Source organism: Bradyrhizobium sp. CIAT3101 (assembly GCF_029714945.1).
In the GTDB taxonomy this organism is placed as follows: domain Bacteria; phylum Pseudomonadota; class Alphaproteobacteria; order Rhizobiales; family Xanthobacteraceae; genus Bradyrhizobium.
Genome location: NZ_CP121634.1, coordinates 8226046 through 8283716, shown reverse-complemented (window position 1 = coordinate 8283716; position 57671 = coordinate 8226046). Strand labels below are relative to the sequence as shown.

Here is a 57671-nt window from a genome sequence, read left to right as displayed (position 1 = left end):
CCACGAATAAGCCCGATGGTGGTGGCGGGCGTGCGACAGCGACATTCGACGCCCTCGTCATAGGAGCCGGCATAGCCGGCCTTTATCAGCTTTATCGGCTACGAGAACTCGGGCTGAACGTCAGGGCGATCGACGCGGCCTCGGGGGTCGGCGGTACTTGGTATTGGAACCGCTATCCTGGTGCGCGCGTCGATTCAGAGGGCTACGTCTACCATTACCTGTTTTCGGAAACCCTCTACAAAGGATGGAGCTGGAGCGAAAGGTATCCGAGCCAGCCCGAAATCGAACGTTGGCTGAATTACGTTGCGGACCAGCTTGATCTGCGCAAGGACATTCAGTTCGGCACGAGAGTCCAGAGCGCTCATTTCAACGGAGCGACGGAGCGATGGGTGGTCGCGACCGACAAAGGTGATGTGATCGATACGCAGTTTCTCGTCACATGCTGCGGTATGCTTTCGGCACCCCACGTGTCCTTCCCTGGGCAGGAGACGTTCAGGGGGCAGGTGTTCCATACGGCGCGATGGCCCCGGCAGCTGGTTGAGTTTGCCGGCAAGCGCGTCGGTGTGGTTGGCATTGGAGCGACGGGAATCCAGGTCATCCAAACGATCGCGGAAGAAGTTGACCAGCTCAAGGTGTTCGTTCGCACGCCGCAATACGTCCTCCCCATGAAGAATCCTAAGTACACGGCCGCCGATGTCGAAGCCTACAAGTCAAAGTTCAAAGTCCTTACCGAACGGCTGCCACACACGTTCACGGGCTTTGAATTTGATGTTGAGTACGCCTGGCCCGATTTGTCAGCGCAACAGCGCCGGAAGGTGCTTGAAGACTGCTGGAACGATGGCTCTGTGAAGTTGTGGGTATCGTCCTTCGCCGAACTGTTCTTCGATGAAGCGGTGAACGCTGAGATCTCCGAATTCGTGCGCGCTAAAATGCGCGAGCGGCTCACGGATCCAAAACTGTGCGACCTGCTGATCCCGAGCGATTACGGATTCGGTACCCATCGCGTCCCCTTGGAGCAGAATTTCCTTGAGGCGTTTCATCGAACAAATGTGGAAATTGTCAGCGTTAAGACGAACGCAATCGAGCGCATCACGGCTGAGGGCATTCAGACTACCGATGGCACAGTTCACGCGCTCGATGTCATCATCCTGGCAACCGGATTTGACGCAGGAACGGGCGCTTTAACCCGCATCGACATCCGCGGTCGCGGTGGACGATCGCTGAAGGAGGATTGGGGAAGGGACATCCGGACCACCATGGGGTTGCAGGTGCACGGCTATCCCAATCTATTCACGACCGCGGTGCCGCTGGCCCCCGCCGCCGCGCTTTGCAACGAGACCACCTGCTTGCAGCAGCAGGTCGAGTGGATAACTGGATGCATTAGCTATCTCCGCGACAAGAACTTCAAGGTGATCGAACCCTCCAAAGAGTTGGAAGATCAATGGGTGGCGCATCACGATGCGCTCGCCAAGGCAATGCTGATCGCCAAGACGAATTCCTGGTACTTGGGATCGAACGTTGAAGGCAAACCGCGCCGTGTCCTCTCCTATACCGGGGGTGTAGGCAACTATCGAAAAAAGTGCGACGAAGTTGCCGCAAGCGGTTATCGCGGCTTTGTCACACACTAGGGTTCCTGCTCAAGCCGAATCGGGCGCGAGCAATTGTGACAGTCAACAGTTCGCGGTTGAAGACCTTTGACTGTAACAATGGAGCCACGATGGGAGTATTGTCGAATCTGCGGGTCGTCGAAATCGGTAGCTCGGCGGCAACCAGCTATTGCGCGCGATTGTTTGCCGACTTCGGCGCGGATGTTCAGAAAATCGAACCGCCGGCAGGCGATCCAATTCGGCGCTGCGCGCCGCTCACTCCGACGGGCCAGAGCGCTTGGTTCGCTTTCCTGAACTTCAACAAGTCGAGCACGATCATTGACCCCGCTGCTCCGGACGCGGTCACGCAGCTGACCGCGATGATCGAGAACTGCGATATTCTGGTTGACGGCAGGGACATTGATCCGACGAATTGCCCCTCCGTCGATATGGCCGCGATCCGCCAGCGGCGATCCAAATTAATTCACCTCGAAGCGAGCTGGTTCGGCCGCGCGGGTCCTTATGCAGGATTCGCCGCAACCGATGCAACCATCCGTGCGCTCGCGGGGCTAATCAAGCTTGTTGGGCCGGCCGAGGGCCCGCCGTTGCACGCACCGGATTTCCAGACTGGTATTCTCGGCGGTCTTTGGGGCTTCATCGCGGCGGCTGCTTCGGCTGTGGCACGAATGGATGGTCAGGCAGGACGGTCGTGGTCGGTCAGTATCTTCGAATCGAGCCTCTCTATCAGCGAATATCTCATGTTCGAGGCTTCCGCGCGCGGTGAGGTCATGCGCCGGATTGGCATTAACCGTTTCTGGCCGATTTTTCCGGGCGGCATTTATGAAGCCAAAAATGGCTGGCTCGGTGTTACCACATTCACGCCGGCACAATGGCGTGCATTCTGCGATATGCTTGAGCTGTCCGAACTTGGCGATGATCCGACTCTGGTTCTCGGCGAAGATCGTCTGCAGCACGTTGAGTGGATCGAACGGCAGTTCATGCCACGGCTGAAGATGCGGACTGCGCAGGAGTGGTTCGCGGAGGGACTGAAGCGAAAGATCCCGATTGTACCAGTACCCGACATATCCGATCTACTCCTCGACACGGAAAAAAGGCAGCGCGGCGCAATCGTGCCTGTCGTCCTAGGGCAAGAAGAGGGCTTGACGGTAGGGTCGATGCAGCGGTTGACATTGACGCCCCCGCGGCGAGGGGGCAAGGTTCCAGCTCCCGGCGAGCAGCAACCGGTCGCCGATATCCGAAAGCAGCTGTCCTTGGCTGCGCCGCGGTCCTCCACCTGCATCGATGCCGAACGACAGCCGTTGCGCGGGATTCGCGTTATCGACTTCACGATGGGCTGGGCGGGCCCGTTGTGCACGCGCACCCTGGCGGATCTTGGTGCAGAAGTCATCAAGATCGAGTCCACCAAATACCCGGATTGGTGGCGGGGCGTCGACCGGCGGCCCGCTTACGTCGACGCTCAGATGTACGAAAGGAGCCAAGCCTTCTGTATCATGAATCGCAACAAGCGCGGCATCACACTCGACCTCACACGGCCCCAAGGCCTCGCTCTTGCCAAGCGTCTTTTGGCGGGAGCCGATGTCGTCGCAGACAATTATTCGGTTGATGTGCTGCCAAAGCTCGGGCTTGGCTACGATGTGCTCCGAAAGCTCAATCCTCGGCTTGTCATGTTGTCGATGTCAGCTTTCGGCGCGAACAGCCTCTACCGCGATTGTCGGGCTTACGGCTCGACGCTCGAGCAGGGGGCAGGGTTGCCGATCGTAGTCGGAAATCCGGATGGGCCACCCGTAATGAGCCACGTCGCCTTTGGGGATGCCGTCGGCGGATTGAACGGCTGCGCCGCAGTTCTGGTCGCGTTGATTCACGCCCGCAGCACCGGGCGCGGACAGTTCATTGACCTTGCGCAAATCGAATGCATGATGCCGTTTGCGGCGCCATGGATCACCCTTCAGTCGATTGGCGGCATGTCGCCCCCAAAGTATGGGACTCGACATCCACAGTTCGTTCCGCATGGCTGCTTCCGGTGCTTGGGTGAGGATAGCTGGGTCATGCTAGCCGCGATCGACGATAAGATGTGGCAGAGGCTTGCCATCCTCATTGGACGGCCAGACTGGGCGATAGATGCATCGCTGCAATCTGCAGAAGCTCGCCGCTGTATCGAGGACGAGAGAGAGAGGGCCATCGAAGCTTGGACGCACACCCGTGACGCCGACCAGGCGATGTCGAAGCTGCAAGCGGGACGAATTGCGGCCGGCGCGGCCCGGCAGCCAACTGACCTGCTCAAGGACCCGCATCTCAGGTCGCGTGCATTTCTGCAGGAAGTGGAACGCGCGTTCATTGGTTTGCATCCACAACCGTCAATGCCGATCCGCGATGGTGCGGGGCCGTTCGCCATCCGCACAGCCGCGCCGGCGCTCGGAGAGCATAACGGCGAGGTATTATCGGGTCTTCTCGGGCTCTCCTGCGCCGAGATCGCACAATTGGCCTCGGAGGGCATCATTGGGACGTCGATGCTCTCCGAAGGGAGCTAGCAAAAGGCAAACAACCGTTCGTGAACCTAACAGCCGAGACAAAAACATCGTGATGTCGATAGTTGCCGGCATCCGCTGCTCCGAGATGGCGGCACAAGGGGCGCCCGCAACGGCACCGCCGGGTTCGCCTAACCGATCTAATGCGGTCACGCACGGCTCGGCTGACGATCATCGCCCGTCCGAAATGATGTTGGTGGCGTTGCTAGCGTCGGAAGTGAACGTCATTGCGACCAACGAGCGCCAATGACATGTGCTGGCGGCGCTCCTTCCGAAGGACCCCGTCTTCCTCTGAACTCCTGGTAAGAAAGCCCAACTTTCAACGCTCTGGTCGACATCCTTCGATCCGGAGCGTCGGCAGCTGCCAAGAACCGTAGTGGAAGTTGATCCCAGCCCCGGCTGGCAAGTTGAACGATGCCAAATGCGGGAAGAGAGTTGTCGGCTTGAAGAGCTCCGGGCTGGCGAATAGCGGAAGGTCAGCGTTCGCGAGAGCTTTCGCGGTCTCAATCGAGTAGATTACATCAAGCGACGCTCGCTGTGTGGCACCTTTCATCCAGCTCTGAAGATAGCCGATTTGATCGTTTGCCGAGGTCGTGGAAGTAAGCTTCCCCAAGAGCTCTATCGCCTGCGTAGATTCGGTTTGAATGCGCTCATGCCAATGCGAATAGATGTCGAAAAATCTTTTCGAGAACTCCGTCTGTGTTCCGATGGTTTGCTTGGCAAAGTCCTGAAATGCGCCTGCTGCCCCGTCGACGTCATGGTTGATCCCGGCTTCCTTCATCATCCTCATCTCCTTGTCTCGGTGTGATTGCTAGCAACAGCGCTAGTGCGCTGGAATCGCCTGGTGTGGGGAAGGCATCGATGGAAAATGCAGTTCATGGAAACACACCAGCAAATCGCCACTGGCGCGTTTTCAGGACTTTTGTGCAGCAACATGCGGTAGGAACGAACTCTGCCGCTTTGCTCAGCTCGGCGCCGCGACACCAAGGGCGACTCCGCACGGGCGACAGCATCAGCATGGCCTCGATTGATCGACTGAGAAGGCCGCATGTGAACCCCCGAGGCCGGAGACTGCAAGAGCGCATCGTCGCCCGCTCTGCAATCGGTCGCAGCAATTGCCATGCCACGAATGACGTGTTCGAGCCTCATTTATGAAGAGGAAAATGTGTGCTTTGTACCACGACCCCGGAATGCGTCGGCTTTCGTGTAGAAGTTCAGGCATCGGTGTCTTGAGGCAGACAGCGCAGAAAATCCCACACGGAGAGCGATCACCTGGATAAGAAGGTTCGTGCCGAGTAGCAGCCACTGAAGACGCGATCTCGCCAGAAGACCTCGAAAGTTCCGCATGGGTGACACGCTGTTTGAGACCACTGAGATGACGCGCTGCTTTTCTAGGCCGCTGTTGTTCGGGAGAACTTCGCATCCAGGCTGATCGACCTGCTGATGAAGCATCGCGAGGGCGGCATTGATGCTGTTCAACAATACGACACGCTCATCGAGCGATCAAATGTCAGCCCCGAACACGCTAACCTCTGGTGTCGGGGCCCCCAGCAAGTGAGTTCCGGCAGATCGGGAACGAATGCGGGGCAGAGCAGGGGTTTTGGTTTGCCCAGCTGAGCTCACCAGCCGTTCGGCCGACCAGTCTCTCCGAGAGACGCCGACCTCGTACTCATTCGCTGTATCGCGCCGGGGTCAACGGTCTTCAGCTGGCTAAGCGCGGGCTTAGCTTCCAGATCGGCGTCTGGGCGATGACGGTCTTTGATCTTGTTTTTCGGATCTACCATGTCTTTTAGCCGCCGCATCGACGTCGTCTGCGCGGATTTCTCCCCGAAGGTCTCCAGTGAAGGTGTCTGCCCGAGTGCCTTCGCGAGCGTCCCGAGCTTTTCATCACGTCCTTGCACGCCGTCGGAGAGGGGGCGAACCGTTCGGTTACGCTAATCTTTTTGGCACCAGCCTGGTCCGCGCGCCAACATTCGTTTCAATGTCCTGATTAACTGCCCCGCTGGGTGGCGCAAAGAATGGACAGGAGTACCATGAGAACCAACATCGATATCCTCTCAACCATCGAGGTGGTGACTTGCTTTCGTAATCCTGTTCCAGCAATTGGCGTGCCAATCGATCGCGCATGCCTGGCCACCGACGTCAGCTTCTGTTCCTCAGTCGAATGCTCAGGGAACGCTTGCGGTGTAGTCAACTACCAGCCTTGGCAATTGATGGAGAGTGCCGACACATGGCTATGTTGGTCGATAAACCATCAAGGGAACGGGGCCAAAAATGAAAGCAGTCCTGCTGGGCACGATAGCGCTTATCGCGCTGGCCGCGCCGGTCTCCGCCGCTGATTTGGCGGCGCAGCCCTCCATCAAAGCCCTCCCAATGGTCGCTCGGATCTACGATTGGAGCGGCTTCTACGTCGGCATTGACGGGGGCGGTGGCTCCGCACATCAGTGCTGGGACGTCGTCAACGCCGGTAGCTTGATCTTTGCTCCGCCGCTCGCCATGGGATGCCATAACGCGACAGGAGGCACCGCCGGCGGTCAAGTCGGCTACCGCTGGCAGATAGCGAACTCGGTGTTCGGCCTTGAGGCGCAGGGCAACTGGGCAGATTTCGCGGGCTCCAACGTCAATCTTGCTTTCGCGGGCGTCCAGGATGAATCTAGAATTGACGCATTTGGGTTATTCACGGGTCAGGTCGGTTACGTCTGGAATAATGTGCTGCTCTATGTGAAGGGGGGCGCTGCGGGCGTCCGCGAGAAATATCGAGTCTCAGATTTTGCAACTGGGCTGGCAATCGACAATGGCAGGGAAACCCGTTGGGGTGGTGCGGTAGGCGCGGGCCTTGAATTTGGCTTCGCTCCGAATTGGTCCGTCGGTATTGAGTACGATCACTTGTTCATGGGCCGTCGGGACGTAGACTTCTTTTTTTCGACAGGAACTGTAGGCATCCCGGCGGGCGATCGTGCAGGGACCGCCCGCATCAGTCAGGATATCGACATCGGTTTAGTCCGTGTGAATTACCGCTTGGGTGACGCGGTCGCGAAGTATTGATCTTCGTCTTTAGAATGCATTCCTTCGCTGGGAAGCTGGGATAGAAGGTCGTGTGTGAAAACGACTGTCCGCACCCGTGCACGAGCAAGCTTCGGTTCGGCAAGAATCATACAGGCTGGAACGCGATCCTGCGTCTAGCACATCCGCTCAATCGTGAGGGGAGAACATGACGGACGCTAGCGCCGTCAAATCGGAAGTGTCGCTTGCCGGGGAGTTCCCAGTTCGTCGGCTGTTCTTTCTCGAGGTGAGCACCAACCGCATTCAAGCGATGAAACCAGATGGTTCCGATCGAAAAGTTATTGTTACCGATTGTCAGCTTCCAGACGGAGTCGCAATCGATGTCCACGCTGGTCATATCTATTGGACCAACATGGGGTCCGGTGTCGCCGTCAACGATGGCTCGATCGAGCGCGCCGATATCGATGGAACAGCTCGAAGAGTCATCGTTCCCCGCGGTGCCACTTTCACGCCGAAGCAGATCCAGCTCGATCGCAGATGCGGCAAGCTGTACTGGTCTGACCGCGAAGGGATGCGGGTTATGCGGTGCAATCTCGACGGCTCGAAGATAGAGACGCTCATCGAGGCAGGCCGCGGTGAGGTGGACCGCCGTGACCCGACAAGGTGGTGCATTGGCGTCACCATCGACATTGAGCGCCGCCAGCTCTACTGGACGCAGAAAGGTCCGGACAATGCCGGTCTAGGCCGAATCCTTCGCGCCAACATCGACATTCCGGACGGCGAGAGCCCGGCAAATCGCTCCGACATCGAGGTGCTATTCGATGGCTTGCCGGAGCCGATTCACCTTGAGTTGGACCTCGCTAACCGCGTCCTCTATTGGACCGACCGCGGTGATCCTCCGCGTGGCAACACGGTCAATCGCGCGCGCGTCGATCTAAAGACGGAGCCGGAAATTCTCATCACGCACCTGATGGAGGGAATCGGCATCGCACTCGACGTTCCCGGCAATCAGATGTTCGTTACGGACCTCGCCGGTTCGATCTATTCCGCCGACCTTGATGGAAAGAACAAACACAATCTCCTTTGGTCCCAGGGCAACTTCACGGGCATTGCGTATGCAGAAATCTGACCCGCCGCAGGAATGAAATGACCGGAACACGCCGGTTGCGCCGAAGTGGCGTCCTCGCCGCCCACTTATCGCACGAGCTGAACAGCTCCGTTTGCGAGCAGGAGAGCGCAGATCATCGCGGATGACGTGCTGCAGAAGCCAAAACATGCGTTGAGGTAATATGCGGCGGCGCCCGTGCCAAACGACTCGTCCGGAGCAGATCTAAATCCGCTCTTGAATGAGCTAAGCGATCGATGACAGGAGACGTAGCATGAAGTTTGAGAGCAAAGTGATTGTCACGATTGCTCCGACGGGAGGTGTGGTGAAAAAACCGCAAAACCCACATCTGCCGACCCAGCCCAGCGAGATCGCCGAGGATGTGTACCGGTGCTACGATGCAGGTGCCTCTATCGTGGCGCTGCATGCGCGCAGGACGGACGACGGCGCAACCTGTAATCCGGCAATCTACCAAGACATCAATTCTCGGATCGTGAAAAAGTGCGGCATCATCATCAACAACAGCACTGGCGGGGGTGTTGATGGAGACATGGTTCGATCCCTAGAGCCCGGGCTTGACGAGGTTATATTCGAAGAGCGCCTAAAAGGACTCGAGGCCGGCGCCGACATGGCGACGTTTGACGCTCACACTGTTCTGGCCAGCTTTGGCGGACGCGAGATTGTCGTTAACACCTCGCCGACCCGCTGCGACATCATGGCGAAACGGTTCCAAAAGACGGGCATCAAACCTGAATGGGAATGTTTCTCACTTTCCCACCTTGTCCAAGATCCGGTGCGCCTCATCAATAAAGGTTTCGATAAGCCGCCCTATTGGGTCAATTTCGTTCTTGGAGCCGATCGTGGAATTCAGGGCGGATTGCCCTACACTCCGCAAATCCTCGATATGCTGATTGGGAATCTTCCCAAGGGAGCGATGTTCTGCGTTAGTGGGATCGGTCGAGCGCAGCTACCCGCAACGACTCACGCAGTGCTCGCCGGTGGCCATGTTCGTGTCGGGCTAGAGGACAATCTCTACCTCGAGCAGGGTACACTTGCCACTAACGTGCGGCTGGTCGAAAAGATGGTAAGGATTATCCGAGAACTTGGGTACGAGCCTGCCACCGCAGTGGAGGCTCGGGCGATGCTCGGGCTGGCACCTCGCATATGAGGGATAGTCGCCCGCCCTCAATTAGAAGCAATGCACGATGGGCCATCCATTCGATGCGTCGCTAGGTTAAATCCTGAGCGCGGGCGCCGCCCGTAGAAGTGTTGTCGATCTTCGATCGGACACTCCGGCCGTGGGTTTCGATAATATCAGCCTGGTGTCGCAGTGCAGCTCCAAAGCTTGAGCAAAATGTGCGGTGAGCAGCGACTTGTTTTAGGAGCGTAACGAATTGTTGGAGTTGGTTGGTGACCAGTGTCGTGCCGAGGACAAGGTGAGGTCTGGATTGGTCGGGAACGCTGTCGCCAAGAATACGCGGCGGCTCGTGCCGCTTTTGGGCATCGCTTATTTCTTCAACAACCTCGACCGTACCAGTGTCGGCATCGCCGCGTTACAGATGAACGACGACATTGGCCTAAGTGCCGAACAATTCGGCTGGGGCGCCGGGATCCTCTTCTTTAGTTACTGCCTGCTGGAAATACCCAGCAATATGATGATGTATCGCTCCGGTGCGCGCCGCTGGCTGGCTCGTATCATGATGACCTGGGGCCTTGCGGCCGCGGCGACGGCGTTCGCCGCCGGACCATACAGCTTCTACGCGATCCGTTTTCTTTTGGGTGTTTTCGAATCAGGCTTTTTTCCCGGGGTCATCTGGTACATCTCGATCTGGTTTCCGGCGCGATCGCGAACCGGGGTCCTCGCCTGGTTCATGGCTGCAACACCGTTGTCTTCTTTGATCGGCAATCCGCTATCGGCTTCGTTGTTAGGAATGGATGGAGTGTGGCGGCTGGCCGGCTGGCAATGGATGTTTCTCATCGAAGGTCTTCCGGCCTGCCTGCTCGGCTTCCTATGTCTCGTTCTGCTAGCCGACACACCGGACAAAGCAGCGTGGCTGACGCCCCGCGAGCGGGAAGCGTTGCTGGACGAGCTCGCTGGGGAAAAGCACGATAGAGTCAGAAAGGATCTCTGGGCTGCGATAAAGGATGTTCGCGTGGTAATGTTGACGGGCATCACTTTCGCCTTCACGATCAGCTCCTATGGGATCGGTATCTGGCTCCCTCTGATTTTGAAGAGCCACAACTTGAACAACATGCAGGTTGGCTGGCTCTCAGCCATGCCCTATTTCTTTGTGACAATAGGCATGTTGCTCTGGGCGCGCCTTGTCGATCGCAAGGGGCAAAAGATCTCTAATCTGATCGCCGCATTGATGCTCGGCGCCACCGGACTTGTCTTATCGGTAATGCTCACGTCGCTTGTACCGGCGCTCACATGCATGACACTTGCTCTGATCGGCACGATTTCCGCGCGCACAATCCTCTACACGATCCCGCAGAGTTTTCTTACCGGTCCCGCTGCCGCCGGAGGCATCGCATTTATCAATTCAATTGGTGCCTTTGGCGCCTTCGTCGGCCCCTACATGGTCGGCTTTCTTAAGGACAGAACAGGATCCTTTGAAGCTGGCATGATCGGAATGGCAATCATTCTAGTTGTTGCAACGTGCATCGCCGGTAATCTCAAACTCCTGGCTATCCATAATGATCACATTCCTGTCTGAACGCCTAAGTAGAGGACGTTCGGGTTTAAGGTCTGTCCGCAGCGTGGGCGACTCTCGGAGCGGACCTGCTAAAGGACATCACGCCAAATCGGCTTAAGGCGTAACTTGATCCCGACGATGTGCGCAAAAAGGGCCAGGCGCGAGCGTTCGAACCTTGGCCCATCGATACGTCAGCCTCCCTAGAATTCCAACGACAAGACCGAGCCTGAACAGGTGGGCGATTCAGGCTCGGCAGGGATCGATCTCGAGTTCGATATCAAATCAGCTTTGGAGCGAGCGTCGGCGCATGATAAAGGCGGGATAAGAGATTAGCGTGATGACGTTCTTTCTCTTGCCGCAGGCAGGTCATGTCATTTGCGGTTCTTTGTATTCGATAGCTTCTCGCCTGCACCGCTCTTGGCCACCTCTCCGCTAGCGGAAGGCAGTTTCGCTTTGTCGCCGCTTGCAAAGGTGAACGTGTCCGCGCCGGCGCTGATGCCATTCCATGCCACCGGTTCGGCGAGCGAAAGTAGCCAGAGTCCCTGAAATCCCGATGCAGCGTTCAGCTGCCCAGTCCACACCGTTGTCGATCCGCAGCCTACAAAATTCACCGAAAAGCTGATCGCCGCGCCGCTAGTGGTCTGCGCGAGCCAACCCGTCAACGCTTGAGGAGTACCTTCATCGCAGCTATTGCTCGCATTGTTCGTATAAGTGCCGGAAATCGCGCCTGTGTTCGGATTATAATTGTCTACCGCTAGGGTTGATCCGTATTGGTTGGTCCAGGTCCAGATCGCTTGCGCCTTTGCCGGCGCCGCTAGGAGTAGGCCTAGGCAGGCCGCACCCATACACTTCGTCAACTTCCACCTTGCTTCAGACATTTACGACTCCATATCGCTCCAGTAGCGGAGAGGGACTTCGTTATAAGACTCTTCCAGAGCAATTTAAACGAGTTATTTTTGTTGACAGCGCTATCAGGTTGAATGTGATCGATGTTGAATTTCGGCTCCGTACGGCAGGGTGGTGCGGTCATTCAGGCGCGAGCAGGCGATTCGTAACTGGGCCGGTCTTGCTTGAGCCGTTGTTAGCTCTCGGGAACGTCCGAATTGTAGGGCACCGCTAAGGTAACGCGCGGGAGCATGAAACCAATCCGTGCTGCGTCATCGGCCCGGTCGCGATCTGCGTATGAGAAAAATAAGAGACTGATCGCGTGATCGACTTTCAGCCAACGCGAGCCGCAGTTGCTCGTGCAATGCGGTATCTAGACGGCGCATTGTAAACGGCACAGGTGCCAATGTACTGGCCAAAGTCAATTCGGGCCGACTTTGAATTTTCTTGACAGCGACTGCGAAGGAATTTCGCTGCGAATTAGTGCGCCAACGCGCTATCTTTTCCTCGCACGACTGGCCGCTCGGTCCTCGTGCCTCAAATGGAAAGGAAAGCGTCATGAAAAAGAAGATCGCTGAGATCAGGACCACCATTCGCACCACCACTCCGTACAAGGGGACGGTCTAGGGTGGTTCGATGGGTGCCTTGAATGCATCTACCTGATGAGAGCCAAGCGGCAGCGGAGGGTGGTCCGTACGACCGCCCTCCTTTGTGACAGGTTTCGGGAGAGGAAAATGGTTGATTTGATCCAGCGGCGCATCGCTCCGGCCATCTCATCATCCGTCGAGGTCAGTCCGATCACGATCTTGAAGGCAGAAGCCGGCATGGCACCGGTGCCAACGATCAAGTCGGCACTCGCGAGCTCTCGTTCCGGCCTGTCAGTCACCGACGGCGACTGGCGGACCGGCGGCTATCTTGCCGGTCTGCAAACGCTCATCGACGCCGAACTGAAGTGGGCTGCCGAAAATAGGCCAGAGCTGGTTGAGGCGGCACAACAATCCCTGAAGCGGCTGTTCCCTCTCCTGGTCAGCGATGCCTTCACCGTGCCGAAGGATCTCACCAATACCTCGAGCAGGGAGGAGCGTACACGCTTCTATCATCATGAATATCAAAACAAACTCTTGGTCGGATTAGCCGAATTCCTGATGGAATGTGCCCGGGAGCGCAAAGAACGTCACATCATCATCATCGACCGGGCGGCCGCCCTGTCCAATTCGACGAAGAATCTAATCAAGCTGCTCGTCAGGCTGGACGACAATGCGCGTCTGTTTCGTTTTGTCCTGATCGATTACGAACAACGCCTCTATTTTCCCGGCGCCAACGAAGTCCATTTCGGTAGATATAGCTCACAGGAACTGGGGCAGATCCTTGATCGGCATCTCGCTTTGGAGAAACAACGGCAGATCTATGAAGCAAGCGGCGGAAATCCGCTGGTCGCGGATGCCTTAAGCAAATGTGAGGCAGCCGGATTGCCGGTGATCGGCTATCTCGACCCGATTGCGATCGTGGACCTCTATCTAGCCAGCCTCAACGCCGGTGAACGACACAGACTTCTTAAATCGTACATCGAGTCGGATTGCACGACGCCTAATCTGATTGCGCAACGAAACTATGCAGTCTTTGAGCACGCGACCGCAGATCATCTGCACGAGCAGCTGCACCGCGCTTGCCTGGATCGCTATATGGCGGGCGAAGCGCCGCTCATCATGCTTCATGCGCTCTCGGTCCGAGACAAATATAAGCGCTTGGAATTGCTCGCAGAACCGAGTGAGATTCTCCAGAGCATCGGCCTGTATGATCTTTGGTTTGGCTACTTCAGCGAAATTTTTGCTGATCCTGCGCTTCGCGCCTACGGGTCGGGCGATGCTCCGGTCAACGCCGCCTTCATCAGCGCAGCTTTCGTGCTGTACTCGCTAGGTTGCGGGCGGGTATCGGTTCCCTATCTGGATGAATTCTACAAGGCATTTCCAAAGAGCCAATACACACCGACCGTTCTCTATGCCCAATCAATGACGTACGGACGGTATCAGCAGCCGGTCAACCTCTCGGTGGCCGAAGAGTATGCCGTGCGCAATCTGGAGACCATCGAACGGGACTTCAAAGATCACGACAAATATCATTACATCAAGGTGTTTGCAGAGAACGCATATGCGTACATCAAGGCCAAGCAGCAGAAGTATGACGAGGCGCTTGCCCTTTGCGCCCAAGGCCATGACAAGATGCTGGAGGTCTATGGCGACAAGCGTTTCAAGCTTCACCAGTCGATTCTGATCTACAACACAAGTCAGGTCTATGAACTCGTCGATGATCTCAATCGTGCTGAAAAGCAGTTACGTGAGGCGATTGCCTACGATCCCTATTATGGAGAGTATCATAACGACCTGGGGAACCTGCTTTCAAAAGTACCCGGAAGGGAAGCTGACGCTCTGGAGGCATATGCGCGCGCCATTGAGCTTTGCCCACCCTATTACGAGGCCCATCTTAACAGGGCCGCACTCCGCGACCGAATGGGAGATGCCCCGGGGGCTTTGGCCGATCTCGACAGAGCACTTGTCATCAAGCCAAACGAATGGCGAGCTCACTTCGAGAAGGGCAACATCTTGATGCGCCAAGATAGGCCGGAAGCTGCTCTGGAGTCCTATGTAGCTGCAGCCGAGATCAACCCCAAAAACCCCGATTTGCAAAGTAATCTTGGCCTCGCTTATTCTGAGCTCGGCAGGGCCAACGAGAGCATCTCGCACTATCTTCGAGCGCTTAAAATTAGCCCTCGGCACGCGCTCACGCACAACAACCTCGCCATAGAGTACTTCAACGATGGCCAGCCAGATATATCACTGAACCACGCCACGGTCGCTGTTGAGATCGGGGGAGATCCAGACTTCCTCCTCACCCGTGAGCATATCCACACGAGTCTGCAAGCTGATCTGGCTTCACGGCGGAACTAGCGCCTGCGTCCTCCCCGAGCCGTCAAGAGCTTGCGGATCATAGCACAGCGTGCCGTCGCACTAAGGCAGCGTGCGCCACGATACGACAGAAAATGGTTGCTGCGCGTAAAAGTTCGTGGGCGATGTCTGGCCGATCCTATTGCGCAAGAAGCGCTGCAATTTCGGGAATGTAGCCAGGCAATGGGGGATCGAGTTCGCCAGCATTTTGTCCCGCGCGACTGCACGCCACAGGAAGGCAGATATGATGTCTTTTGACCCGTCGTCTCATTACGAAAGCTCTCGCGGGCTTATCGCACTGACGTCGGGGCACAATCACCTGCGTCATCTTCGCTTCTGCATCAAGCGATATCCAGTCGCCGGCTGCTCGATGAGCTAGGTCATAATGAGTGGGGCGCGCACACGGCAACTCGTCTATCTGTCGCATCTGGTCATTCAGATCGGCAGTTGGGCGTTCAGAATCGGCATACTGATCGGCCTCCTTCAATCCGGTATGAGCGCCGCGGGTCTTGGCGTTGCTGTCATTTTTGCTCCTATCATGTTTGGGAGCCTCTTCTTGTCCCCCGTGGTTGACAGAAGTGATCCGATCACCGCCATGATGATCGTCAATGCGACTCGAATATGCGCGCTGCTCTGTATCTTCTACACGGAGGGGATCGATTCCTTCTTGAGCTACGCCTCAATCGCCATCCTGAGCTTGGTCCAGCCCGTCTATCTGTCCGCAGAAGTCTCTTTCTTCCGTAGAATCACATCAGAAGACGACATGATTTCGGTTCTACGCAACATTGCCAATATCGACTGGATTACCTATCTGCTCGGAATGTTTGCAGGTGCCATGCTCTCCGATAAATTGCACTTACCAGGCGTTCTGGCGCTCAACGTATCGGCGGTCTGGCTATCCTTGATGATGCTCTTCGCCATCAAGCGGTACTCGAGAAGGACTCGGTCGGCCCTTGAACCGCCAGCCTCTGAAAGCATCTTGGATTTGGTACCGCTCTATCCCGCATTCTTTGCGATCTTTCTTCTTAATCTCGGCGCGGGCATCATCAATGTCTATCCCGCAATCCGTGCCACAGCTGGAGGGGTTCTTGACAAAGGCGTTCTATTGACGATCGTCATGATCAATGGCGTTTTGGCCTTGCTGGGGTCCCTAGCCGCCAAGCCGATTTTCAACTGGTTGGGCGCCTTGCCGACCATCGCCGGGGCCGCAGTGCTGCTCGCGGCATGCCTTGCAGTCATGTCACTCGATGCCGGCTTGCCTGTGGTGATCGCGTCAAGCAGCGTGATGCTGGGCCTCGGTCAAATATTTGCGGCTGCCGCTCACACGCACATGGTTTCGTCAGTGGCTCCGGATCGAGCCGCTCGCCTTTCCGGGCTATTTCAATGTTGTACCTACAGCGGCGTCGCGGGAAATGGCATTGTTTTCTCGCTCTTGGGTGATCGGCTGCCGTTCGGAATGATCGTGCTGATATGTGCGGCGAGCGCATTTCTTGCTTTTGCCGCGGCCACCTTCGCCGTGGTTAGATCAAGGCATTCTCAAGTTTCGTGTCTTCATGAACAATAGACTGCGATTCACGCATGCCATGGGATCAGCTGTTCCTTTTAGAACGACCGTTTTCAGATCCGGCATTTCCCGGACAGCAATTCTATTGCTGGCAATGCTCGCTGCTGGAAGGGATCCTGTCCGCATTTCCGAGCTGCGCTGCGAGGCTCGACGTTCGTCATATTGCCTGGGCCAAGCCGCGAGCCGCACTCATCGAGAGGCTCGGCCTGGATCATCAGTCCGCGCCCGTTCTCATTTTCGAGAAAGGGAGCTCTACACCTGAAAACGCGAAGTACGCGAACGGGTTCGCCTATGTCGACGACCCGTTTGCAATCCTCCATCTTTTAGCTGTGCGCCACGGATTTCCGGCCCCTCATTCATGAAGCGTCTGGCTTGTAAGCCCGCGAGGCGCATCATCGGGCTGACGCCGGCAGTGACGCAGCGGGGACGTTCACTTGACCGGCCCGCTTGACCTCTCGAGTTGCGCCTTGAAAATACGATACCGGATCATCCCCACTGAATATTTCTGATAGTGCCCAGCTCCGAAACTGCTTAATAGCCGCCATATTTCGCGCGTGCTCACTGACAAACATGTAGATTGAGCGATTGACCGGCACAAAGCCAAACGGAGCCACAAGCTCTTCCTTCTCAAGGTTGCTTCTAACCAGAATTTGCGAGCATATTGCGGCTCCAAGCCCGCTTTTTGCCGCCTCGACAGCCACGGAAAATGTATCGAACGCGACGTGGCGCGATCCCCGCAAGCATATTGCAGCTGCGCTGGCCCATTCGTTCCAAGCATCCAACTTGCCGGACTCGTGCAACAGAGGAATAGAAAGGATGTTTTTCGGGCTTTTGATCGCCTCGAGCGTCGCGGGCGCACACACAGGGCCAATCATCTCGTTGGATACGTGAACCTCACGGACGGGAAGCGGTCGCTTCAACACGCCGGAAACGAACAATACATCCAACGCACCAACAACCAGCGCGTCGAGATTGGAATCAGTCTCAAAGGCAAAATCAATGTTGGAATGGAGTTGACGGAACGTACCGATACGCGGCAAGAGGCTGTGCGACAAAAATGTGGTTGAGCATCCCACCACGACTGTTTGTGCCGCATCGCGCCTTCGTAGTTCGTAGCATCCTTTCTCGAGCATTGTGAACGCGCTCGCACAGCTGCGCTTCAGCTGTTCGCCGTCGGATGTCAGCCGCACGCCCGAGCTATGGCGAACGAACAGTCTCCTCCCGAACCAATCCTCAAGCAGGCGCATCTGATAACTTACCGCTCCGGTCGTTATGTTTAATCGCTCAGCCGCCTTTGAGAAGCTGGAAAACTCGCTAACCGCCTCAAACAGATGAAGGCTTTTCAGAATCGGTAACTTGCGCATCTGACTTATTTCTTTCTCGCCTCTAGCTGTGGTCGTTGTTGTTGCGCCATACACTCCGGTTTTCTTGCACCGACCGCCGCTATTGCTGACTGGCACCCCGGACCACTGAGACCTCTTTCGGTGCCGGCCTGTCACGCCGAACTGACCGGCCTGGCTGCCCGCCCCCCTTCGACGAAAGCTCGATTAAGGACCACAGGCCCTTCTGATCTTGCGGCCTCTGAAGCACGGTCGGCGTTGAGAAACGCCCGCTCAGCAGCGCGACATTGCTGCGCGACGGCTCCAGAAAGATAGAACGAACTTTGAGGTCGAATTAGCAATTCCTGGGCCAATGCCGCCCGGCTAAGCATACTGCATGACGAACGGGTAATTGGCAGGCCTGTGTTCGAACGCCCTCTATAAAGCGGTGCGAATTCCTCCGGCGGCGAAGATCCGGCCATCGCATATTGCCCACCGATCGGCTGGTTCGACAGTATCGCCTTGTTGGCGCCTGAACGAATTCAGCTGACCAAATTGTGACGTCGACATAATCTGGACTTTATCTGCTTCGATCAGCTCGTCGTTCGACCCCGCGAGCGCCCCCGCGTCAGGACGCCTTGCGCATTTCGCGGGCCGCCGCAACCATGTTGACGAGCGCCGGACGGACTTCGGTCCATTTGCGGGTCTTTAGGCCGCAATCCGGATTGATCCAGAGCTGCGAATCCGACAGTCGTTGGCGAGCTCGCGCGATGAGATCCGCCATCTCAGCAGCCTCGGGAACGCGAGGCGAGTGGATGTCGTAGACGCCAGGGCCGATGTCGTTTGGGTATTTGAAGGCAGTGAATGCGTCGAGCAGCTCCATCTTAGAACGGGACGTTTCGATCGAGATGACATCTGCGTCCATCGCGGCAATTGCATCGATGATGGCGTTGAACTCCGAATAGCACATGTGGGTATGGATCTGTGTCGCATCGGCAACACCGGAGGAACAGAGGCGGAAGCTCTCCACTGCCCAGTCGAGATAAGACTTCCAATCGGAGCGGCGGAGAGGCAAACCTTCGCGTAGTGCGGCCTCATCGATTTGGATCATGGTTGCGCCGGCTCTTTCCAGTTCGGCGACCTCATCACGGATGGCGAGCGCGATCTGACGGCAGGCCTCGCTCCGCGGAATATCGTCACGGACAAACGACCAATTTAGGATCGTCACCGGCCCCGTAAGCATGGCCTTCATCGGCTTTCTGGTTAGGGACTGCGCGTAGCGCCACCATTCGATGGTCATCGGCTTCGGCCGCGAGACATCGCCGAACAGAATCGGCGGACGAACGTAACGTGAGCCGTAAGATTGCACCCAGCCATGCTTTGTAAACACGAAGCCGGAAAGCTGTTCAGCGAAATACTGGACCATATCGTTGCGCTCGAACTCGCCGTGAACAAGAACGTCGAGCCCAATCTCCTCCTGCCAAAGGACGGCGCGAGCCGTTTCCTCTTTCAGGAATTGTTCATATTCCGCCTTTGTCAACTGTCCCTGGGCACGCGCGGAGCGGGCGTTGCGTACCTGCGCGGTCTGTGGGAACGAGCCGATTGTTGTCGTGGGAAACAGCGGCAGGCCGAAACGCTTGCGCTGAACCTCGGCACGGGTCGTAAAAGCGCTGTTGCGACGGCACATAGCCTCGTCAATCGCCGCCGCCCGCTGTGTGACAACCCTGTTATGGATCTTCGGTGATGCCCGGCGAGCCTTCGCTGCACGGTCTGATTCGGAAAGCGCGGCAATGGCGCTTCCGTCGCCTGCGAGTGCTTTCCCCAAGGCCGCGAGCTCGTCGATCTTCTGCACCGAGAAGGCAAGCCACCTCTTCACATCCGAATCGATATCGGTCTCGAGCTGAACGTCGATTGGGACATGCAAGAGCGAGCAAGACGGGGCGAGTTGCACGCGATCCTTGCCGAACTTTGCAATGAAAGGCTTGAGCCGCTCAACCAGTGCAAAGAGGTTCGAGCGCCACACGTTGCGGCCGTCGATGACGCCGAGCGAAACCACGAGGTCCGCGCGGGCGCTGATTTCAATTTGGCTCAATTGCTGGGGAGCGCGGACAAGATCCACGTGCAACCCGGCCACAGGCAGTCCCAGAGCGGTCGCCAGATTGTCGCCGATCGCTCCGAAATAAGTCGTAAGCATGATTTTGATGCCAGGGACCTCCTCAGCAAGACGTCCATAGGCACGCTGGACCGCACGCCGCGTCGTCTCGTCGAGATCAAGCACCAGATAGGGCTCATCAAGCTGGACCCACTCGGCTCCACGTTTCGCCAGTTCCTTGAGCACCTCGACATAGACGGGTACGAGGCTCTCGAGCAGCGAAATCGGATCAAATGTCGGATCGGCACTCTTGCCGAGCTTCAGGAAGGTGACCGGTCCGACCAAGACAGGACGCGTTTGATAGCCAAGGGCTTTCGCCTCCTCATATTCCTCGATCGGTTTGCGGGAGGAGAGCCTGAAGGTCTGTCCCTTATGGAATTCGGGCACCATGTAGTGGTAGTTGGTATCGAACCACTTAGTCATCTCCTGCGCAGCGGCGCCATGAGCTCGAGCTTGACCGCGGCTCGCGCCTTGTTCCTTATCTTGCGAGCCTCGTGCCATGGCGAAATAGGTCTGCAGCGAGACCGGCCCGCCGTCCCAGCCATACATCTCGGGAATGGCGCCAACCATGACGCTCGTATCGAGAACCTGGTCATAAAGCGAAAAGTCATTTGATGGGATGACACTGACGCCCAGCGACTTCTGACGTGCCCAATTGGCGACACGAAGACCCGCCGCTGCTTCAAGAAGCTGCGAGGTGCTGATCTTACCGGCCCAGTAGGCTTCGAGCGCCAGCTTGAGCTCACGGCGCGGTCCGATACGCGGCGTGCCGAGGGTTGCGACAGGAAGTGAGAGAAGAGACATAGCTTTAACCCCATTGTGTGTGGGGGCAAAGGCCATGGCGGAAACGCACTAGGCGTACCACCGGACACCCCGCCCGTGGACGAATATGTTGTCGGGGCAGGTCTCCTGGCTCGCGGGTCATCGCCTGCATCCCGCCTTCCCGAAGCTTCTGCTTCAGTGACACGTTTGGATGCGAGCTCGCCGCTTACAGTTGCGGGGGCAGCGCCGGCATTACTTCAATCCTGAGCGGATCAAGAGCGCACCGGCTTCCCTCTTAGCTCCAGATCGAGTGAGAGCTGGAGAACCTCGACGCCTCCGATTATCTGCAGAAGAAGCGATACGTCAACCCTGAGATCGTCTTTGCTGCGGCATCGGCAAGCCCGACGGTCTAACGATTGAGCCATCGAGGTCACCGAACAATCGTGATGTGAAGCTCTGCGCGCCTTTCCACCCGAACGAAGAGGTGGCCGTCACGCCGTCACGTGCGATCGCGCGCTATAAATGGTCCTAACCGCTTTCGGCCCCGCTATGCTGTTATTGGCTAGATGTATCGTGCAGCTCCTGGCCTTGAACGCCACCGCTGTGCGCGCAAATCGTACGGACCGTCAAAGGGACAGAATCTCGGACAGCACTCCCTGGCGCCTCGTCTCTGGGCTCGAGTCGAGAGGAAGTGAAGAGACTTCCCTCTCTTGTCACTTCGCCGTCACTACTGCGGTTTGCAGCATTTTGCGCAGCATCACGGATAGCTTCAAAGGGCCATGTGAACCGATCTCTGCGCCCCTCCCACCGCTTTTTCCATACGAATAGTTTTCTTGTTCCTTCAGCAGCGGACGAGACCTCAATCGCTTAAAGGACAAGGCGCTCTTGCATTGGTCAACTACCAGTTCTGGCAATTGAACGTACTGATAGACCACGTCAACTTTAGAGCCGCACTAAGCCTTAGCGGAGTCGCACCAACAAGTCCGAGGTTGCTTCAGGAGCGCAAGCTCCAACTCGGCGCTGTCACTAGGAATCTGACGCATTCCGCTATGCGGTCGGCAGTTGGCGTTCGACAGCTCTAGTCGAGTTTAGCGGAAACCGCCAAATTGGAGATTTGGAGCCATGACTTATACGGTCTTGTCGGATTGCGATGTTCCTCGCGGCGACATCGTCAAATGCGCTGCGCGCCTCGGCGCAGAAATCCGCAACGTCAAGCTATCGGGCGGTTTGCCGGAGCAGACGATCGGCTCGATCAATGAGTTACTATTGGAGCACAAGGTCATCTTCTTCCGAGACCAGGGACACCTCGACGATGCCGAGCAAGAGCGCTTTGCCCTTCGCTTCGGGAAGCTGGCACCTCATCCGACGCTCGGTGCGATCAAAGGTACGGCGTCAATCATCGAGCTTGATTCCGCCCGCGCCGGTAGCCGCGCCGACTTGTGGCACACCGACGGAACCTTCGTCGATGCCTACCCCAAAATTGCGGTACTACGAAGCCTAGTGATTCCACCATTCGGTGGCGATACGGTCTGGTCAAACACCGTGACGGCATATCTTGACCTAGCACCGCCGCTGCAGCGTCTTGCAGACAAGCTTTGGGCCGTTCACAGCAACGCCTTCGACTACGCAATATTGGCCCGCGTCAGCGAGCTCGACAAAAAGCATTTGGACGAAATCTTCACTAGAACGATCTATCAGACTGAGCATCCTGTCGTGCGCGTGCATCCCGAGACCGGCGAGCGCGCGCTAGTGCTTGGCGCTCTGGTGCAAAATTTCGTTGGTGTTCCGAAATACGACGGCCAGAAATTATTTGATCTATTTCAGTCTCATATCACGGCGCTCGAAAACACAGTGCGCTGGCGCTGGAAGGAAGGCGATGTAGCAATGTGGGACAATCGCGCCACGCAACATTATGCGGTGAACGACTACGGCGACCAGCATCGCGTCGTTCGTCGCGCAACCGTTGCCGGCGAAGTACCCGTCGGCATCGATGGAAAAAGCAGCGTAACACGCGTAAAGACGCCCAAGGAACCGGCCGCCGAGGTCGCCTAGCGGGTTCGCAAGATTGCTCGGGCTTTGCCCCCCCAGCAGACATGATGTTGTGCTGCGAGTACTCGGATTAAGACCGAGCAGCATCCATCCCTAGGGCGCCACATCGAGTTCAGCAGCTGCGTGGCGGCGGAGCCTATTCCCGGCGCTCGTCTTACGTTCCTCTCCGATGATGTGGGGGTTCGAACCGCCACTCGATAGGAGCGCGCGACTTACGACAAAAAGTGTTTTGCGCGCCAACCTGATTTCCCATCCGCAATAGTCTCAATTGTTGCCCAGCTGCAGCCATGAACTTCTAATTCGCAGGCTCGTTCTGTTCAACTTCGCGGCCTTCCGCTTTCAAGAGACTCGCTATGACGCTAACCTATTCCAGCATACGATCCGTTCCAATCGTCTCGGCGAGGAAGTAAAGAACGCTTTGGGCGTCGTCTAGTATATCGATGAATCCCTGTCCTGACGCCGTCCTCGCATCTCTGCGAGGCACGGGAGTCAGAGAAACGAGCGCTATTTGATCGCTTCCCATGGGGCGAGGGCGCAAATCGAGGAGCAATGCGCCGCGGCTCGTGTCACCTACCAACCTTAGCAATTGATGCAGATGTAGGACACATGGCAATCGTGGACGGCGAAGTGCGGCCTCATACGTTAAGGAAGTCGGGATGCAATATGGATCTGACGACGCCAGCAGGCGTAACGGATCTGCTGTCTCGTCATCCGCCGGCGCACAAAGATGGGTTGCTGTCGCACTGTCCCTCGCTGCCACCCCCCTTGGGGAGACGGCGCTGGCACAAGCTGCCACCATGCCTGGCCCACAAAGCGGCACTCCCAATAAGATGACTCAGGGAGGAATTCAGAAGAAGAACCGCCCCGCTCCGCTCCCGCGAAGCTCCCCGTCCCAACCACCTGTCCATCTCATCACTCACGAGACCCTGGCACAAACTGCCAATGCATTTGCAGCAAAACAGGACAGTGCGGTTCTAGTTGTAAACAGCAGAACTCAACAAAAGGTCGATCCATTTGCAAAGTTCGAGGGCCTCCGCGAAAAAGGTATGTGGCTCGGTATTCCTGGCCCGGCCGATACGATAGATCAGGATTACGGCGGCGTTAGATCTGCGCTAGCGGAAGTCGGGATCGGCTATATTGGCGGGACAGTAAACACCTTTGTCACCAATCAACTGCCGAATGCGGCGAGGAGCACCATCCGCGATCAGCTATATGCTGGTCAGAACCCCACATTTAATACCCTAAACTTCATGATCGTAACGTACGATCTCAGTCGATTTGGGATTCCCGATGGTCAGATCATCGTAGGAGCCCAGCAGCAGTATTGGACCTGGAAGCCCGGGGGGCCAGATAGAGCGGGGATCAATACGATTGCCTATTATCAGACGCTATTTGAGGGGAAGCTCGAACTCAAAATGGGCTATCTCAGAAACATAAATGAGTTCGCAGGTACCGTGGTCGGAGGGAACGCAGCAGTAAACGTTTTTGGGGCTTCGTCCAACATTCTGTACCAGGCAGGCATGAGCAATAATGCTGCGCCTACACCAGCTCTCAATCTGAAGTACAATTTTGATGAACGCTTCTACAATAGGACGTCAATACAGCGCTCACTAAGTCCAGACGGTCAATTTGCACACATTGCTGAAAATCCGACCGGCTTAGAGTGGAGCACGGCTAACTCGGGCGTTCTTTTCCTCGACGAAGCGGGCTACAAGAACAAAGCTGCTCCAGGCTTGCCCGAGACTTGGTTGCGCGTAGGCGCCGGTTTCAACAATAGCAGCTTCACCGACTTGCAGCATCCGACTCTACCGAGAGCAAACGCGAATAGCATCTACTACGTTGCAGCCGACAGGCAACTCTGGCAGTCCGATCTCCAGGGTTCGGCAGTTCGTGGCATCTATGCAGGATTCTCTGCGATGTACGCGCCGCCGGACTTAAACAGAGTGAGCCAATATTACGAGCTCCGTCTTTATGCCAAGGGCTTGTTGGACAGCCGTCCACACGATCAGATTGCCCTTGTTGCCACCAACACTACGTGGAGTAACGTTGCAGTGGATGCTGCCAAGGGTAAGGGCCATCTTGTCCATCGCGACAGTACGGCTATTTCGGGAACATACACCGCGCATCTGGCGCCCGGGATATATTCAAGCGTGGGACTGACATACATCAACAACCCGACAAGCATCACATACACACCCAAAACAGGGCATGCGTTGAACGTCTTGGTATCCACGTCGGTATTCTTCTAAGCCGAGGAATAGAGGGCCGGCGAATGCGGAGCTTGGAAGCCCTCGTCGTCCGTCATGCTAGCGGGTTGGGCGAACATCGCAGCCGGCGCGCGTGAGAATGCCGCATAAGCGCTAGAGTTTAGCTTACAAATTAGCGACATCGGTCATTCGGTTGAATGTTTTACTGGTGATGCCTCGTCGGGATGTCGAGGGTCGTAGAAACACAGAAGGTTGCTGTGATGGTCCAAATGCGAATCGAGGAAGATATTCTCGGGAAGAGGGAGCTGCCTGCGGATGCACTCTACGGCATCAATACTGCTCGGGCTTTGGAGAACTTCCCACTCACGGGCCGTACGATTGCGGCGCTGCCTGAGTTTGTCCCCGCATTGGCGATTTTAAAAGAAGCCGCAGCGCTTGCCAATCTTGAGATCGGCGCGCTTTCAGCGCAGAAAGCAGAAGCCATCGTTGAGGCGTGCCAAGAGATCCGCGCCGGAAGGTACGATGCCCACCTCATTGTCGACGTGCTCGAAGGCTCAGGTGGGACATCCTCGAACATGAATCTCAATGAGGTGATTGCAAATCTGGCCGCGCGGCTAGCCGGAACGCCAGCTGGTGACTACTCCTTCGTCCATCCAAATGATCACGTCAATCTCAGTCAATCCACCAATGACGTGATTCCGACGGCCATCAAGCTTGCGATCTTTCGGGTATCAGAGGGGACTTCGCTTGCCTTGATGCAACTGGCCGCCGCCTTCTCGGAGAAGAAGAGGGAGCATTCCCAAACTATGCGGCTTGGCCGAACATGTTTGCAGGATGCAGTTCCGATGCTGTTCGGTCAGACGTTCGGGGGATATCAGGCGGTCATAGAACGCCATGCTAAGCATGTCCAGGAGTTGCGGCGCCAACTCTTGATCGTTCCGCTCGGGGGCACTGCGGTTGGTACCGGATTAAACGCGGGGCCCGGCTACAAACCGGCAATTTTCCGCCACTTATCAGCTCTGATTGGCCATGAAATCAAACCAGCCGCCGATCCATTCGATGGGATGCAGAACTTAGACGCGTGTGCCCGGTTGTCAGCTGAAGTCCGAAATTCCGCAAATTCTCTCTGGAAGATAGCCAACGACCTCATTGTGCTTTCGTCAGGCCCTGTCGGCGCCGTCGGAGAAGTTGCGTTGCCTGCGATCCAGGCTGGATCTTCGATCATCCCCGGCAAGGTGAATCCAGTTGTTCCAATAGCGGTGTGCCAAGCAGCGTTTGCTATCGCCGGGAACGATGCGGCCGTAGCAATGGCCTGCCAACAGGGACTGCTGGAAATCAATTGCTACGGCATGCTGGTTTGCGATCGCCTGATCGATTCTATCACTCTTCTCGAACGTTCCGCGACCATCCTGCGCGAACGGTGTGTGCGCTCGCTTACTGTGAATGAGGAGCGGTGCCAGCAGAATCTGCTCGCGTCGTCTGGGCTAGCAGCAGCGCTGGTACCCCAGTTCGGCTACGCAAAGGTGGCCGCAATCGTGGGGTCAGCGCATCATGAGCATCGACCGTTTCTCAAGATCGCTATCGATCGTGGATTGCTGGGGGAGAAAGACGTGCATTCACTCATGCGCCGTGCTGCCGATGTATCTACGAGCACGGCGGAGTGAGACATATCTGCCAAGCGACAAGTCACGAAGTCTCATAGCAGGGATCGTTTGGATGACGTTCTTCTGCAAGCTTTCGCTTTGGCAATGGCGCGCATCAAGGGCCGAACGACCTCGCAAAGTGTTGCGAGGTCTTCTGGCGATCGCTCTGCCTCAGGTTATTCCCAAGTCAGTGCGCCTCCGTTCTGATATTCGATGACGCGGGTTTCGAAGAAGTTTTTCTCCTTCTTCAGGTCCATCGTCTCCGACATCCAGGGGAACGGGTTCTCGACCTCGGCGAATACAGGCGAAAGTCCGATCTGCGCGCAGCGCCGGTTCGCGATGAAGTGCATGTACTGCTCGCACAGAGCCGCGTTCAGGCCGAGGAACCCCCGCGGCATGGTATCGCGGCCGTAAGCGGCTTCGAGCCCGGTTGCGTCACGAAGCATGCCGCGAACCTCATCCTGTAAGGCGGGTGTCCACAGGTGCGGGTTCTCGATCTTGATCTGGTTGATGACATCGAGACCGAAATTCAGGTGAATGCTCTCATCGCGCAGGATGTACTGATACTGTTCGGCGATGCCGACCATCTTGTTGCGGCGGCCGAGCGATAGGATCTGAGCAAATCCGGTGTAGAACCACATGCCTTCGAAAACGACGTAGAAGGCAACGAGATCGCGCAGGAAGGCGCGGCCATCGTCCGGCGTGCCGGTCTCGAACGACGGATTGGCGAGGTGCTGCGTGTGTTTGAGCGCCCAAGCCGCCTTGTCGGTGATCGAGGGCACCTCGCGGTACATGTTGAACAGCTCACCCTCATCCAGCCCAAGGCTTTCGACGATGTACTGGAAGGTATGGGTGTGGACTGCCTCCTCGAACGCCTGCCGCAAGAGGTACTGCCGGCACTCGGGGTTGGTGAGGTGGCGATAGATCGCCATCACGATGTTGTTGGCGACAAGCGATTCCGAAGCGGCGAAGAAGCCGAGATTGCGCTTTATCGCGTGCCGCTCGTCCTCCGTCAGCCCGTTGCGCGACTTCCACAAAGCGATATCAGACTGCATCGAGACTTCGGTCGGCATCCAGTGATTGTTGCAAGCAGAGAGATACTTCTCCCAAGCCCATTTGTACTTCAGCGGCAGGAGCTGGTTGACGTCGGCGCGGCAGTTGATCATCTGCTTCTCATCGACCGACACGCGGCCGCCAGCACGATCGATCGCACCGAGGCCAGTTGGATCGGCCGCCTCAAGCGTGAGCCGGGTCTTTGGAGGTAGGGTGGTGGTGAGGCTTGGGACGGCGGGAGGCGCCGCAACGATCGTTTCGGCATTGGACCAATCGAGCATCGTCATCTCCTTACTGGCAGGCGTCGCATTCGGGATCGTTGATATGGCAGGGGTTCATGCCGTCCAAGTCCGGCGCCGCAATAGCGGGGACGACAACCGGCGCGTATGAAATCGCGGCTGAGGCGGACACGGCGTTGAGCTTGCCATCAGTGCCCTTCAGGGTCGATTTCTCGACATGGGTGGCACTGTGAGATCGCAGATAATACGTGGTCTTCAATCCACGGCGCCAGGCCAAGCGGTAAAGTGCGTCTAGTGTCTTGCCAGATGGATTGGCGATGTAGAGGTTGAGCGACTGCGACTGGTCGATCCATTTTTGCCGTCGCGCACCCGCTTCAATCAGCCAGGAACTGTCGACCTCGAAGGCTGTCGCATAGAGATGCTTGAGATCATCGGGCACCCGATCGATCTGGCCGACGCTGCCGTCGAAATATTTTAGGTCGGAGATCATCACCTCATCCCACAGACCGCGAGCCTTGAGATCGCGGACCAAGAGCCCGTTCACGACCGTGAAGTCCCCCGACATGTTCGATTTGACGAAGAGGTTTTGATAGTTTGGCTCGATCGACTGCGACACGCCGCAGATGTTGGAGATCGTTGCCGTTGGCGCGATCGCCATGACATTGGAGTTGCGCATGCCGCCAGCGACGACCTTCTTGCGCAGGCGATCCCAGTCCAGGGTCGAGGAGCGGTCGACATCGAGTCCGCCGCGGGCATCCTTAAGAAGTTGGATAGAGTCGAGCGGCAAAATACCTTTCGACCAGAGCGAGCCCGCGAAGCTCGGATAGCGTCCGCGTTCGGTTGCGAGATCTGACGACGCCTCGATGGCGTGGAAGGAGATCGCCTCCATGCTGATATCCGCAAACGTGACCGCCTTATCCGACGCGATCGGGATGCGCTGGAGCTGAAGCGCCTCCTGGAAGCCCATCAGGCCGAGACCTACCGGGCGGTGGCGCATGTTGGACCGACGCGCCTCCGGGATGGTGTATAAGTTAATGTCGATGACGTTGTCGAGCATCCGCACAGCGGTCCTAACCGTCCGCTTCAGCTTGGCATGGTCGACCCCGTCGGCGCCGACATGACTAAGCAGATTGACGGAGCCGAGATTGCAAACGGCGACCTCATCGGCCGAAGTGTTTAGCGTGATCTCGGTGCAAAGATTCGAGGAATGGATCACGCCCATGTGGCGCTGTGGCGAGCGCAGGTTGCAGGGGTCTTTGAAGGTAATCCAGGGATGGCCGGTTTCGAACAACATGGTCAACATGCGACGCCAAAGGTCGGTGGCGCGCACTGTTTTAAAGAGGCGCATGCCGCCGGCCTTCGCTCTCGCTTCATAGGCCTCGTAGGCCGTCCTGAATGTCTCGCCGTAGAGATCATGCAAGTCTGGCGTCTCGTCCGGCGAGAACAGCGTCCACTCGCCGTCGGCATCGACGCGCTGCATGAACAGGTCCGGCACCCAGTTCGCGGTGTTCATGTCGTGGGTGCGGCGGCGGTCGTCGCCTGTGTTCTTGCGAAGATCGAGGAATTCCTCGATGTCGAGGTGCCAGGTTTCAAGGTAAGCGCAGACCGCGCCCTTGCGCTTTCCACCCTGGTTGACGGCGATCGCGGTGTCGTTGGCAACTTTGAGGAACGGGATGATGCCCTGGCTCTCGCCATTGGTGCCCTTGATGTGAGCGCCTAAGCCGCGAACTGGCGTCCAGTCATTGCCGAGGCCACCCGAATATTTGGCGAGCAACGCATTGTCCTTGATCGATTTGAAAATGCCGTCGAGATTATCGGCGACGGTGGTGAGAAAGCAGGACGACAACTGCGGATGCAGCGTGCCAGAATTGAACAGGGTGGGTGTCGAGGCCATAAAGTCGAAAGATGACAATAGATCGTAGAACTCGATCGCCTTTGCCTCGCGATCGATCTCGCGCAGCGCCAGCCCCATCGCAACCCGCATGAAGAAAGCCTGCGGCAGTTCGATCCGTTTGCCGTGCTGATGCAGGAAGTAGCGGTCGTAAAGCGTCTGAAGTCCGAGGAACTGGAAGTTCAGGTCGCGTTCCGGCTTCAGCGCCGCCGCTATGCTGTGGAGATCGAAGCGGGCGAGTTCGGGATCGAGCAGCTCGGCGGCGATCCCGACTTTCACATAGGTCGGAAAGTATTCAGCATAGCGCGTCGCCATGTCCGCTTGCGAGGCCGACGTCGCAACGCCATGAACGCGCGAGAGTACCTCGCCGCGGAGCTTGTCGAGCAGCAAACGGGCGCTGACGTAAGCATAGTTTGGCTCGTGCTCGACCAGCGTGCGTGCTGCCATGATCAAAGCCTGCGCTAGCTCGTCCTGGCTGATGCCGTCGTAGAGATTGCGGGTGGTCTCTGCCAGCACCGGCTTCACAGCGACGCCATCGAGGCCGGCGCAGGCTTCGCCGATGATCAGCGCGAGGCGACTGGTATCCAGCCCGACACGCGAACCATCCGCCAACGTGACGTGAAGGGTCGAATCGCTGGCGGGCGTCGGCTGCGCGGCTGCCTCCTGGGCTCGCTGACGCGTGCGCTCTTCGCGATACAACACATAGGCGCGTGCGACCTTGTGGTTCTCACTACGCATCAAGGCGAGTTCGACCCGATCCTGAACATCCTCGATGTGGAAGGTGCGTCCTTCGCTGGCGCGCCGCATCAGCGCGGTGACGACCTCGGCGGTCAATTGCTCAACGCTCTCATGCACGCGGCGCGAGGCGGTTGCCGTGGTGCCTTCGACGGCCAGAAAGGCCTTGGTCATGGCCACCGCAATCTTGGCAGAGTCAAACGGGGTCACCTTGCCGTTGCGGCGGATGATCTGCATGGCCGGCTCGCTGGAAGCACCCGCAAGTGACTGTGGACGGAAGTGGATGATGGGTGCGGATGCGGTGTCCGCGTCATGTAGGTTCAGTGACATCAATAGGCCCCGTGATGCGTGTTGTGTTTGAACGGGGCTGTAGGCAAGGGCGCTGCAAAAACGCCGGCACTGGAGGTGCCGAACAGTGCATGCAAGCGACCGCCGGGACACCCCGCCCGTGGACGTTCTGATCATCACGGCAGGTCTCCTGGCTCGCAGGTCGTTGCACTTCCTGTCTTCCCGGCGCAGTCGCACCAGTGACGTCGTTCGGAAGCAGCTCGCTGCTGACAGTTGCGGGGGCAGCGCCGGAATTCCGCGCGCAAGGCGCAGTTCACCGGCTTCCCTCTTAGCCACTAGATCTTGCAATCAAGTGGACCGTGATGCCGATATGTAGTGACTCTCGGGACGCGCTGTCAACAGCTGATGAACGTACCGGCGCGGATTTGCTTGTGGAGTGCTGAAATCTCAGGGGCTTCTGCTTCTGACCTCTCTTGATTCCGATGGGCGTTGTCATCGACACCGAGAGAGCGGCCAGGCTTGCGCAGCCGCGTTAGCGAGTCGGCCACGAATTTGGCTCTCTCCTTTCTAGGACAGTGAAGTTTGGAAGGACTCCGTCCGGTTAGCCTTTGCTATTTAGTACCGATGTCGCGTTCCAGACAATGTGTTGCGACTTCGACGAGTTGTGAGCAATGCCGCTTCACAAGACTGTCGTGTTTTTCGGGTGATGACCGGTGAGATGGGTCGAGTCACTTTGTTTGTGCAGTGGTACGACGCTTGCTTAAGATCGTCAGACGATGTGTTCACGTAGCCTATGCCGAACTTATCCTCGCGCAGAGGCTGCGCTCCTCAACAAGAAGATTATCATGTCGGATGTTTCCCGCTCGTTTCTCTCACGCTAACCCGTATCCCATCTGCCCTTCCTAGTTCTCGTATCGTCGCTAACGTGCAAGCATGATGGTATCGATCTCTCATCATCCACGTTCGAGATGCTAACGGCAGAAGGGCAGAAGCGTGCGAATAGAATCTTGCGGAATTCAACGGCGGATCTTCCCTATGCGCAATCCACTCCTGAAAGTCGAATCATGAAACCTGCTCTTGTATTCGATTGGAATGGCACGTTGCTCGACGATGCGCACGTGCTACTACAGACGACGAATACAATACTGGATCGCTTTGGTCGCAGAACTATCGATATGGCTACGTTTCGCGACCACTGCGATGTCCCGCTTTCTATCCTCTATCGCAGTCTGGGAATGTCGGACTCGGAAATTGCCGACATGGATCGAGATGCGGGTGCAATGTTTCACGACACCTACGAACATTTTGCGGGCAAAACTGATCTGCGCGAAGGCGCTCGTAGAATTCTGGAAATCGCGCGCCAGCAAGACGCTTCGTCCATCATCGTGAGTAACCATATCGCTGAGCCTCTCCGATCGCAATTGCGAAGGCTTGGAATTAATGACTACATTAATGAGGTGATCGCTTTTGAAAGCCGCGCCACGCAGTTCAAGTCAATGACCAAAGGGGAGCGGCTTCGTCGCTATATTCAAGAGAATGACATCAAGCCTTCGGCGACCTTTATCATCGGCGATATGCCAGTCGAAACGAATATTGCTCGCGACCTCGGGCTCATAAGCGTATCCATTACCGGCGGATTTGTCTCCGATTCGCGATTGCAGGCAGCAGAACCGGACTACATCATTCGCAGCCATCACGAGCTGTTGCCGATTCTGCAGGGGCATGGCTTTTTCCGGGATGCATAAGCGATAATCAAAGAACAATACCTGTTGTCCTGTTGGAGCGATGCCGCATGCGCCGTCACTAGGCTGAGAATGCCACGACCGGCGCGTTATAGAGCGTCGCGTTTATTGTAGCGGCTAGGAATGGAATTGAACTATTCTGCCGGTTTTCTCGCGGCAGGGCTGCGCGAGTTCGCGCACTTGGGCCATTCCGGTTGATGACATTCCGGGCCGCCTATCAGCCGGTTCGCCACGATGACGGTCCGGCACCGAGAGCTACCGCCGCGCCTACCGATCCAAGACGTAGTTGGCTCGTCATTCTCACATTACCCAAACTTACCCAATCTTCGTCTGGAAAGGCCGCTTACGGCTGATAGCGGCGGCTAGCCTTCACGCTGCTGCGGCCTCTGCAAGAGGAGAGGCACGTGGGTTTGTGGGCCAAAGAGCCCATATCGGAGGGGAACATGCTAAGGACACTCGCCGTTTTGCGCGGCCATTCGGCCAATTTTATCAAGAAAGCTCTTATCTGCTCCATGCTTTTGGCCGGAGCGGCCATCACCCAAGCTAATGCGGACGACATCAACTGGCGCCAATTCGAAGGCACATCGATCGTCTGGGCCTACGACATTCATCCCTATGCCGATGCGGTCGCGGCCCAGTTGCCCGAATTCGAGAAACTCTCCGGCATCAAAGTGACGCCCGAGCTTTATCCGGACGACGCCTATTGGAATAAGCTGACCATCCAGCTCAGCACAAAATCGCCGAGCTGGGACGTCGTGGGGACGGGCATTCAACCGGCCTGGGATCTTGCGCCAGGCCAATTGCTCGAGCCACTCGACCGTTATCTAAACGATCCTAAACTCACCGCGGCCGGCTACGACTACAAAGATTTCTTCCCTGCCTTGCGGGATGCCCTGACCTGGAAGGTCAAGGAAGGGCAGATCGAGCCGGGAAGCGGGCAGGTGTGGGCCATCCCACATGGCTTCGAGAACATCCAGCTGTTCTATCGCAAGGACATCCTGGACAAGCACGGCATCAAGGTCCCGACCACGCCGCCGGAAATGTCCGTCGCTTGCGAGAAGCTCAGGGCTGCGGACCCCGCGATCACACCTTTGGGCGTGCGCGGTGTGCGGTTTTGGAGCAGCATCCACACCGCTGTGATCTCGATTGCCAGGTCCTACGGCGTGCATGATTTCATCATCAAGAATGGAAAGCTAGACACAGGCCTAGATGCACCCGAGTCTATCGCGTTTCACAAGGACTATGTGGACATGATCAAGAAATGCGCGGCTTTGTCCTTTGCCAACGACAACTGGTACCAAGTTGTCGATGGCATCAGTTCAGGACGCACGGCGATGGCGATCGATTCTAATATGTTCGGGTTTTGGAATGATGTGGCCGGCAAGCCCGCCTCAGGCAAGATCGCATTCGCGCCCCCCTTGCGGGCTCCGAACGGCAAGAACTTCGAATCCAACATCTGGATCTGGTCTCTTGCGATCAACGCTGCTTCTCAAAAGAAGGCGGCAGCCTGGCTGTTCATCCAGTGGGCAACCTCAAAGCAGGTCGAGCTGAACGGTGCTGTCGCTGGCAAGCTCGTCAACTCTCCGCGCGCCTCGACGTGGAGCGACAAGGCTTGGCTTGAATACGCGGCAAAGCCTGAGTTCAATAACTTCGTCGACACGTTCAAGACCGTGCAGGACAGGGCGCAGCTGGCCTTTACAGCCCGCGTCGGCTTTGGCGAGGCGATGAATGCCTGGGCCGTGGCGATGCAGAAAATGGTCAAGGGAGCTGACGTCAAGGCAACGCTATCCGACCTCGCCTCCGAAATCCGTTCGTCAATGTGAGGGTAAAAGGGGTGGCAAATCTAACCGCCGCCCCTTTGCATGTTAGAGATAAAGTGGGATGAACCTTCGAGGAGTCGGCGCAATCGTGACGCTGCTGTCTTCGGCCAGTCAACTTACCTCGTCAAAAGATGATCTGGTCAAGAACGCCGCGCCGGCGCGTCTCGACTGGTGGAGTATTGCCGCGATTGCTCCAGCGATCGCCATATTGCTTGGATTTCTTTTCCTGTTCTTCTATGGCGTATTTCAGTCGCTGACTGACCTCAAGTTCGGTCGGCCGCTGGTTCACTTCATTGGCCTCAACAACTACGCAGCGCTCATCAAGACAGATGATTTCTGGAATAGCATCCGAGCCACTCTGGTGTATGCCGGATCGGCGGTCCTTGCAGAGGCCGCGTTCGGTCTTGCACTTGCCAAGCTGTTCGCAACTGAGGTGTTCCTGGCACGCGTGATGCGGCCCGTCATCCTCTTGCCACTCGTCCTGCCGCCCATGAGCGTTGCCCTCATGTGGACAACAATGATGGATCCGCAAAACGGGATCATGAACTATTTATTGTCCCTTGCCGGCATCAGCCGATTTGCGTGGATTTCGGATCCGAACACCGCGATATTCTCCCTGGTCCTCATCGATGTATGGACTTACACGCCATTCTTCGCACTGATCATCTTCGCTGGCCTTCAGGGGATCAATGAAGAGGTGAGGGAAGCCGCCCGCGTCAATGGCGCAAAGGGGTGGGCAACTTTTCTGCATATCGAGTTGCCGCTGATCGCTCCCTACATTCTGATCGCCGCGGTGTTTCGGCTGATCGAATCCCTCAACCAGTTCGACATTATCTTCGGGACAACGCAAGGCGGGCCTGGAAACAGCACCTCCGTACTTTCGGTGCGCGCCTATATCACCGCATTCCAAAATCTCGCTTTTGGACGTGGTGCCGCCCTTATGGTCGTCAATTGGATGATCGTGCTGGTCGGGACGTTCGCTATGGTCAAGTTGTGGCGCTTCGTCCGCCTGCGTGTCAGCTGAGGAGGCAATTTATGCGATTGAAACGCGCAACCTCCACAAATGTGATCCTCAACCTGCTCGTCGCCACCTGCGCATTGATCCTGACCTTTCCGCTCATCTGGATCGTGATGATGTCGCTGAAAGAGCAGGCGGAGGTCATGACCTGGCCACCAACCTTCCTATTCTCGCCGACACTGGAAAACTTCCGTGTCCTGTTTGATGTAGCCCAGGCAGGAGCAACGAGCTATGGCACGATCAAAGTCGAGTTTTTGACGCCAATCACCAACAGCGTCCTCATAGCTCTGGGCTCTGTCATCCTCTCCTTAGCTGTGGGAGTTCCGGCCGGCTACGTTCTGGCGAGACGGGACGTACCTTTCAAGGAAGACATTGCCTTCTTCATTCTGGGTTTCCGTTTCGCCCCCGTGCTTCTAGTGGTCATCCCGCTCTTCAGTATTTTCCAGGCGATTGGATTATATGACACCTATATCGGCATGATCTGGGTCTACCAGGTCGTCACATTGCCGATGATCGTTTGGCTGAGTCGCTCCTATATCGAAGACATCCCGAAAGAGATCGAGGAGGCGGCCGCCATGGATGGCGCCAAGCCGATTAGGGTTGTGCTGCACATCGTGCTGCCGCTTTTGAAGCCCGGCCTGATCGGCGCCTCGTTGCTCATCTTCCTCCTGGCCTGGCACAATTTCGCCCTCGGTCTGATTCTCAGTTCGACCAAGGCGCCCGTGACCGTCGCTCTTCTCAAGCTGCTCAATCCCGGCGTGCAGTTCTATCCCGTCATGGCCGCAGGGCTAGTTGTTACAATGATCATTCCTGTCATTTTGATCGTCATCGGACAGCATCACCTCGAACGTGGCCTTACCTTTGGTGCCGTAAAATGAGTGCCAGGCCATTGATGTTCTTTGGAACGACCAATCTTGATCTATGCTTCCAGGTCGAGCGGCTTCCAATGCCAGGTGAAAGCGTGTTGGGCGCGCTGATCCGCTACGCTGGAGGCAAAGGCGCCAATCAGGCCGTTGCTGCGGCCCGCCTTGGGCTCGAGCCACACTTCTACACGCGTCTTGGCGATGATGACGCCGGTCGTTTTTTGCTGCAGTCGCTACGGGACGCCGGCGTTCGCGCGGACGCAATCAAGGTGTCGCCGGGGGAAATCTCGGGCTCGGCCCTGGTCATGGTCAGTGACGATGGCTCCAATATGATCGTCATAGACCCGGGCGCCAATCTGAACGTGACGCCAGACATGGTCGAGAGCGCGGCCGAGTTCATAGAGCGCGACGCGATCGTGGTCGCTGAAATGGGCATGCCGATCGAAGCGCTCAATCGGCTCTTCGAGATGAAGCGCGACAAGGGCTTTGATCTCGTTTTTAACCCAGCGCCGGTGAGGCCGGGACTTTCATCAGCCGCGTGGAAAAGCGTTGATTTCGTCACGCCGAACCAGACAGAAGCCTTCGAGTTAACAGGAGTCGAGGTCTGCGACTTCAACAGCGCCGCCAACGCCGCCTTGAAGCTTCTTGATCTCGGGCCTCGTGCTGCGCTGATTACCCTCGGGGCGCAAGGAGCTTATTACGCCGACGCAACGCGCTCCATCGCTCTGAGTGCCTTTCCCGTCAAGGTTGTTGATACCACGGCCGCAGGAGATGCCTTTAATGGAGCGTTCGCCGCGTCACTGGCACAGCGCTTGCCTTTGAGAGAAGCCGTAAGAAGGGCCCTGGCAGTGGGCGCCCTATGTGTGACGCGCCGCGGCGCTCAAGCCTCCATGCCGAGTGCAGACGCCGTTCATGAGTTTTTGAAGTCCCAAACCATCCTGGAGTTGGAATGACCAAACAGTTCTCCGTTTCAGGCAGAACGGTGCTCGTGACCGGCGCGGGTGGCGGCATCGGGTCTGCCATTGTGAATGCGTTTCGGGCAGGAGGAGCGAACGTCCTTGCTACCGATGCTAACCTCGAAAGCCTCGAAGACATTTTGGCTGCCTTGCCCTACGGTAACGGCGCATTGCCGATGGCAATGGACGTCGCGCGCGAGGACGATGTCACCAGGGTTCTCGATGAGGTTGCTAGGCGCTTTGGCCGGCTCGACGTGCTGGTCAATAACGCCGGCATCAAATCCGCCCAGTCGCTGCTCGATGGCAATGCGCAGACTATTGAGCGTACAATTCAGATCAATTCGGTCGCTGTCTTGCGCTGCTCAAAACTGGCGATCGAACGCTTCATGAAGGCCAACGGCGGTCGCATCGTCAACGTTGGCTCCTCACTCTCTTCGCAGGGGGCAGTGTTCAACTACCAGGCCGGCGGCGCCGACTATTGCCTATCGAAAGCGATCGTTCACGACGTTACCAAGCTGCTTGCCTATGAATGCGCGCCCCTCAAGATCAATGTGAACGCGATCGCGCCCGGGATCATCGATACGCCGATGCATGGGCGGCCACGTGAGGAGACCGAAGCCCGGCACAGCGGCCGCATTCCGCTCGGGCGTGTGGGTGTGCCGGAGGATATCGCAGGGCTTGCGGTCTTCCTCGCGAGCCCCGCAGCGTCCTACATGACCGGGCAGATCGTGCACGTAAACGGTGGGATGCTGATGAATGGCTAGTACCGCTTCTGAGCTCAACTGGCCGCCCATCGAAGGGATCATTTCGGATCTGGATGGCGTCGTCTATCGTGGAAACGCTGCGATCGTTGAGGCCATTCAGGCATTTAAATCGTGGCAGGTCGCTCGATTGCCGTTCTGCTTCGTGACGAATAATTCGACGCACACTCCGGAAGAGGTCGCCCGCAAGCTGGAGAGTTTTGGGCTTGTTATCGGGTCGAAAGACGTTGTCACCAGCGCCGTCACCGCCGCTGAGCTTATTCGGGTCAAATATCCAGACCTTACGCGTGTGTTCGTCATTGGCGCGCCGTCTCTTGTGAATGCTGTGGCAGGCGTGGGGCTCGAGGTGACCGATCGGGAACCAGAAGCTGTGGTCATGGGGTTGGACCGTCAGATTACACATGAGAAGATGCGGATTGCCGTCGATGCTATCTTGAATGGGGCAGTATTCATCGGCACCAACCCCGATCTCCTCTTGCCCACCGAAGATGGATTCGAACCGGGCGCAGGAGCAACGATCACTGCTATCGCTGTGGCTACACAAGTCAAACCCTTGATCGTTGGCAAACCCGAGCCATACATGATCGAAACCGCACTGTCCCGCCTAGGAACAGCGCGCGGTGCCACGCTGATGATCGGCGATCAGATCCCGACGGATATTCAAGCTGGTAAGCGAGCTGGTCTTCCGGCCGTGCTGGTCACGACCGGCGTGCCGCCCCGTGAGGATCCATCTCTGGCGTCGCCGGATTTCATCGTGTCCAGCTTGGTAGAAATTGAGGTGCCGCCGGCGCTAGCTGAAAGCCCCCCACAGAGGAGAGCATAATGGCCGATGTTCGCCTGGAAGGCGTGAATAAAGCCTATGGGACTATCCAAGTCCTGCGCAATATCGACCTGACGATCGATCACGGTGAATTCGTCGTTTTCGTCGGGCCATCCGGATCCGGCAAGTCGACGCTGCTTCGAATGATCGGCGGACTGGAGCGCATCAGTGGAGGGCGGCTACTGATTGACAACGAGATCGTCAACGATGTTGACGCTGCTGACCGGAACCTCGGCATGGTGTTTCAGAGCTATGCTCTTTACCCGCACATGACCGTGCGAGAGAACCTGGCCTTTCCTCTGCGGATGGGCAGAGTGCCGAGGGCCGGGATTGATATCAGGGTGGCCGAAACTGCATCGTTGTTGCAGATCGACCATCTGTTGGATCGTAAGCCTCGACAACTATCAGGCGGACAGCGGCAGCGCGTGGCGATCGGGCGTGCCATCGTCCGCGAGCCCAAGGTGTTCCTGTTCGACGAGCCGCTGTCGAACCTGGACACGGAATTGCGGGGGCAAATGCGGGTTCAGATTGCGAAGCTGCACAAGCAGCTTGGGAATACCATGATCTACGTGACCCACGACCAGGTCGAGGCCATGACGATGGCTGACAAGATCGTCGTGCTCAAGGACGGCAATATCGAGCAAGTGGGCACCCCGCACGATCTCTATCACAATCCGGCGTCTCGCTTCGTAGCCGGATTCATTGGCTCGCCCAAGATGAATTTCCTCAATGGCCATGTCGAGGCGGCGCACGAGACCGGCATGGACGTCAGGCTCGACGCGGGTGCGACGCTCTCCGTGCCCGTCCACCCCGATCAACTGCTTGTCGGCAAGCCGATCACGCTCGGGATTCGCCCGGACGATTTTTCTCCATCCGCGGCGGAGAAGACTGACATCGGAATCGAGCTCGATGTCGATTTCATCGAGCATCTTGGCAGCGTCACCTACGTCTACGGCAACGCTGGGAGGGAAACGGTCGTTGCCAAAGCGCCGACGCTGGAGCCGCCCAAAAGGTCTGGCAAGGTTCGTCTTGCGGCTTCGCCTGCGAACTGCCACCTCTTCACGACGAACGGCAAAGCGTTACGACGGTTGCACGCGCCCGCAAATTGGAGCTAGTTTTCGCGACCGCCCTGCAGGAGGCGGGCCGGGATGCACACGCGGGTGGACCAGGTAAAGGGCGGCGGGATCAGGCAGTTCTTTCGGAACTCCCGTTCGTTCGTGCTCGGGGCAGCAATCGGATCGGGCATGACCGCGAGAGCCGCCGAACGCGCAGGGGCGGATTTCGTGCTTGCGCTCAATGCAGGCCGCTTTCGCGCTATGGGTGGCTCTTCGCCGGCCTCCATTCTACCTATCCGCAGCTCTAACGACTTCGTGGCCGGGTTCGGCCGAACAGAGATCCTGCCCAGCACGAAATTGCCGGTATTTTTCGGAGCCTGTACCTTCGATCCGCAGCTCGATATCGACCATTGGCTCGACCGGATCATTAGGTGGGGCTTCTCCGGCGTCACCAACTTTCCATCCGTGATCCACATCGATGAATACAGGAGGTCGTTGCTTGAAAAGTGCGGCCTTGGCTACGCCCGGGAAATTGAGCTCCTGGTGAAGGCCGCAAGGCGCGGGCTGATGACCATTGGTTATACGCGGACCCAGGCCGAAGTAAAACAGATGGTTGAAGCAGGCACTGAGGCCATCTGCATCAACTTCAATCTCAACCGCAGCGTGGAAAGCGGATCTGATCCGTCGATTAGCCTGGCTGAGCTTGCTGCCCGTACGAACGCAGTTGCGCGTGTCGCTCAATCCATCGACAGAAACGTGATCTGCCTGCTTGGCGGTGGCCCGATAACCAAGCCCGACGAATTGCTGGATATTTGTCGCGAAACTGGTGTCCAGGGGTTCATCGGCGGCTCTTCGCTCGATCGCGTCCCATTGGAAATGTCAGTCCTTGAAGTCACCTCGGGTTTCAAGACGATTCACTTGCTGCGGGAGAAGGTCGATCTCCTTGAGCGCCAGCTTCAGTTGAGCGGGTTCAAGCACGGAGTAATCGCACAATCTTCAATTATGAAGCGCGTCCTCGAGACTGCAAAACGCTTGGCTGCCAATCCCAATCCCGTGCTCGTTTGGGGTGAGGCGGGCTCAGGGAAAAGGCGGATAGCGAGCCTCGTTCATGTCTTCAGCGATCGGAAACACACCAAGCCGGCGCTGTTTCATTGCCGGCCGGGCCCGGCAATCGATACGATCGGTACGCTGTTCGGCGCCGAGCGCAGTGAAAATAGGCGACGTCACCTGTCGCTGTTGGAGAGTGCAAGCGATACTGCTGTGTTGCTGCTGCATCTGGATCAGCTGTCCCGTGACGGTCAGGAGCGTCTTGCCGATTACCTCGAGACCGGCGCTTTCACACCCTTAAACGCGGTATCCGCTGTGCGCTCTACTGCGCGGATCATTGCAACCGCATCCGTTGCTCGCGCCGCGAGCCTTCAAACTGTACTATGTCCTCGGCTTCTCGCCCTGTTTGCCGGGCTCGATATCGAGTTACCCGCATTGCCTGACCGGCTGGAGGACCTTCCGCAGCTCATTCAGCATTTCACGGTCGAGGCGAAGGGAGACTCGAACGCCCAGACGCTCGGAATTGAAAATTCCGCGTTCTTGGTGCTCGCTGGTCATAGTTGGCCTGGCAACCTTAGGGAATTACGCCAGATCGTCAACCAGCTGGTGACGCTGCATGAGACGCATATTACCGCTGATGTCTTGAAGCCGCTATTGACCGCGTCATCACCGGTCAAGCCGACAGCTACGTTCTCCGAGCGCGAGTGGATCATCAAAGGCCTGAAGCGAAACAAGCTTCACCGTGGAAAGACCGCCAAGTCTCTCGGCCTTTCAAGAAAAACATTATACAATAAGATCAAGAAGCTGCGGATCCTGGAGTAGCTCCTGTGTTTACGTTTTTCGCATCGCGCTTGTCCCATCAAGGAGCGCGAATGTCGGAACTGACGAATCCTGATCATTGAGGCCGACCAGCTTCATCTCTTTGCCAATCGACAGCTTGAGAGCCTCCTCCGGCAGATGGATGATGCCGTCGAGATGCGAGCCGAATCGCCTCTCGGCTGCTGCGACTTCGGAACGATGACCAGCGGCGAACAAGATCTTGAACCCCAGCTGTGCAAACCATTCCATTCGACGGAGTTCGAGCTCCCGTCCGCTGTCAACAGGCACCCCAGTGGTTGATCGCTCAATGAGGGATGCAGGTGGGAAATTTATCAACCCGTTGATCCCGGCCTCCTTCAACAACTGGGCAACATCTTGCCAGCATGCGAAGGGATCGATCATCACCATCGCCGCATAGACATTATCGGATGTCCTCTTGGGAAGTATGCGCAAGTCCTGCAAAAGGCAGTCGTTCCAGTCAACGACGGGCAGAGTGGCCATAATGAGCAGGGAGCCTTCTGGAAGGCTTCGCAAAGAGGGCGCGTAGATTTCTACCGTCGAGCTCTGAGGTGCAGCCGACAGGTGGGTGACGAGTTTGCCGACAAGCCTCGCTTTCACCACTTCTACCCAAATCTACCCAGTTGAACGTTGCGCTGATCTTATACCGGTGTCGGGGCCGTCTAGACTAGCTGTTGTCGAGAATGTTCCGGAAGAAAGATCGTGTGTCCACTATGCATGGACGACCAGGCTCGGTCCTCGACGGCTCCTCAAACGCGTTCCAAGCAGGGCTTCGCTCAAGCATGTTGGTGTGGCACAGGGCTCGGCGGAAGCGAGGGTTTGATCGCGCCTTTGTTCGTGATCCTGAAGTACCGCTCGGCGATCCAGGACCCCGACCGCGCGTCCACTTCGGAGCAAAGGCCTAACTTAACAACAACCTTGTCCCCAGGCGAGAGCATTACGAATTCGATTGCACCTCCGCTGGCAGACCGGTTCGTCTGCTTTCTCCCTGGACTTGAGCCGCTGTTGGAGAAATCCAGCAGCGGCGCCTTTTCCTGTCAGGTAGTGTCGTCGGACCGTCAGGACAGGTCCGCGCCGCGGAACGCATCTCAGTGGAGGGCCCACAATCTCGTCCACCTACAATGCGCGCCGTGCGGATACCACAAGCCGCGAGGTGAGCGCGCCCAGCAACAAAGTTCCTGTGAGCTGCTACCCAATCTTACCCACTTGGACATTTTGCCGTTCTTATACGCGGTGTCAGCTCGGTCTAGACCTCCTGTCGTCAAGAATCGTCCGGGAGGAAAATCGTGTCTCACCATTGCACGGACGGCCAAGGGGCGGTCCGGGATGGTAGCCCGTCCGAACTTTCGGGCGCAGTTGCGATCGTGGCGACCCTCGATACCAAGGGGCGCGAAGTGTCATACCTTGCGGATATTATCGCGACATGCGGCCGCAAGACCGTTCTAATCGACATCGGCACCTCGAGGGTAGCAGGCGAGACGAAACAAGCCGATGGCAACCGCCAACGCGTTGGTTCGCCCGCCGAGCTGTTGAAAGAGATAGCCGCAACAACGCGCGTCAATGTTCATGATCTCCAGGCGTCCGGCACCATCAGCGCGATTATCGGGGTTGCCGGTGGTAAGGGGAGTGCTGCTTTCGGCGAGATCGTATCTGACTTGCCTTATGGCTTTCCCAAGCTGCTGGTGAGCAGCGCAAGGCCAGCGCTTCTCGCCGAATTAGCCGTTCATAACGACATTATTCTCTATCCGACGCTGGTCGATCTCTTGGGCATCAACGCGTTTACTGCAAGGGTCCTCGAAAATGCTGGGCGGGCCATCGCTGCGTTGCATTACAGGCCGGCAAAAGCGGGACGAAACAAGAAGATCGTCGCGATCACGGCCTTTGGCGTGACGACGCCCGCGGCAAATCTGTGCATTGCTCGCCTTGCGCAGGCCGGCGTAGACACGATCGTTTTTCCCGCCAATGGCGCTGGCGGACGGAAAATGGAGCAGCTGATCGCGGCCGGCGAATTCGACGCTGTCATCGATCTGACCACAACCGAGCTCGCTGACGAAATCGTTGGGGGAACTGCGAGCGCTGGTCCAGATCGACTAAAGGCAGCATCACGCCAATTGATCCCGCAAGTGATCGCGCCCGGCGCGGTCGATATGGTCAATTTTGGTCCGCCTTCGAGTGTGCCTGATCAATTTCGCGGCCGCCAATTCTACTCGCATACCCCCTATACGACGCTCATGCGCACGAACATTTCCGAGAACGAGAGCATCGGCCGCCTCACGGCCGAGCGGCTGTCGCTGGCAGAGGCGCCTGCAATCGTCCTTTGGCCTAGGAAAGGCGTTTCCGACTACGACCGTGATGGCGGTATTTTTCGCAACGCCGATGCCGACCGGGCTTGGCTCGATGCGGTCAAGAACCATCTCGGGTCAAAAATCGCAATCCGCGAGCTTGACTGCCACATCAACGATCCCGAATTGGCCGAGGCTGCCGCGACATGGATCCTCAAACAATTGGGACAAGGAGACCGCGATGCGGATGTTTGAGCGAACCGAAATTCTCTCGAAGATCACAAGTCAGGTCGCCGAGAAAAAAGCGGTTGTTGCCGCTGGCAGCAGCTGCGGCTTGGTTGCCAAGTGCGCCGTTCTCGGAGGCGCCGACCTGCTGGTGGTCTACAGCACCGGGCTGTCGCGACTCATGGGACTCCCAACGAGTCGGATTGGCGATTCCAACGCACGTACGCTTGAGCTTGCGGCGGAAATTCGCAACGTCGTCTCTTCCGTGCCGGTCATCGGCGGCGTGGAAGCCTGGGATCCGCTCCGGCTCGATCTTAATGCGCTTCTCGACAAGTTCTGGGCTGCCGGTTTCTCTGGTGTGATCAACTATCCGACCATCTCCACCATGGGCGAAAAATGGCGCGATCGCCGCGGCGCAGTCGGGCTCGGATTCGAGCGGGAGCTCGAGATGATCGCCTTGGCTCGCAAGAAGAACATCTTCTCGCTTGCCTATGTCGCAAGCCCGGAAGACGCCAAAGCGATGGCCAGCATCGGAGCTGATTGCATCGTACCCCATGTCGGTGCAACACGCGGCGGCCTCGTGGGGCATGAAGAGGGGCAGTCAATTCGAGAAGCCATCAGGCGCATCAACGACATCAATGCGGCGGCGCGAAGCATACGCTCCGACGTGATCCTGCTTTGCCATGGCGGAGCAATCGCCGAGCCGCAGGACACGGTCGAGGTCTATCGATCAACCCAGTGTGTCGGGTTCGTCGGCGCTTCGTCCATCGAAAGAATTCCCATCGAACGGGCAGTGAAGGCGGCCGCTGCGGGGTTCAAGGCCGTCCCGCTTGCGCGAAACCACTGACGTTGATCGAAAATACTGCAGCGGGACCGAAATGGACAAGCCAATGGGCCAAGCAGCGAAGCATAAGACCGCGGTATTCCCGAGAGGGAGTGGGTCGGATCATGATTGGGAAACAGAAGTTCTCGTGATCGGCAGCGGTGCGGCCGGACTGTCGGCGGCGCTCTATGCGGCAAAGGCCGGACTACGCGTCACCCTATGCGAGAAATCCCCGCGACTTGGCGGCACGACAGCTCTGTCCAATGGCATGATCTGGGTTCCTTGTTCATCCCAGGCGCGATCCGCAAAAATCGATGACTCGCTGACGAACGCGAGGACCTACCTGAAGCATGAGCTTGGCGCCTGCTATCGGGCGAACATTGTTGAGGCCTACCTTGAGGACGGCCCAACTGCGCTGGCCGCACTTGAGAACGGGACGGAGGTCAAGTTCATGCTCTCCACTGCCCCTGACTATCATTCAAGCCAAATCGGCGGGGTCAGCATGGGCCGGGCACTGAGCCCTGCACCCTACGATGGACGACTTCTCGGCACCGACTTCGAGTTGATAGGCGACCCAATTCGCGTTGTGCTCGGTGGAATGATGATCTCATCGGGCGAGGTTCGAAGCTTCCTGAATCCGTTCCAATCTTTAACTTCGCTGAAGCATGTGCTGCGCCGCGTCAGCCGGTACGCGCGGGATCGCTTAAGTTACAGGCGTGGCACCGAGCTCAGCGGAGGCAATGCCCTGATCGCGCGCCTGCTCGTGAGCCTACGCAAGCACCGCGTGGAAATCTGGCCCTCGTCTCCTCTCATAGAGCTGATTAAGGAAGATGGGCGTGTCACGGGGGCAGTCGTCAAGCTGATCGATTCTCAAATTCGCTTGCGCGCCTCGCACGGAGTGATTCTGGCAACGGGCGGCTTTGCTGGTAATGCGCAATTGAGAGCGCAGCTTAGCGGCGCTCACCAGCATAACGAGACGCTGGCTCATCCCGATGTCACCGGGGACGGTATTGAGCTTGCGACCAAGCTCGGAGCTGCGATTGACAATGATGTCGCCTCAGCCGGATTTTGGACGCCCGTGTCGTTCTTGAAGAGCGGCAGCGCTGAGCAAATTGTCCCTTACGGCTGGCTCGATCGCGGCCGTCCCGGCGTCATTGCTGTGGGGCCAAATGCGAAGCGTTTCGTCAACGAATCGAATTCGTACCATGACATCTGCCTCGCGATGTTCAAAAGCGGATATCCGGCAGATAAGCGGTTCTACTTCGTCTGCGACCAGGATTTCGTTCGCTTGAGAGGCATGGGACATTTGCTCCCCTGGCCGTGGACCTTGAGCATTAGTAAATATGCGCGCCTCGACTACATCAAGGTCGGCCGGACCCTTCCAGAGCTTGCGAAGCAGTTGGGGCTGGACGCCGAAGAGCTTCAAAAGACGATCGAAGACCACAACGCACACGCTGCCGAAGGACGCGATCCGCTCTTCGAACGCGGCGAATCGGCTTTCAATCGCACGCTGGGCGATCCGGCGCTGAGAACGAAAAATCCAAATCTCGGACCTATCAGAAACAGCCCATTTATCGCGCTGCCGATTGTTCCAGCAACGCTCGGTACGGCGACTGGATTGGCAACTGATGCTTATGGAAAGGTCTTGGACGGAAATGGCCGGCCAATCTCAGGTCTGTATGCTTGCGGCAACGACATGACCTCGCCAATGCGCGGAATCTATCCTGGAGCAGGCATCACAATCGGTCCGGCCATCGTGTTCGCCTATCGCGCGGTCAACAGCATCGCACTATCAGCTCGGCATCGGCAAAAGGCCGCAGCTTCTGGGGCTTAACGATCGAGTTCACCGAGCCGATGCAGTGATGCTGTCGCAAAATCAGCAGGCGCAAGCCTAACCGACCGAAGCAGCACATCATCAGAAGCACAGGAGGCACGTCTCGGTCGTTCCGCGATTGAAGTCTCGCAAACTGACGAAGACGTCACGCCTTCACGGGCCGTCGCTGCCGCGGGCGCGGATCTTGCAGCCAGCATTGATGCGAAGGCGATTATCGGCTTTACCGCAAAGCGGGTCGAGGGCCGCGCGGACCGCTCGGCTCGAAAGAGCCGGTGCCACACAGCCTACCGGCTCTTTGATTTGCAAGCCTTCCTCCTGGGGCGGTTTCCGATCCGTTGTGGCGCCCTGCCAACCACACAACACGAGCCGGGTCGGTCTTCGTGATGGGTGCATGATTATCAAAGTAAAATCCTTGCAATCGCTCCGGTCCCTTTGGGCACGCTCTTTGCTTCGTTGAAGTCAGCACCGCCGATATCCTGGGTGATGCAGGGGCGGACTTGGCGCGGCACCTGAGGCGTTCGCGCGTCGGGCGGCCCCGCTCCACCTTCCTGAACGCCCATCAATAGGAAATTCATGAAGGTGCACGTTCGGGCTGCCGCGGCTGCGGTTGCCTTGGCCCACACGCTCGGGCGCGTTGTCGTCCGCGTTCATGGCCTCGAGGCCCCTGAATCTTACAGGATGAGCGTGTCCGTACGAGACGGTATAGTTAGCGCATACGACCATGGCAGGCATTGCTACGTTACCGGCGCCTTACCGAACCTATACCACCATGGTGAGCATTCGCATTTATTGCTCAAACCGAAAGGCTCGGGAGCCTACTGCGGCTTCGATCACGATACGTCATCTTACTTTTCTGTAAGCGTCACGGGCGGTTTAGCCTACATTTTCGACTACAAAGAAGATTTGTGCTTCGTATACAGCGTCTAAGCGCACATCCCGCGCGGGCGCTTGGCGTCTCGATCTTGGTTAAGGGGCTTCATTTGACATAAGCCTCACAAACTTCTGTGGCGTTCGCGACAGTATGTTTGTGAAAGTTAGGACAGCGCGGCTGTAGTGTCGCGGCGCTGAGCAAAGCGCAACATCGGCCATCACGAGGCAATCGGATCGACGTGTCTTCGCTCCTCGAACCAGCGAATATCTTCCCGGGGGCTCCCGTGCCGAAGCTCTGATCATCGGGTGCGCCCCTGATGGCTTTACGTCTGCCCGAGCTAGAGAATTCGCAGCCCATGGATTTGCGCGACGTTTGAGACCGTTGGTTGGGGCGACCAGCGAGTCATTGATTGTTCTTGATCTGTCACTGACTCTAGTTTGCGGCTGGTTCCGAGTGCCAACTCGTCTGCGGTGTTGAAGATTGCTATTCGACGGCGGAAAGCTCGTCCGCTGCCCAACCGAGGCCAACCAGCGTTGGGCGTGCATTAGTCAAACGGCCGCGTAATCTCTCAGCCTCGTCAGAGCATCACCCATCCGCTTTATGCTCCCAACTGCTGCGGCCCTAGTCCCGCTTCCAATCGTCGACCCAGACATGCCAACGCGATCGGAAGTCTGCGCCTGAGTAACAATCTACAAGATGTAACCTGACGTTGCGTTAGGTTTGCGTTTTGCGTTGGCTCTGTTAAGCAGGACGTCGGCTGGGGCCAGCTAAGGAAGTGACGCTCGAATGAAAAAATTCTTGTTTGTGACCGCGACCGCCATCGCGCTTGCAGCAACGGTGCCGACTTTCTTCGCTGAGGCCGCAGGATCGATCGACACCAATGCGCGGGTCGCCGATACGTCAGATATTTGCAGTGCCAGCCCGGAGATGGAGTGGCTCTGCCAAACCTTTTTTTGCCTCGCCGACCCGGAGTCGGAATGCAGATAGAGTCCTAGGGTCTGTACTTAATTAGCGTTCCTCGCGCCGAGTTGATTTGGGCACGAGGGACTTCGATGCGCAAAAGGACTGTTCTGCCCTGTGACTTATCTGATCGGTCACGCTCACAGGCGCCATGGAATGACATGACGTGGTTAAATCCGGACGTCGCTGCTACGCGCAGTTGCTGAGGAGAAAGCCGATGATGCGCCGTGTGCCGGGTTGCTCATGCATCACAGCACGATCTACTGCGAACGTATGCGGCCCGGTGCGGCCGGCGCGTATCCGTCTTCTCTGTTCGAGACGGTTGCGGGTCTCTATCGGAGTGCATCCGCAATCGCGTGCGTTGCGGGAGGTTTGGCCGTTCACGCCGCGTGGCTATGCTAACTGGGTGAGCGGTATGGATAAGCGTCGAAAGCGGCAGCAACACATCGAATGAGAAAGCGGTGTTCCCGCCTCACGCGGATCAAACCATCTTTGATGTCCACTATCCCATCGTCAGCGAGGAGCGCCAAGCGTTCAGCTGAGTCAAGAATCGGAATTGGATCAAATCCGTGGGCGGCACAGATTGCCGGCACGTCGGCCTCCAGATCACACATCAGCCGCTCGATTATGGCGCTTCGGACACGATCTTCCGGGGTGAGACAGCAGCCTTTGAACGTCGCCAGGCGGCCAGCTCTGATCTGCCGGCTGTAAGAGCCCGCGGTAGCTTCGTTCTGGACGTAGCCGTTTTCCAATCGCCCAATTGCCGACGGCCCGAGCCCGATAAGAGTTCTACAAGTGTCTGCCGAGTAGCCCAAGGAGTTCCGCCGCAGGCGGCCGGCTTTCTGCTCCAGCACGAGCTCGTCCTCGGGCAACGCGAAATGGTCCAGTCCAACCTGGCGATAGCCGGCCGCGACCAGCGTATGGGTCACGGCCACTGCCTGTTCAGCGCGGGTAGCGTTATCAGGCAACTCGGCTTCGTCGATGAGGCGCTGATTGTTCTTGAACGAAGGAATGTGCGCGTAGCCGAAAACCGCAAGCCGGTCGGGGCGCATGGCCGCAGCTAATGTTGCAGTCCGCACGCATGACTGCACTGTCTGCCTCGGAAGGCCGTAGATGAGATCGAAGTTGATGCGGCGTATTCCATGTTTGCGCAGACTGCGGACGGCAGCCGCCGTCTGTGCCTCTGTCTGAACCCGATTGATGGCATTCTGAACAATTGGATCAAAGCTCTGCACGCCGAGGCTCGCGCGGCTCACTCCGGCTGCGCCCAAGGCCTCGGCCATCTCTGCCGTGAATACACGCGGATCAATCTCGATTGCGATGGATGCCGATCTCATGAATGCAAACTGAAGACGTAAATGTCCCATCAAATCCAGGAACTCCGCTGGTTTGATGAGGGTCGGCGTCCCGCCGCCGAAATGTACGTCGTTCACAGGTAATTCTTTGGGCACTTGCTGCACTACCAAACGGATCTCTTCACGCAGTACCGACAAATAATCGAGGATTGGCGCATCGTGCAGGGTCATGGCCGTTGGAAAGCCGCAATACCAGCAAATCGAGCGGCAAAACGGAATGTGAAAATAGAGCGACACTGGCTCGCAGGGCGGCAAGCGGCTGAGCCATTTCTCATAGGCCTTGGCACCAACCTCAGCGGAGAACTGTGATGCAGTTGGATAGATCGTGTACCAAGGCACCTGGGCGTCACAGTACTTCTTCAGGATTAACGACTGCAATGGTCACTATCCTTTGCCTGAATTCGCATCGCATTGCTCTGGTTCAGTGAAATGTCAAAACAATGCGGAGGCTCTCTTCTCGGTACAAAAGAGTTCTCGTCAGCGTTTGGGCCATGAAAGTCTCTTTGAGACGAATCCCCAGGAGCCTTGTCGTCGGTGTTGTCGCCTAAACCCGGTGCCCGCGATCCTTTGCCGGTCTCAAGCCCGCTTGCTATGGGCGAGCTTAAAAAAGGCTGGGACTAAGGTTGTGGCCTCGAGCCGATTTCATACGAAGCATTCAGTCGCCTTTGAGTAGATTGGCATAGGCTACTCGAAGGGGAGGACAGATCCGCCGCGCTTCTTGATTCTAATGTTGAGACCGCAGTGTTGAGGCGCCGGCTAGCGAGGACCCGCGCTTTCGGGAGGCCTCCTCAGGTGCTCGAATGAGGTAGTCAACAACAGTATAATCCGATCTGCCGGAGTCGTCGGTGAAGTGAACTTTCGTTTTTACTTGCAATCGATCGCGTCCTTCGACTGTCAAGGTTGCGCTTCTCACTGAAAACTTAGTGGGCCATTCCACTTCTAAGCTTCCATAGTAGGCCTCGGAACTTTGTGTCCGTGCAATGCCCCAATCGCAGTCGGTCGGACAACATCTGCCCCATGCATGAACGAGGGCTTTGTCGAACTGCTGGTTAACAGATATGTGTGTCATGATACCGATGCTAGGATTCTCATTTGACCACGTTCCAGCAAACTCAGTCATTGTCGCTCCGCCAACGTTGCCTGCTGTCAACGTGTTGGTTTGCTCGCCAAAAGCTGGTCGGAGAAGCAGTAGCGCGAGCGACACGACGGCGGACAATCGCAACATTGTATTTGTCCCGTTAGTTTGACATTCGAAAGCTTGGCAACAACTGTGCCAGCTAGCTGGACTCTGAAATGGAAACGTTTGGAGTGGATCTCGTGTCTGCGGCTCAGAGATGTCTCGTCGGAAATCCGACAATCCATCGCGCTAGCCGGCGGCGTGCCAGAGTTCTTACGTCTGTTCGATTCAATGGGACTTGAAGCTTCCTCACCTATGGCGTGAGCGTACCGTGTGACGGGCTGCTGTGTAATGCGCACTATATCCGATGCCCGACGAGTTTCGCGAACTCGCCGAGATCGTTGCTGTTTACCGATCATCTAGTTGCGAGAGCAACCCAGATTGCATACTCCTTGCATCAGCTTCAATTGGGGAAACGGTCTCGCCAGCGCTGCTCGGCGTCTATTTCGAGGAGGACGTCCGCTCTTGACGGCGTCCAGTGATCACGGAAGCGGAAGCAGGTATTCGAGCGGTTGAAGTCCTGCGGTGACCGAAACTAGCACGGTTGGGTCCACGCTGCTCTCGCGCCTATCAAATTTGGCAGCTATCAAAGCCAAGCGGTTGATTTAGGTCCTTAGGAACAAGTGGGCCTTAGCTGCCCGTTGTTTAAAGAATCTTCGGTTCGTCCCGACCACGTCGAGGAGTGTGGCTGGTGCCCAATATTGTAGGTAGGCGCGCGTTCTTCTTAAATTGAGTGCAAGAAATGGAGGATGCGGCCCCGGTTAGACTTCAATGCGCGCCTGCTCGGGTATTGCTGTGATGATCGGCAATATAGGCGCGATCGGTCTCGCTGCGCCAGATCCACCGAGAAGAAGTCGGTCCCCAAGTGGACCGCATTGTGCGCATGTCGGTAAGCTTGTGCAGCAAACGAGCATACTTACTCCGGATGTCAGCACCGTTTGTCTGCGAATGAATCCAATTGCCGGCGCACTCGGAGGATCTAAATTGCGCATCTGCGGTATCAAACTAGGACATGATGGGGCGATCGCTCTTATCGAGGCTGGACGGCTTATATTTTGTGTCGAGCGGGAGAAAAGAGGGAACAATCGACGATATCAAGCGATCGACAATTTCGATGCCATTGTAAACGATTTAGCGGAGCACGGTCTCGATCCGCGCGATGTTGATCTGTTCGTCGTCGACGGAGCGTGGTGGAGAGATGGTCTTCGGCTCCGAAGTGGAGCCGAACCTGTCAGTCTCCAGTGGGCATCGTATGTTGAAAGTCATCCAGACGGCATTCTTGCTCCATACGGCGGCGTTGGGCTAATCCTCGACGGCAGGTCATTTCCTTATAGAAGCTATCCGCATGTCACGGGGCATCTGGCAGCTGCATTCTGCACGAGCCCATTCGCCAGAGCGGGACAGGACGCATTCGCTCTGATCTGGGACGGTATCATTTTTCCGCGCCTCTATTATGTGGGCCGCGGCGGCGCTCAGTTCATTGAATACCTGTTTCCGCTGATAGGTCAGGTCTACGCGGCAGCGGCGGATCACTTCGGACCTTACACGAGCCGGTCCAGCTGGGACGATCTAGGTGTTGCCGGCAAGTTAATGGCGTATATTGCGCTGGGATCCGCCGATGAAGAGAGCATAGCTGTGTTTCGGGGCCTCTATGAGGAGCGTCTTGCGGCGACCGTGCAGCACGCTGCGAACTACCATGCAGAGAGCAGCGTGGATTGCTCGCTTGCAGCTATCCACGATTTCTTCCACGCGAGTGCCATTCGCCTGAAGGCCAAACGAGCTGAAGATGTCCTTGCATCGTTTCATTGTTTCCTTGAGCGTCTTCTCATCCAGAATTTGACGACCATTTTACAACAGTATCCGCGTCTTCCGGGATCACGCAATTTGTGTATCGCTGGTGGCTGCGCTCTTAATATCAAATGGAACAGCGCATTACGTGTCTCCGGTCTCTTCGATGCCGTCTGGGTGCCCCCCTTTCCGAACGACAGCGGGGCGGCAATAGGTGCGGCTTGCTCGGCCATGGCGGCAGATAACGGCTTCGTTCCCTTAGACTGGTCGGTCTACAGTGGGCCAGCCCTGCAGTGCGGTGATGTGCCGCCTGAATGGGAGGCGACACCGTGCAGCATGCGTGACCTCGCCGTCGTCCTTGCGAGCAACAAGCCTGTGGTGTTTCTTGCCGGCCGCGCCGAACTCGGACCACGGGCATTGGGTGGCAGAAGCATTCTGGCCGCCGCAACGTCGGGAGGAATGAAAAACTATCTCAACGATATCAAGCTTCGCGAATACTTCCGGCCAGTGGCGCCGATATGCCTGGAGGATCGCGCACCCTCTATTTTCGCCCCAGGAACGCCGGATCCTTACATGCTGTTCGATCACAGCACGCGGGCGGAATGGCGGGACAAAGTCCCCGCCATCGTACACCTTGACGGATCGGCGCGCCTTCAGACGATTCCTAGAACATCCCAGCATGAGGTCGCAGAGCTTCTTGTCGAATACGAGAAGCTCACGAGCATTCCCCTGCTTTGCAATACGAGCGCCAATCAAAATGGACGAGGCTTCTTCCCGGATGTTGCCTCAGCCTGCCGGTGGGGACGCGTCAAACACGTTTGGTCGGGCGGCCTGCTATGGACCAAAAGGACACCGAACTGAGCTATTGCTGGTCAACTGCTTTTTCGAACCGTCTAAGTAAGCGATCGACCTTTGGTCTTGCGGTCTAGGAATGTGTCCGGAAAGGGATTGTGCAACAGTTTGATAGTCTTGCCTGCCCCTTCGAGTTGTTCGGAAAAACATCCCTCTCTCCATTCAGGGAATGCCGATGTATAGCATATCCTTTTGCGCTGGCCGACATTGCGCGGCAACGAGATGCGTGCGATGAGCGAGCCACGGACGGTCGCACTCGCCATTGGAGATTCCTGTCCACCCCCACACTAGCTTTTTCGGTACGCCCGCCGCTTCGCCCGTCTGGAGGAAATGCCGGCCCTGCACTTCGGCAATTCTGGAATGTTTGTCCCGACCGAAATTGCGAGCTTCATCTGCTTGCGCTAGATTTGGCCGGTATCCAGGCTGGGCTAGCCGTGAGCACGTCATAGAGCGGCGTCAAGTGATAGCGGCCGCCGGGCGCAAGGAAGATGCTGAAGTTCTTCGCATGGCCGTCGGTTGCGCCAATCAGCCAGAAGAAAATTTGCGCTGAGCAGCGTCGCCTGATCGTCGGCTCGCGTATCACCTACCTTTGAGCAGATCAAGAGTCTTCACCAATCCGGGGCCGCCATCGCTCTGGTATTTGCGCGTCGGCGGGACCGACAGGGCTTGACAGCAATCTTCCTGCGGCAGGCGGAGCAGACGGCCATCCTTTGTCCATCTTCGTCAAAGCGCTCGATCAATAGCGCCGTCGTCTTTCCGAAGGTTGCGATGTGCGCCCTGTTCGCAGGCAGGCCGAAAGCGTCAGCTAGCTTAAGGCAGCAATATTCATTCTCGACGCTGTTCGAAAGATCCGTGCCGTTCGGCAGCTTCCCGATCTGTGTCTTGAAAATATGGGTTGTCCGCGTGGTGCTATGCGGTTTGACCCAGTTGCCGTTATGATTCAGCAGCGCCGTCTTCTCCTGCGCCGCTGAAACGGAAATCCGAAAATCGTCATCACGCGTAAGCCTGAGCGGAGCCTGGGCAAGCCCTTAGAGGAGCTTTTCGATCGCTTCGTCGTTGATGACGTCGCCGGCGATAGTGTGACCATCGCCATGGCGATCAGCCTCTCCGAAATCGGGGGCCTGAGGATGGCGCGTGGTTGGCCCGAGAGACGACGGTGCGCCGGCCTCTTCTATCGCCCCCCAGAGCAGATCCTGATCGTAATCTTCCGCAGGGAGGACCACGGGCGATGCAACAACCCCGCCTTCGTCATGCGACGCCGATCCGGGACATGGTCAGCAGTCTTGGGGGGAGGGAGGCCATGTAGGGAGTTTCGACGCAAGCCATGGCTCGAGGGCAGCCTTCGCGGCATGGTGTTTCACGGATGCGTGCCAACAGAAATGGATCAGCGGATACCCTCCGATAGGAGGATCTACAGAGGTTCGACTATGCGAACGTATAGCTTTCGAAGGAACGCCTCCCCTGCCAATTTGAGGCCGACGCTATGACTGGAACCAGAGGCGTCGGTATGGAAGATCTACATTCCGTCACACTTGAGCCCGTTCAAATGAATAGCGCAAACACGGACGAATCTCCGATAAAGCGTTGGCAACGGGGTCAGCACGGTACTGGCTGAGCCAGTGTCTCTCCGGGGGGAGAGCTCTTCGCCAGAACAGTGTGAAATCGGAGCTAAGAGGATGAATGAAGTTGACTCTCCGCGCTTCTCGCTGGACCAAACGAGAAGATGAACTGCTGCGCGAGCTTGTTGATGCAGGCACGCCTGTGAAATCCATTTGCGAAACGCTCAACAGGTCCGAGCCAGAGCTTCGCAGGCGCGGCTACTACATTGGCCTACCGAGGAAATGGTTTAAGCAAACAGCGCATCTGCCGCTAAGGCGGTGCTCGGCTATAGGCAGTTCTTCTTGAGCCGGCCCTGGGGCGGCAGGAAAGACCACACTGTCATTCGCCCCTCCTCGTATTAAGGGGCCGCTGAGATGCGGCCCCTTGTTTCCTGAAAGCTGCTTTGCTTGCAGTTGATGTCGCCAAGTTTCGCTTTTGCAAAGAGACCAACCGCGGTTCCCTCCCAGAGACTTCGCACTTTATGGTAGCAGCAACGTGATTGCCGCTGAAGCAGTACGTTGGCGTGACATGTCTATGGGCTGCTAGGGACTGGTGAGCTATGAAATCTGAGGCGTTCAGGATATCGAAACGACGCAGGCATTATCCTTCTGACCGTTTCCGATGACGAGTGAGCGCTTGTTGCACCCTATCTAACACCTTTGTCGGGATGAGGCGGCGCCCTATCCGAGTATAAGGCTGACCGTTCGGTTTGAAGTGTTTTCTGAGTCGCATATCGATTAGACCTTGGCGAAAATGTCAGTGTCCCATCGAACCGGTAGCGCCTCCAGCGAGATGTGCCGGGAATGGCACCGTAGGTGCGGACCTTGAAGTTGAACTCGCACCGAACTGTCAATCGGCGTTGCTACTATCGACGTTCAGACCCGTTGCGTGATCGACGACGCGGTGCTTGTCGCGGGCGACCGCAGCACCAATTAACATTCTGCAACGCGTTGTTCCACGCGTAGACCTGGCCCGTGAACGAAGGCGTCGAACTTGGTTTCATCCTCGACGCCGACGAAAGCGAGATTGGCGTTGCGTCTTTGAAATCGACCCAGTTGCCTTGCGCCGCCCGACCGAACATCGAGTTCGCCACGATAAGCGATTTGGCCGCCGAACGTGCCTCCGGCTGCATTATCCCACCTCCGCCAATGGGCGGAGCGAAGACCACCGGCAGCGTGACACCTACATAGAAACCGCTCCAGCCAAAGATCGGAATGACTGTTGGAGGCGCGATTCGAAAATTCAATGCGGTCCTTACTATCGGATATGGTAGGGGAGGCTGCTTGCACTTTAGGATATTCTGTTTGAGCGGCGATCCGCGCAACCAAAAAACGCCACGGCAGCTCGAACTGTGGATCGTGACCAGATCCGTAGATCTCAAGAGAGAACAATATGGTCATAAAAACGCGATCGGCTGACTTGAGAGCCGATAATGTGTCCCAGATCGCGCTGACCAATCTGGATGTAAGCGAAGCCAAGCGCTTTCAGGATGACAGCATATGGTCGTACTTCGCGCGTTTGCGAATGGAAGATCCCGTTCACTACTGTAAAGCCAGCGCTTATGGTCCATATTGGTCCGTAACGAAATACCGAGATATCGTAGCGGTAGATACAAATCACAAAGCGTTCTCGTCGGAGCAGGGTGTCGCTATTGTCGACGTGCCTGACCGGCATTGGACCCGGAGTTTCATCAAGATGGATCCTCCGAAACATGCAGAGCAGCGCCATACTGTAAGTCCGATCGTCGCACCGGAACACCTGACGAAGCTCGAAAGCTTGATCCGCTGTCGGGTCAAGAGGATACTGGGCAGCTTGCCGTGCAATGAGGACTTCAATTGGGTGGACATGGTCTCCATCGAGTTGACGACGCAGATGCTGGCCACGCTATTCGACTTTCCATTTGAGGATCGGCGGCTCTTGACCTATTGGTCCGACGTAGCTGTTGCAATTCCGAAAAAGGGTCATGTGATCGACAGCTGGGATAAGCGAGGTGCGATCTTGTCGGAGTGCCTGGAGTATTTTACGCGGCTTTGGAACGAGCGCATCAATGCCGAGCCACGCATGGACCTGATTTCCCTAATGGCGCACTCGCCTGCAACTCGACACATGGAGCCGAACGAGTTTCTTGGGAATCTCATTCTGCTGATCGTCGGGGGAAACGACACCACGCGTAATTCGATTACCGGGGGCCTCCTGTTCATGAACCAGCACCCTTCCGAGCTGCGAAAACTGCGCGATAATCCCGAATTGGTGTCGAGCGCCGTGTCCGAAATCATCCGGTATCAAACGCCGATCGCACATATGCGCCGCAACGCCACGAC

At 57.1% G+C, this 57671-nt stretch carries 38 protein-coding genes and 2 riboswitches (2 of these 40 only partly in view); of the genes, 27 read left to right on the top strand and 11 right to left on the bottom strand.

The window, feature by feature from the left end; translation table 11 throughout:
- Together QA645_RS38665 and QA645_RS38660 are read left to right on the top strand one after the other, a co-directional pair.
- Positions 1 to 1628: the 3' portion of an NAD(P)/FAD-dependent oxidoreductase gene (locus QA645_RS38665; protein ID WP_283046284.1), read on the top strand. It extends 10 nt beyond the left edge of the window; 1628 of the gene's 1638 nt are visible here — the last part of the coding sequence; its start codon lies off the left edge, out of view; its stop codon occupies positions 1626 to 1628.
- A 56-nt stretch (positions 1629 to 1684) separates the two neighbouring features.
- Positions 1685 to 4135: a CoA transferase gene (locus QA645_RS38660; RefSeq protein WP_283046283.1), complete on the top strand. Its 2451-nt coding sequence runs from the start codon at positions 1685 to 1687 to the stop codon at positions 4133 to 4135.
- Between the two features lie 316 nt (positions 4136 to 4451).
- Here QA645_RS38660 and QA645_RS38655 read toward each other — a convergent pair whose 3' ends face one another.
- Positions 4452 to 4916: a hypothetical protein gene (locus QA645_RS38655; protein ID WP_283046282.1), complete on the bottom strand. Its 465-nt coding sequence runs from the start codon at positions 4914 to 4916 to the stop codon at positions 4452 to 4454.
- Positions 4917 to 6406: 1490 nt separating this feature from the next.
- Here QA645_RS38655 and QA645_RS38650 point away from each other — a divergent pair.
- From QA645_RS38650 to QA645_RS38635, 4 genes are all read left to right on the top strand, one after another.
- Positions 6407 to 7177 (top strand): outer membrane beta-barrel protein, encoded by a 771-nt coding sequence (locus tag QA645_RS38650; protein ID WP_283046281.1) that lies wholly within the window; start codon positions 6407 to 6409, stop codon positions 7175 to 7177.
- A 166-nt stretch (positions 7178 to 7343) separates the two neighbouring features.
- Positions 7344 to 8264, top strand: coding sequence for a 3-hydroxyacyl-CoA dehydrogenase (locus QA645_RS38645; protein ID WP_283046280.1), 921 nt, complete (start codon positions 7344 to 7346; stop codon positions 8262 to 8264).
- A 250-nt stretch (positions 8265 to 8514) separates the two neighbouring features.
- On the top strand, positions 8515 to 9408 hold the full coding sequence (locus tag QA645_RS38640; RefSeq protein WP_283046279.1) for a 3-keto-5-aminohexanoate cleavage protein: 894 nt from the start codon (positions 8515 to 8517) through the stop codon (positions 9406 to 9408).
- 226 nt (positions 9409 to 9634) lie between these two features.
- Positions 9635 to 10957, top strand: coding sequence for an MFS transporter (locus tag QA645_RS38635; protein ID WP_283046278.1), 1323 nt, complete (start codon positions 9635 to 9637; stop codon positions 10955 to 10957).
- Between the two features lie 350 nt (positions 10958 to 11307).
- On the opposite strand, the gene QA645_RS38630 is transcribed toward QA645_RS38635, so the two are convergent.
- Positions 11308 to 11814, bottom strand: coding sequence for an avidin/streptavidin family protein (locus tag QA645_RS38630; protein ID WP_283046277.1), 507 nt, complete (start codon positions 11812 to 11814; stop codon positions 11308 to 11310).
- Between the two features lie 741 nt (positions 11815 to 12555).
- On the opposite strand from QA645_RS38630, the gene QA645_RS38625 reads away from it, so the two are divergent.
- From QA645_RS38625 to QA645_RS38615, 3 genes are all read left to right on the top strand, one after another.
- A complete protein-coding gene (locus QA645_RS38625) occupies positions 12556 to 14766 on the top strand; it encodes a tetratricopeptide repeat protein (protein ID WP_283046276.1) in 2211 nt (736 codons plus the stop codon).
- Between the two features lie 382 nt (positions 14767 to 15148).
- Positions 15149 to 16327, top strand: a complete 1179-nt coding sequence (locus QA645_RS38620; protein ID WP_283046275.1) for an MFS transporter — start codon at positions 15149 to 15151, stop codon at positions 16325 to 16327.
- Positions 16328 to 16341: 14 nt separating this feature from the next.
- A complete protein-coding gene (locus tag QA645_RS38615; RefSeq protein ID WP_283046274.1) occupies positions 16342 to 16689 on the top strand; it encodes a DUF3088 domain-containing protein in 348 nt (115 codons plus the stop codon).
- A 30-nt stretch (positions 16690 to 16719) separates the two neighbouring features.
- Here the strand turns inward: QA645_RS38615 and QA645_RS38610 are convergent, their stop codons facing one another.
- Together QA645_RS38610 and metE are read right to left on the bottom strand one after the other, a co-directional pair.
- Complete coding sequence (locus QA645_RS38610; protein ID WP_283046273.1) at positions 16720 to 17691, bottom strand: LysR substrate-binding domain-containing protein; 972 nt, start codon at positions 17689 to 17691, stop codon at positions 16720 to 16722.
- 583 nt (positions 17692 to 18274) lie between these two features.
- The gene (gene metE / locus QA645_RS38605; protein WP_283046272.1) at positions 18275 to 20602 is read right to left on the bottom strand and encodes a 5-methyltetrahydropteroyltriglutamate--homocysteine S-methyltransferase; all 2328 of its coding nucleotides are present in this window, start codon (positions 20600 to 20602) and stop codon (positions 18275 to 18277) included.
- Positions 20603 to 20679: 77 nt separating this feature from the next.
- Positions 20680 to 20905, bottom strand: a riboswitch (cobalamin riboswitch).
- Between the two features lie 777 nt (positions 20906 to 21682).
- On the opposite strand from metE, the gene QA645_RS38600 reads away from it, so the two are divergent.
- The 3 genes from QA645_RS38600 (at position 21683) to QA645_RS38590 (ending at position 26480) form a co-directional block, all read left to right on the top strand.
- The gene (locus QA645_RS38600; protein ID WP_283046271.1) at positions 21683 to 22612 is read left to right on the top strand and encodes a TauD/TfdA family dioxygenase; all 930 of its coding nucleotides are present in this window, start codon (positions 21683 to 21685) and stop codon (positions 22610 to 22612) included.
- A gap of 653 nt (positions 22613 to 23265) precedes the next feature.
- On the top strand, positions 23266 to 24858 hold the full coding sequence (locus tag QA645_RS38595; protein WP_283046270.1) for a carbohydrate porin: 1593 nt from the start codon (positions 23266 to 23268) through the stop codon (positions 24856 to 24858).
- Between the two features lie 227 nt (positions 24859 to 25085).
- Positions 25086 to 26480, top strand: coding sequence for an aspartate ammonia-lyase (locus QA645_RS38590; protein WP_283046269.1), 1395 nt, complete (start codon positions 25086 to 25088; stop codon positions 26478 to 26480).
- A 155-nt stretch (positions 26481 to 26635) separates the two neighbouring features.
- On the opposite strand, the gene QA645_RS38585 is transcribed toward QA645_RS38590, so the two are convergent.
- Entirely contained in the window at positions 26636 to 27793 is a 1158-nt protein-coding gene (locus QA645_RS38585) for a ribonucleotide-diphosphate reductase subunit beta (RefSeq protein WP_283046268.1), read from the bottom strand.
- 10 nt (positions 27794 to 27803) lie between these two features.
- Positions 27804 to 30707 carry a ribonucleoside-diphosphate reductase subunit alpha gene (locus QA645_RS38580; RefSeq protein ID WP_283046267.1) on the bottom strand — a complete coding sequence of 968 codons (2904 nt, stop codon included), beginning with the start codon at positions 30705 to 30707 and terminating at the stop codon, positions 27804 to 27806.
- Positions 30708 to 30827: 120 nt separating this feature from the next.
- Positions 30828 to 31042: riboswitch (cobalamin riboswitch) on the bottom strand.
- A 687-nt stretch (positions 31043 to 31729) separates the two neighbouring features.
- Here QA645_RS38580 and QA645_RS38575 point away from each other — a divergent pair.
- The 9 genes from QA645_RS38575 to QA645_RS38535 all read left to right on the top strand — a co-directional run bounded on the left by QA645_RS38575 (position 31730) and on the right by QA645_RS38535 (position 41569).
- Positions 31730 to 32410 carry an HAD hydrolase-like protein gene (locus QA645_RS38575; RefSeq protein ID WP_283046266.1) on the top strand — a complete coding sequence of 227 codons (681 nt, stop codon included), beginning with the start codon at positions 31730 to 31732 and terminating at the stop codon, positions 32408 to 32410.
- 440 nt (positions 32411 to 32850) lie between these two features.
- Complete coding sequence (locus tag QA645_RS38570) at positions 32851 to 34230, top strand: extracellular solute-binding protein (protein WP_283046265.1); 1380 nt, start codon at positions 32851 to 32853, stop codon at positions 34228 to 34230.
- An 85-nt stretch (positions 34231 to 34315) separates the two neighbouring features.
- The gene (locus tag QA645_RS38565) at positions 34316 to 35251 is read left to right on the top strand and encodes a sugar ABC transporter permease (RefSeq protein ID WP_283046264.1); all 936 of its coding nucleotides are present in this window, start codon (positions 34316 to 34318) and stop codon (positions 35249 to 35251) included.
- Between the two features lie 11 nt (positions 35252 to 35262).
- Complete coding sequence (locus QA645_RS38560; RefSeq protein ID WP_283046263.1) at positions 35263 to 36123, top strand: carbohydrate ABC transporter permease; 861 nt, start codon at positions 35263 to 35265, stop codon at positions 36121 to 36123.
- Complete coding sequence (locus tag QA645_RS38555) at positions 36120 to 37061, top strand: ribokinase (protein ID WP_283046262.1); 942 nt, start codon at positions 36120 to 36122, stop codon at positions 37059 to 37061. The genes QA645_RS38560 and QA645_RS38555 overlap by 4 nt, the downstream gene beginning before the upstream one ends.
- Entirely contained in the window at positions 37058 to 37828 is a 771-nt protein-coding gene (locus QA645_RS38550; RefSeq protein ID WP_283046261.1) for a glucose 1-dehydrogenase, read from the top strand. Before QA645_RS38555 ends, QA645_RS38550 begins: the two co-directional genes overlap by 4 nt.
- Complete coding sequence (locus tag QA645_RS38545) at positions 37821 to 38648, top strand: HAD-IIA family hydrolase (protein ID WP_283046260.1); 828 nt, start codon at positions 37821 to 37823, stop codon at positions 38646 to 38648. The genes QA645_RS38550 and QA645_RS38545 overlap by 8 nt, the downstream gene beginning before the upstream one ends.
- On the top strand, positions 38648 to 39760 hold the full coding sequence (ugpC, locus tag QA645_RS38540; RefSeq protein WP_283046259.1) for a sn-glycerol-3-phosphate ABC transporter ATP-binding protein UgpC: 1113 nt from the start codon (positions 38648 to 38650) through the stop codon (positions 39758 to 39760). Before QA645_RS38545 ends, ugpC begins: the two co-directional genes overlap by 1 nt.
- Before the next feature lie 33 nt (positions 39761 to 39793).
- Positions 39794 to 41569: a phosphoenolpyruvate hydrolase family protein gene (locus tag QA645_RS38535; RefSeq protein ID WP_283046258.1), complete on the top strand. Its 1776-nt coding sequence runs from the start codon at positions 39794 to 39796 to the stop codon at positions 41567 to 41569.
- A gap of 9 nt (positions 41570 to 41578) precedes the next feature.
- Here the strand turns inward: QA645_RS38535 and QA645_RS38530 are convergent, their stop codons facing one another.
- On the bottom strand, positions 41579 to 42184 hold the full coding sequence (locus QA645_RS38530; protein ID WP_283046257.1) for a hypothetical protein: 606 nt from the start codon (positions 42182 to 42184) through the stop codon (positions 41579 to 41581).
- Positions 42185 to 42948: 764 nt separating this feature from the next.
- On the opposite strand from QA645_RS38530, the gene QA645_RS38525 reads away from it, so the two are divergent.
- From QA645_RS38525 to QA645_RS38510, 4 genes are all read left to right on the top strand, one after another.
- Entirely contained in the window at positions 42949 to 44121 is a 1173-nt protein-coding gene (locus tag QA645_RS38525; protein ID WP_283046256.1) for a Tm-1-like ATP-binding domain-containing protein, read from the top strand.
- A complete protein-coding gene (locus tag QA645_RS38520) occupies positions 44108 to 44938 on the top strand; it encodes a phosphoenolpyruvate hydrolase family protein (protein ID WP_283046255.1) in 831 nt (276 codons plus the stop codon). Before QA645_RS38525 ends, QA645_RS38520 begins: the two co-directional genes overlap by 14 nt.
- Before the next feature lie 31 nt (positions 44939 to 44969).
- Positions 44970 to 46748 (top strand): FAD-dependent oxidoreductase, encoded by a 1779-nt coding sequence (locus QA645_RS38515; RefSeq protein WP_283046254.1) that lies wholly within the window; start codon positions 44970 to 44972, stop codon positions 46746 to 46748.
- Between the two features lie 1657 nt (positions 46749 to 48405).
- The gene (locus tag QA645_RS38510) at positions 48406 to 48606 is read left to right on the top strand and encodes a hypothetical protein (RefSeq protein WP_283046253.1); all 201 of its coding nucleotides are present in this window, start codon (positions 48406 to 48408) and stop codon (positions 48604 to 48606) included.
- A 371-nt stretch (positions 48607 to 48977) separates the two neighbouring features.
- Here the strand turns inward: QA645_RS38510 and hemN are convergent, their stop codons facing one another.
- Complete coding sequence (gene hemN / locus QA645_RS38505) at positions 48978 to 50312, bottom strand: oxygen-independent coproporphyrinogen III oxidase (protein ID WP_283046252.1); 1335 nt, start codon at positions 50310 to 50312, stop codon at positions 48978 to 48980.
- Between the two features lie 1783 nt (positions 50313 to 52095).
- Between hemN and nodU the strand changes: the two genes are divergently transcribed.
- Complete coding sequence (gene nodU, locus QA645_RS38500) at positions 52096 to 53760, top strand: nodulation protein NodU (RefSeq protein ID WP_283046251.1); 1665 nt, start codon at positions 52096 to 52098, stop codon at positions 53758 to 53760.
- Between the two features lie 379 nt (positions 53761 to 54139).
- Here the strand turns inward: nodU and QA645_RS38495 are convergent, their stop codons facing one another.
- The 3 genes from QA645_RS38495 to QA645_RS38485 all read right to left on the bottom strand — a co-directional run bounded on the left by QA645_RS38495 (position 54140) and on the right by QA645_RS38485 (position 56750).
- The gene (locus tag QA645_RS38495) at positions 54140 to 54277 is read right to left on the bottom strand and encodes a HipA domain-containing protein (protein ID WP_283053512.1); all 138 of its coding nucleotides are present in this window, start codon (positions 54275 to 54277) and stop codon (positions 54140 to 54142) included.
- An 82-nt stretch (positions 54278 to 54359) separates the two neighbouring features.
- Positions 54360 to 54695: a HipA domain-containing protein gene (locus tag QA645_RS38490; protein ID WP_283053509.1), complete on the bottom strand. Its 336-nt coding sequence runs from the start codon at positions 54693 to 54695 to the stop codon at positions 54360 to 54362.
- Between the two features lie 1587 nt (positions 54696 to 56282).
- Positions 56283 to 56750 carry a hypothetical protein gene (locus QA645_RS38485; protein ID WP_283046250.1) on the bottom strand — a complete coding sequence of 156 codons (468 nt, stop codon included), beginning with the start codon at positions 56748 to 56750 and terminating at the stop codon, positions 56283 to 56285.
- Here QA645_RS38485 and QA645_RS38480 point away from each other — a divergent pair.
- Positions 56743 to 57671: the 5' portion of a cytochrome P450 gene (locus tag QA645_RS38480; RefSeq protein WP_283046249.1), read on the top strand. The gene runs 319 nt beyond the window's last position; the window shows 929 of its 1248 coding nt (coding positions 1-929); its start codon is at positions 56743 to 56745; the stop codon falls past the right edge of the window. The two genes, QA645_RS38485 and QA645_RS38480, sit on opposite strands and share 8 nt — an antisense overlap.

What these genes read in the sequence shown, in the direction of transcription:
- QA645_RS38655 (WP_283046282.1), bottom strand. Translation starts at nt 4,916, where the DNA reads ATGATGAAGGAAGCCGGGATCAACCATGACGTCGACGGGGCAGCAGGC.
- QA645_RS38650 (WP_283046281.1), top strand. Translation starts at nt 6,407, where the DNA reads ATGAAAGCAGTCCTGCTGGGCACGATAGCGCTTATCGCGCTGGCCGCG.
- QA645_RS38645 (WP_283046280.1), top strand. Translation starts at nt 7,344, where the DNA reads ATGACGGACGCTAGCGCCGTCAAATCGGAAGTGTCGCTTGCCGGGGAG.
- QA645_RS38640 (WP_283046279.1), top strand. Translation starts at nt 8,515, where the DNA reads ATGAAGTTTGAGAGCAAAGTGATTGTCACGATTGCTCCGACGGGAGGT.
- QA645_RS38630 (WP_283046277.1), bottom strand. Translation starts at nt 11,814, where the DNA reads ATGTCTGAAGCAAGGTGGAAGTTGACGAAGTGTATGGGTGCGGCCTGC.
- QA645_RS38625 (WP_283046276.1), top strand. Translation starts at nt 12,556, where the DNA reads ATGGTTGATTTGATCCAGCGGCGCATCGCTCCGGCCATCTCATCATCC.
- QA645_RS38620 (WP_283046275.1), top strand. Translation starts at nt 15,149, where the DNA reads ATGAGTGGGGCGCGCACACGGCAACTCGTCTATCTGTCGCATCTGGTC.
- QA645_RS38615 (WP_283046274.1), top strand. Translation starts at nt 16,342, where the DNA reads ATGCCATGGGATCAGCTGTTCCTTTTAGAACGACCGTTTTCAGATCCG.
- QA645_RS38610 (WP_283046273.1), bottom strand. Translation starts at nt 17,691, where the DNA reads ATGCGCAAGTTACCGATTCTGAAAAGCCTTCATCTGTTTGAGGCGGTT.
- metE (WP_283046272.1), bottom strand. Translation starts at nt 20,602, where the DNA reads ATGTCTCTTCTCTCACTTCCTGTCGCAACCCTCGGCACGCCGCGTATC.
- QA645_RS38600 (WP_283046271.1), top strand. Translation starts at nt 21,683, where the DNA reads ATGACTTATACGGTCTTGTCGGATTGCGATGTTCCTCGCGGCGACATC.
- QA645_RS38595 (WP_283046270.1), top strand. Translation starts at nt 23,266, where the DNA reads ATGCAATATGGATCTGACGACGCCAGCAGGCGTAACGGATCTGCTGTC.
- QA645_RS38590 (WP_283046269.1), top strand. Translation starts at nt 25,086, where the DNA reads ATGCGAATCGAGGAAGATATTCTCGGGAAGAGGGAGCTGCCTGCGGAT.
- QA645_RS38585 (WP_283046268.1), bottom strand. Translation starts at nt 27,793, where the DNA reads ATGCTCGATTGGTCCAATGCCGAAACGATCGTTGCGGCGCCTCCCGCC.
- QA645_RS38580 (WP_283046267.1), bottom strand. Translation starts at nt 30,707, where the DNA reads ATGTCACTGAACCTACATGACGCGGACACCGCATCCGCACCCATCATC.
- QA645_RS38575 (WP_283046266.1), top strand. Translation starts at nt 31,730, where the DNA reads ATGAAACCTGCTCTTGTATTCGATTGGAATGGCACGTTGCTCGACGAT.
- QA645_RS38570 (WP_283046265.1), top strand. Translation starts at nt 32,851, where the DNA reads ATGCTAAGGACACTCGCCGTTTTGCGCGGCCATTCGGCCAATTTTATC.
- QA645_RS38560 (WP_283046263.1), top strand. Translation starts at nt 35,263, where the DNA reads ATGCGATTGAAACGCGCAACCTCCACAAATGTGATCCTCAACCTGCTC.
- QA645_RS38555 (WP_283046262.1), top strand. Translation starts at nt 36,120, where the DNA reads ATGAGTGCCAGGCCATTGATGTTCTTTGGAACGACCAATCTTGATCTA.
- QA645_RS38550 (WP_283046261.1), top strand. Translation starts at nt 37,058, where the DNA reads ATGACCAAACAGTTCTCCGTTTCAGGCAGAACGGTGCTCGTGACCGGC.
- QA645_RS38545 (WP_283046260.1), top strand. Translation starts at nt 37,821, where the DNA reads ATGGCTAGTACCGCTTCTGAGCTCAACTGGCCGCCCATCGAAGGGATC.
- ugpC (WP_283046259.1), top strand. Translation starts at nt 38,648, where the DNA reads ATGGCCGATGTTCGCCTGGAAGGCGTGAATAAAGCCTATGGGACTATC.
- QA645_RS38535 (WP_283046258.1), top strand. Translation starts at nt 39,794, where the DNA reads ATGCACACGCGGGTGGACCAGGTAAAGGGCGGCGGGATCAGGCAGTTC.
- QA645_RS38520 (WP_283046255.1), top strand. Translation starts at nt 44,108, where the DNA reads ATGCGGATGTTTGAGCGAACCGAAATTCTCTCGAAGATCACAAGTCAG.
- QA645_RS38515 (WP_283046254.1), top strand. Translation starts at nt 44,970, where the DNA reads ATGGACAAGCCAATGGGCCAAGCAGCGAAGCATAAGACCGCGGTATTC.
- QA645_RS38510 (WP_283046253.1), top strand. Translation starts at nt 48,406, where the DNA reads ATGAAAAAATTCTTGTTTGTGACCGCGACCGCCATCGCGCTTGCAGCA.
- QA645_RS38485 (WP_283046250.1), bottom strand. Translation starts at nt 56,750, where the DNA reads ATGACCATATTGTTCTCTCTTGAGATCTACGGATCTGGTCACGATCCA.